The organism is Flavobacterium suncheonense GH29-5 = DSM 17707, from assembly GCF_000430025.1.
GTDB lineage: Bacteria > Bacteroidota > Bacteroidia > Flavobacteriales > Flavobacteriaceae > Flavobacterium > Flavobacterium suncheonense.
In genome coordinates this window covers 225214-282884 of record NZ_AUCZ01000003.1, presented here as the reverse complement: position 1 = coordinate 282884, position 57671 = coordinate 225214, and the positions used below count along the sequence as shown (strand labels likewise).

Sequence of the window (57671 nt, the reverse complement as noted above, 5' to 3'; positions counted from 1 at the left end):
TGCCAGTTTCAGTAATTATGACTACGCCACCCGATCAGGGTTCAGTTTTTATCTGGGAGGAAATTATTACGACTCGCAGTATGTTTCCTCAATCGAGGTGACGGCAAATGGAAAGCGCACCACAACGTATGAAAATGTTCAGGATAATTACTACACATGGACCGGATTTAACATAAACAAATCTATTAAAAAAGACGCGCATACCTTTAAGTTCGGATTTGGAACCAATGTGAATCTGTCGATGAATAAGGGATTTACCAATGCTGAGTTGTATGAAGCTTTTGGGGTGCGATGGCGAATTGGAGGTAATTTCTCCTATGAGTATGGGGAATTGTTAACCATTACTCCGAATTACCGCTACATCTCCAACAATACCAAATACACCAACTATCTTGTAGAGAAGGCTTCGAACTTTCAGCACCAATTTGGGTTGCAGACGACGAATTACTGGCCGAAAAACTGGGTGTTCGGAAACGATTTCAGCTACAATTACAATTCCAATATAGCCGATGGCTTTAAAAAGGATTTTTACCTGTGGAATACAAGTTTGTCGTACAGTTTTTACAACAAAAAGTTTACGGCCAAAGTGAAAGTATACGATGTGCTGAACCAGAATCAGAGTGCTACGCGAACCATTTCGGCGACCACCATTCGCGATGAACAAAATACGGTTTTAAAGCGTTATGCCATGTTTTCCTTAACCTATAAAATTGAAAAATTTGCCGGGAAGGAGAAACCTACCCGAAACCGATATATGTTTCATTAAAAAAAGAGACTGCAAAACAGTCTCTTTTTTTTAAGGGCTAATGAAGATTATACCGCATGATCTTCATACCAGTCCCGAAATGTTTTTGTAGTTGTGTAGTCGTCAGTAAGCACAGTATACACCATATAAGGAATCAACAGAAAACCGAATAGCAGTAATCCCACCAATACGTTATACGAAACATCCGTCTGACATAAAACCGCAAATGCAAAAACATACAAGGTGGTTGCCCACACCAGTTTAATTGCATAGTTTTTCATGATTCTTTTTCTCTTAAAGTTACGTTTTTAAAGGGAAATTGAGCGTTAAGGAAGTGGTAATAAATAAAAAGAGATTGCGAAAACAATCTCTTTTGTTTATATGTTTTACTGAAAATCGTGCCTGAAAACAAAGCGTTGTTTTACCAACTTCCTCCTGCACCACCTCCGGAAAATCCGCCACCTCCGAAACCGCCACCAAAGCCGCCGCCGCCAAATCCACCACCAGAAGAACTTCCGCCGCCAAAACCGCCACGGCCTAAGCTGCTTAAGATAATGATGTCGCCTAAATCCGGTCCGGAAAAACGGCCACCACTTCCTCCACCTTTATTGCTTTTGGAAAGAATGATGATGATAATGATGAACAGAATGATGAAGAAAATAATTTTCCCGATGCCGATGTCTTCCGGTTTATCGGCTATACGGCTGCCTTTGTATTTGCCTTTGAGTACTTCAAAAATGGCATCCGCGCCTTTGTTTAATCCGCTGTAGAAACTCCCGGCCTTAAATTCCGGAATGATGATGTTGCGGATTAATTCCCCGTTAATGCCTGCTGTGAGCCGGTCTTCTACGCCATAACCCGGAGCAATCCAGATTTTGCGGTCGTTTTTGGAAAGTAAAATTAAAATCCCGTTGTCTTCCTTGGCTTGTCCGATGCCCCAGGTGTGGGCCCATTTCGGCGTTAAAATCCCGATGTCTTCGCCTTTTAAATCTTCAATGGTAATGACTACAATTTGCGTGGTGGTCGAATCTGAATACCGAATAAGTTTTTCTTCCAGTAGTTGTTTTTCCGTTGTACTCAACAAATTGGCGTAATCGTAAACACTGGTTTGAAAATCCGGTTTTTTAGGAATGTCAAATTGCGCAAACCCCAACTGGTGCAATAACAGCAAGGTTACCGTAACGGAGAATTTTATCAATTTTAAAAGGAAGTTTGTCATTATCCCTTGGATATTTCGTTAGATAATTCGTTGGTGTCATCGCTTTGATACGGGAAGTAAAGTTTTAAGCGTTCACCGGCTCTTAAGATGCCTTCCACCAGGCCTTGTTTGAAACGTTTGTTTTTGAAATGTGCAATCACAAGGTCTTTGGTGCAATCCCAGAAATCGGCTTCCACCACTGTGTCGATGCCTTCGTCTCCGATAATCGCAAATGTATGGTCCTGAACCCCCACGTAAAACAAAACGCCGTTGCGTGCTTCGGTATTGTTCATGCCTAAAGCGTGAAAAACCTCCTGAGCCCTTTCGAGCGGAGGTTTTTCAGTATGCGCTTCAATGTGAACCCGGATTTCGCCGGAAGTGTTTTTTTCGGCTATTGCAATCGCGTGCACGATTTCTTTTTCGTCTTCCGGGGTCAGAAAATCTTCAGTTAAAGACATTATTTTTTCTCTTGGTTGTTGTCAAAATTGAACTCCACATCCACTGGTTTTTCAGCACCTGCTACGGCATCAAAGAAAGGTTTCTCTTTGTATTCCGATAAGAACCAGTTGTTCGGGATTTTTAAGATATAATTGTTGTAGCTCTGAACGGCTTCGTTGAAACGTGTTCTTGCTGTTAAGATTTGGTTTTCTGTACTGGCTAATTCGTCTTGTAATTTTAAGAAGTTAGCGTTAGCTTTCAAATCCGGATATTGTTCCACAGTTACCAATAATCTTGATAAAGCAGAAGAAACACCGCCCTGTGCCTGATTGAACTGCGCTAATTGTTCCGGTGTAACATTTGAAGGGTCGATAGTAACCTGTGTTGCTTTTGCACGGGCTTCAATAACAGCTGTTAAAGTACCTTTTTCAAAATCGGCTGCCCCTTTAACGGTTTTAACCAGGTTGCCGATAAGGTCGTTTCTTCTCTGGTAGGAAGTTTCTACGTTACCCCATTCTTTGCCTACAGCCTGATTTTCACGGATAGCTCCGTTTTTTATTCCCATGTACCAAAACCCAAGGATTACTAAAAGTCCAATACCTACTAAAATTGGTGCAAATTTTCTCATGTGTCTAGTTTTAAAAATTGTTTTTTGTATTAGTCTGTCGTTTTATAAATTGTTACTTACAATTCGTTTTTGATGTTTGTCAATTGTGCTTTAATTGCTTCTAATTTACTGATAACCTCAAATTTATCCAGCGTTTTTTTCTGTCCTTCTTTCAGATGCACTTTGGCACCATCCAGCGTGAAACCGCGTTCTTTTACCAAATGGTAAATCAATTGCAGGTTTTTTACGTCTTCCGGGGTAAACATACGATTGCCTTTAGCATTCTTTTTTGGTTTCAGAATATCGAATTCCTTGTCCCAAAAACGGATTAAGGAAGCATTCACGTCGAAAGCCTTGGCCAATTCGCCGATGCTGTAATATCTTTTCTCTGGTAAGTCTAAATGCATTTTTTAGTTAATTGTTTTGAGGGATAAGTCGTAAGGGATAAGTTGTGAGATGTGTCAAAGTTGGTTTCCTCTTTTTTCTCTTGTTTTCTTTTCCTTTCTCACTTTTCCCTTAGTCTAACGACTGGTTTTCCTGATTCGCAATCTGTGAAATTACAACATATTCTTTGGCCGAAATCGAGCCGTAATAAAAATTCAGCGGGTTCACCACTTTTCCGTTTTGGTATACTTCGTAATGCAAATGCGGCGCTTCACTACGTCCGGTACTTCCCACATAGCCGATGATATCACCCCGTTTTACCCGTTGTCCCGGTTTTGCCTTGTACTTGCTCAAATGTGCATACAGCGTTTTGTAACCATAGCCGTGACGGATTTCAATGTGATTTCCGTAGCCTGAAAGCGACGCATCCGCCCGTTCCACCACGCCGTCGCCGGTGGCATAAATTGGTGTTCCGGTTCTTGCCGAGAAATCCATGCCTTTGTGGAATTTCCGCACTTTGGTAAACGGGTCGCTTCGGTAGCCGTAGCCGGAAGCCATTTGCTTTAACTCTTCATTTTTTACCGGTTGAATAGCCGGAATCGCCGCTAACAATTTCTCTTTTCCTTTTGCCAGCTTTACAATTTCGTCCAGCGATTTCGACTGAAATACCATCTGATTGGCCATCAAATCCAGTTTTTTGGCCGTATTGATTACCAAATCCGAATTGTTGTAGCCTTCGAGTTCCTTATAGCGGTTTTTTGCCGGAACTTTGCCTTTTCGCAATTCCTCGTCAATCGGCGCACTGTTAAAATAGGCCCGGTACACATTGTTGTCGCGGTCTTCCAGGTCGTTCAGGGTTTCGTTGAGCGCTTCGAGACGTTTGTTCAGGATCGCGTAATTGATTTTCATGTTGTCGATTTCGCGCGCCATCATGCGGTCTTTCGGTGTTTCAAAATACGAAGTGTTCAAAAGTACCACAAAACACAAAAAGCCAAACAGCGCCGAAGCCACCAGAAACAAGGCAAAATAGCCGAATTTACGCGCTTTCCTCGGTTTGATTTTCCGATAGGCTAATTTTTCAGGATCGTAAACATATTTTACCTTCGCCATGTTCTAAAATATACTATTTTTGCAGCTTATAAAATGGTGCCTGCGAACCAGTTGTAAGGGTTATACGAACAAATTTAAAAAATGTTTCAAATTAATCGGTTTTTGAAGCGAAACATTTGGCCTGTTTGGAAACCCTATTCCTGCTGTCCGCTAAATTTTTTATACCTGACAGGTATAAAAAGATACCGCTCCCATCAGGGCTAAAGGAGCAGCCATTTTACTTTTTGTAATGTATAAATAAATTTGCGGATTCGTGGTTTTGTTTGTTTGTGAATTTTCCGAATAACCAAATCATCAGATTACCGCATAAACGAATAAAAAAATGAAATCACAAGACATTCGTAAGGCTTACCTTGATTTTTTTGAAAGCAAAGGCCACTTAATCGTGCCTTCCGCGCCGATTGTTTTAAAAGACGATCCTACCTTGATGTTTAACAATTCTGGGATGGCTCAGTTCAAAGAGTTTTTCTTAGGCAACGGAACACCGAAATCACCAAGAATCGCCGATACGCAAAAATGTCTTCGCGTTTCCGGAAAGCACAACGATTTGGAAGATGTAGGTTTTGATACCTATCACCACACTATGTTTGAAATGTTGGGGAACTGGTCGTTTGGCGATTACTTCAAAAAAGAGGCGTTAGCATGGGCTTGGGAATTCCTAACCGAAGTTTTGAAACTGGATAAAGACCGTTTGTACGTTTCCGTTTTTGAAGGAAATCCGGCTGAGAACGTACCGTTTGACCAAGAAGCTTTCGACATTTGGAAACAATACGTTTCGGAAGACCGCATCATTTTAGGAAACAAAAAAGACAACTTCTGGGAAATGGGCGATCAGGGACCGTGTGGGCCTTGTTCAGAAATTCATATTGATTTGCGTACTGATGCCGAAAGAGCAGCCGTTCCAGGACGTGATTTTGTAAACGCCGATCATCCGCAGGTCGTTGAAATCTGGAACAACGTATTCATGGAATTCAACCGTAAAGCCGATGGTTCCCTGGAAAAACTTCCTGCACAACACGTAGATACCGGAATGGGCTTCGAGCGTTTGTGTATGGCGATGCAGAAAGTAACGTCCAACTACGACACCGATGTATTCACACCGCTTATTGAAAAAGTGGAGCAAATCACCGGAAAAAAATATACCAATAACGAAGTTAAAAACATCAGCGAGGAGCAAAATAAAACCAATATTGCGATTCGCGTTATTGTAGACCACGTGCGCGCGGTTGCCTTTGCGATTGCTGACGGTCAGTTGCCGTCCAACAACGGAGCGGGTTATGTAATTCGTCGTATTTTGCGTCGTGCGATCCGTTACGGGTTTACGTTTTTAGATACCAAAGAGCCTTTTATTTATCAGTTGGTTGAGGTATTGGCCAATCAGATGGGCGCTTTCTTCCCGGAAATTGTGGCGCAGAAAAATCTGGTTTCCAATGTAATTAAAGAAGAAGAAGCGTCTTTCCTAAGAACCTTAGACCAAGGGTTACAGTTGTTGGAAAATGTAGTAACCGAGACCAAAGGCAACGAAGTTTCAGGGGAAAAAGCCTTCGAATTGTACGATACGTTCGGGTTTCCTAAAGATTTAACCGCGTTGATTCTGAAAGAAAAAGGCATGTCCTTCAACGAGAACGAGTTCGAAAAATCGATGGCGGAACAAAAAGCGCGTTCCCGTGCCGCTTCCGAAGTTTCCACCGAAGACTGGACTGTTTTAATTCCGGGCAACGTAGAAACCTTCGTAGGCTACGATCAAACTGAAAATGACGTGAAAATCACCCGTTTCCGAAAAGTGGATTCCAAAAAAGACGGGAAATTATACCAAATCGTATTAGACAACACGCCATTCTATCCGGAAGGCGGAGGGCAAGTTGGCGATAAAGGAACCTTAGTTTCAGCCAACGAGACCATCGAAATCATCGACACCAAAAAAGAAAACAACTTAATCCTGCATTTTGCGAAAAGCTTACCGGAAAACGTAAACGGAAGTTTTCAGGCAAAAGTAAACACGGATTTAAGAAACCATACAGCGAGCAATCACTCAGCGACGCACTTGCTACATCAGGCATTGCGTTCGGTTTTGGGAACCCACGTAGAGCAGAAAGGATCGTTAGTGGCACCTAATTATTTGCGTTTCGACTTCTCACATTTCGCAAAAGTAACCGATGAGGAATTACAACAGGTGGAGGATTTTGTCAATGCAAGAATTCAGGAGCAATTACCGCTTATCGAAAGAAGAAGCATCCCGTTTGCACAGGCAATTGAAGAAGGCGCGATGGCGTTGTTCGGAGAGAAATACGGCGATAAAGTGCGTGCCATCAAATTCGGCGAAAGCATGGAATTGTGCGGCGGAATTCACGTAAAAAACACGGCGGATATCTGGCATTTCAAAATTACCAGTGAAGGTGCTGTTGCGGCAGGAATCCGTCGTATAGAAGCGATTACCAACGATGCGGTGAAACAGTTCTTTGCAGCTCAGGAATCGGCGTTGAAAGAAATTAAAGAAACGCTTAAAAATCCTCAGGATGTACTGAAATCCGTAGTTTCCTTACAGGACGAGAACGTCAAACTGAAAAAACAAATCGAACAGTTGCTGAAAGAAAAAGCGAAAAACCTGAAAGGGGAGTTGGCCTCACAACTGCAAAACATCAACGGCATCGATTTCTTAGCCGTTCAGGTGGATTTGGATGCGAACGGTGCCAAAGATTTAGCGTACGAATTAGGACAAAACAAAGACAACCTATTCTTAGTTTTAGCCACCGCTGCAGACGAAAAACCAATGCTTACAGCCTACATTTCCAAAGAATTGGTGGAAAGCAAGGGCTTAAACGCCGGACAAGTTGTTCGCGAGCTTGGAAAATACATCCAGGGTGGCGGAGGCGGACAACCGTTTTTTGCAACTGCCGGAGGTAAAAACGTTGCCGGAATTAAGGAAGCGTTGGAAAAAGCCGTAGATTTTGTGAAATAATATTTTTAAGGATACTTCTTTAAAGCTCAAATCGTTATCGGTTTGGGCTTTTTTTGTAACATATAATATTGTTTTTTATTTTTTTATAACTAGAAAATGTTATTTTTTTTTAAAATTTATTTAGAAAAAATGAAAAAACTTATTTATGCGTTTAGTGCTTTGGCGCTTTTATTTGCCTCTTGTTCCAGTGACAACGACAGTTCTTCGGAAGATACATCAGGACCTGTTTTATTAAAGAAATTAATCGAAACAGATTTTAACGGAGATGTTTATACAACAGATTATTTCTATAATGGGAATAAATTAATTAAGACTGTAAATGATGATGGAACCTACCAAAACATCACTTATACAGGGAATTTGATAACCAAAATGGAGTTTTTTAGCGAAACAGATCAATTGGAGCAAACCGATTTGTTTGTTTATAATGAAAATGAGCAATTAGTAAACTTTCAACGATTACTTCATAATGAAGATTTAGGGTTCAAAGAGGTTTATGTATATGATGCGTCAGGAAATGTTGCAGTAACGTATTATGATGGTGATTTGGCTTCCCAGACTAACGAAACCGGTACCGGAAATGTTACTTTTTTAAACGGAGAAATCAGTGTGATGACGGATATGGATGCAGGTGTAACCAAAACCTATACTTATGATACTAAAAATACTCCATTCAAAAATGTTTTAGGTATGGGGAAACTTTCTTTTTATGATTCAGGAAATGATCAGGGAATAAACCACAATGTTGTGATGCTAACTAAGTCAGATGGAGAAAGTGTGACAAGTACTTATACGTATAATTCAAGTGATTATCCTGTTACATGCGTTGATGATGATAGTGTGTTAGGAAATATTTCATATCAATTTTTCTACGAATAATTTTAGCCAAATACTAAAATAAAAAGCCCAAATCTTATGATTTGGGCTTTTTATTTTGCTGTATATCAGTATTTTATATAATTATTATGATTTTCACACCTTATAAAAGATATCTTTGGAACGTTTTACAGAAACTGTTAAAAAATACGGAAACAAATTTCAGTAAGATTTTTATGTAACTAATTGATAATTAATCGATTAAAATCAAAAAAAATCGTTAAAAAGCATTTTTGTATTGTTTTTTTTTATTCTTTTACCGAAAATTTTAAAACAGCACGAAATGATTATGAAAAGATTTAGCTTGATTTTAGGAATGGTGCTAACCACTGTTTTTGCTTCCTGTTCTTTGGATGAAGAATATGACACAACGGAAGATTCTTCCAAGATGAGTACTACTTCATTGTTGGTGCAGAGCATTACCGCAACCTCAGAACGAGGGGCAACTGTTGTTACTGATCAGTATACTTATAATGGTACGAAACTGGTAAAGATTACTTCTACAGACGGAAGAGAAGTGGTGTATACTTACGGAGGTGATTTAATTATCCGCAAAGATTTCTATCTGAACAACGTTTTAAACTCCAAAGAATTTTTTGAATATAGCAGACAAGGACAGTTGTTAAAGTACAGACGCGAAAATGCATCCGGAACTACTACTTACAATGCCGTGTATACCAATAATTCAGACGGAACGGTTATTGTGAAAGGGTATAGCGGAAGTTCGACCAGCCCGTCTTCGCAAATTGTAAACCGAAAAGTGTTTACGGCCGGTATCCGTGTTAACAAAATCGAAAACTATACAGTACAAAACGGCACAACGGTAACGGAAGTGCTGAATTATTCCTATGATTCTAAAAACTCACCGTTTAAAAACATAACCGGTTTTGATAAATTGGCCTATTACGACATTACGGCAAACCCCAACTATAACAACGTTCAGAGTGTAACCAGCGGTTCGGCGGTTGTGGAATCGGCACAATATGTTTACAACGGGGCCAATTATCCGTTAAGTGCTGACAAAGGTTCGGTAACATTCGACTATGTTTATTGATAATTTCATAAGTTTGTAAGCAAACAAACTTAACATGCAATTCAGAACCCAAATACCTGTTCACCAAAGTAATTTTCCAATAGATTACGATGCGCGGATAGTGTCTTTGGGTTCTTGTTTTGCAGAAAATATCGGAGCGAAATTCGATTATTTCAAATTCCGTAACCAGACCAATCCCTTTGGGATTATTTTTAATCCGGTTTCTTTGGAGCGATTGCTCCGCCGTTGTGTCCAGCTTGATTGGTACACCGAAAAAGATATTTTCTTCCACAACGAACGCTGGAACTGTTATGAAGTGCATTCCGAACTAAGTAAAACAGACAAAAACGAATTCCAGAAGCAACTCAATCAAAAAGTCAAAGAAACGCATCAGCAATTAAAGGAAGCATCACATTGTGTTATTACCCTTGGCACCGCTTGGGTTTACCGTAATATTGAAGCTGGCGAAATTGTAGCCAATTGTCATAAAGTGCCACAAAAACATTTTGATAAAGAATTGCTATCGGTTACCGTCATTCAGAATAATCTAAACGGAATAATTACCCAACTGAGAGCTTTTAATCCGTTACTACAATTTATTTTTACCGTTTCTCCGGTGCGTCATATCAAAGACGGTTTTGTGGAAAACCAACAGAGTAAAGCCCATCTTATCACAGCTTTACACGAAGTCCTGCAAACGGGAACCCATCGGCAGACCGCACACTATTTTCCAAGTTATGAGATTATGATGGACGAACTTCGGGATTACCGCTTTTACGCCGAAGACATGCTGCATCCCAATGCTGTAGCCATCGACTATATCTGGGAGCGCTTCTGTGAGGCCATGTTGGCGGAAAGCACTTATGTGGTTATGGATGCCATAGACGCTGTTCAGAAAGGTCTGCAACACCGTTCGTTTAATCCGGATTCGGAACAGCATGCAAAATTTACTGCGAACCTGAACCGGAAAATCGCAGCACTTCAGGAAAAATATCCTCACATGACTTTTTAAAATAAGGCAATTGCCGTATTGAATTGTGCCGTCAAATAGTTCAATTTTACCGAAATGTTTGAACCAATGTGGGTTTTTTTCTCAAAGATGAGCGACAGGGTTTTAAAATACGGTAAAGTAAAAATCGCAGTAGTCTTGATGGTGCTGTTTGTGCTCTTATGCCTTGTGCTGAATATTTATTACCTGCTGGCTCATTAGCCTTCCTTCATGGTGGTGCACTATTGGTTGAAAAGTAAGGTGTTTTTCTAAAGAAAATGTTCTTAACTTTAACAAAATGTCCAGCTATGATTTTACGATTTCGGATGCTTCTTTTTCTGTGGTGTTTGATGGCTCAGTTTTCCTATGCGAATAAGGATCTTAGAAAGGAAATCGATTCCATAAATAACCTTCCGTTCGATTACAAAATAGCCAACACGGCCAAAGTAATTCGTCTTACGCTTCAAAACGCAGAACAAGCCGCCAGGATAAAATACATAAAAGGATTGGGTGAATCGTACGCTAATTTGGGGCTTTTGTATTATTATCAGGGAAAATACGACCAGAATACATTTTACACCTTAAAAGCCATCCGCATTTTTGAACAGCAAAAGGATTTTCCCTCTCTGGTCAAAACGTACGGCGAATACGGCTATCAGTTGAAGCGCAGGAATATGGCACTGGCTTCAGCGTATATGAACAAAGCCATTAAACTCGGAAAAATTCATTTAAAAGAAGCCGAACTCAATGCTATTTACGACAATTACGGTGTCCTCAAAGAAATGCAGACCGATTTGGACAGCGCACTTTATTTCTATGAAAAGGCCTTACATTTTAAGAGGCTTTCGAAAGATGAAATCGCCATTCCTTACAGTCTGAATAAGATTGCCATGGTAAAAATCATGCAAAAAAAGTTTCCCGAAGCCAAAGCGCTTTTGGACAAAGCTTATGCGATGCGGGTAAAACGTGGCGACAAAGTAGGCATTGCGGAAAACCTGAATTTCTATGGGCATTTCTTTAAGAGTATCGGCGATACTAAAAAGGCTATCGATTATTTTAATAATGCTTTGGCTGCGAGCAAAGCGCACGATTATAAAAACCTGACACAGGAAAATTATCAGGTGCTTTCCGAATTGTATGAAAGCAATAAAAATTTTGAAAAAGCGCTCGAAAGTTTTAAAAATCACATTCGTTATAAAGACAGTATTCAGAGTTTTGAAATCCGATCCAGACAAGCCGAACTGGACATCGAATACGAAACCGAAAAAAAAGAAAAAGAAATCCTAGTGCAAAAAGCAACGCTGGCCGAGAAAAACCTTTGGTTGTTGGCCGTTGGAGCATTATTAGTCATTTCCATATTGTTGGGCTATCTTTTTTATAACCGCCAAAAAATGAGAAACAAACAAATTATTCGAGAAAACGAGTTAAAAGAAGCTTTGCAACGCATCGAAATCCAAAATAAATTACAGGAACAACGTCTGGCGATTTCCCGAGACTTACACGACAATATCGGGGCACAGCTTACCTTTATTATTTCGTCCTTGGACAACCTTAAATACGGATTTTCCATCGAAGACGAGAAGTTAAAGAACAAACTGTCTGGTATCTGCAGTTTTACCCGGGGTACAATTACCGAGCTTCGCGATACGATTTGGGCGATGAATAAAGACGAGATCTCCATTTCCGACTTGCGCACCCGTATTGTAAATTTCATCGAGAGTGCCAAATCAGCTTCCCACAACATACACTTTGATTTTTATTTAGACAGCCATATTCCGGATACACTAACCTTGTCGTCCCTTAAAGGGATTAATGTGTATCGGGTAATCCAGGAAAGCGTGAATAACAGCTTGAAACACGCGCAGGCAAGTGTGATAACGGTGAAAATTCAGCAGGAAGAAGATAAGTTTGTGGTGCTGATTTCCGATAACGGGAAAGGGTTTAATCCGGCAAGCGATAGCTTAGGAAACGGAATGCATAACATGAAGAAACGCCTGTCTGAAGTAGGCGGACAAGTTGTTATACAATCCGAAATCGGTTCAGGAACCACAGTTAAAGTAGTATTCGAGAAATAATATGGAGCGTAAAATACGAATCGCCATTGCGGACGATAATTCTTTTTTAATCAAGGCGGTATCGGAAAAACTGTCCTTTTTCGACGATTTGGAATCCCGTTTTTTTGCCTTCAACGGACAGGAATTTGTCGAAAAACTGAAAGCAAATCCCGCAATTGATGTTATCCTGATGGATATCGAAATGCCGGTTATGAACGGTATTGAAACCACCGCTTGGGTCAAGAAAAAATACCCGCATATCAAAGTCATCATGCTGACGGTTTTTGACAACGATGAAAACATCTTCAAAGCCATCAAAGCCGGAGCCGACGGATATCTGTTAAAAGAAATTGATGCAAAAGAACTTCACGACGGGATAGTGGAAACGTTAAACGGCGGCGCAGCCATGACGCCTTCCATCGCCATGAAAACACTCCGTTTGCTGCGCAATCCGATGGAAATCAGTGATGTGTCGGAAAAAGAAGAAGTCAGGCTTTCCGAGCGGGAAATAGAAGTGCTCGAACAGTTGAGCAGGGGGCTGAGTTATACGCTTATCGCCGAAAATCTCATTTTGTCGCCCAGCACCATCCGCAAGCATATTGAAAACATTTACAAAAAACTGCAGGTACATTCTAAACTGGAAGCCGTACAGAAGGCTAAAAACAACAATTGGATTTAAGTTTTTCCTATCTTAGCAGGCAAATTTAAACACATGGCCACCAGAAAAGATTCCACCGAAACGGCTTTAAAAAACATTATTATTCCGATTGTTCAGGCCTTCGGTCGTTCCGGAAAATTGCTGTATCTGATTGTTTTAGTGGTGATTGGCGTCGTGCTGTACAAGTATTTTGCTTTCGAAAAACCCACCACAACCACCGAATACAATACCAATCTGATTCAGGAGAAGATTAAAAACGTCGGAAAGTTAGTCGTAACCGAGGGGCATTTTTCCCAGGTCATGACCTACAAAGACCAGCAGAAATACCTCATGGATCTGATTTCCTTTGAGAAAAAAGCCCTGATTGTCATTAATGCGGATGTTACCATTGCCTACGATTTGCGTCAGGTGCAATACGATATCGACGCGAAAAACAAAACCATAACAATTGTCAGCATTCCGAAGGAAGAAATCAAAATCAGCCCCGACATTCAGTTTTACGATGTCGAGCAAAGCCGGATGAATCCTTTTACCGGAGACGATTACAATAAAATCAACAAAAAAGTAAAAGCCGATCTGGCAGCCAAGATGGAAAAATCGTCTTTAAAAGCCAATGCGGGAAACCGTCTGATCAGCGAACTGGCCAAAATCCTGATACTGACCCGCGAAATGAGATGGAAGCTCGAATACAAAAATCAGGTAATCGAAAGCGAAAAGCAGATGGAAGAAACCCTTAAATTATAAAAAGAAATCCCGGGTAATCCTGGGATTTTATTTTTTCTCAAAACTGCAAAATACAAAATTTTGAATCGTGTCAAACGGCGTGGTGTGGTTTTCAAAAAAGCATTCCAGCGGTTCAAAATCCCTTTTAAACGTTTCTTTCAGTAAATTGCCCGAATATTGTTTGATTTCAATCCCGCTGCATTTTTTTGGACCGGATTCTGAGAACGTTCCGATAAGTTTTTTCCCTTTGGCCGTTACGGCAGAAGCAACGACTTGTTGGTATTTTGCGATGTCTTCGGCATCTGTGAGGAAGTGAAAAACGGCCCGGTCGTGCCAGATGGTGTATTGTTCCGTTGGTTCAAATTCGGTAATGTCGCAAACAATCCATTTTACGACATCGGCTTTTGCACCTAAACGGGCTTTGGCTCTGTTTATCGCTTTTTCGGAGATATCCAGCACGGTCAGGTTGGTGTAGCCTAACTCCAGTAAATGATCGGTTAAAAAGCTGTCGCCGCCGCCTACGTCAATAATGGCGTCGCCTTTTTGGGCGTGCTTCTGGATGAAGTCTAAAGAGGTTTTTGGGGTTGGCTGATACCAGCTCACTTCATTCAGGGCTTTGGTATTGTAAATGCTTTCCCAATGCGCTTTCCGGTTGAATGTTTTCATTATAATCTGCGTTGTAAATTTTGCCAGCCGCCGCCGTTCATGACTTCAATATCGTTTTGTTTTAAAAGGGAAGCGGCCTGACTGCTGCGCATACCCGAACGGCAACATACAATTACCGGTTGGTTCCATTTTTTGATTTCGGAAACTTTCGCGGCAATACTGTCCAAAGGTATGTTTCTGGAACCTTCAATGTGTCCCGACGCGAATTCTTCGGCAGTGCGAACATCTACAATTACAGCGTTTTTTGCAACAAATTCCGAAAGATTATCCGGTTTGGCACCCAATCCCAAAAGATTTAATAAACCCATGATTTTATTTTTTTTGACAAAGTTAAGCAGGCTAATGCCCGTGTTGTGTAACGAATGTTACGCAGTGGTTTTGTCAAAAATCAAATCTAAGCCGTTGGCTATTAAATGGGCGACTTCAGGACGGCTCATTTTTACTTTTTCAAGATGGTTGAGCACCTTGTCTGTTAGGTCGGAATTGTGTTCTTTTTCGGCTAATTCGGCAATTTCCACAGAAAGCAGCCAGTCATTAGGGTGGTTGGCAGAAACCGCGGCAAAAGCTTCTTTTAAAGTAATTTCAGCGTGTTTTCCTTCCCGGATGTTTCGCACATTTTTATAAAGCGCTTCCAATTCCTCGCGTTCCGGCGATTTTCTCTGTTTGATGGTTTTGGAAGACGGCACATGACTGATCATGTCGAAACTGTTCACATCGGCCGGACCGGAAAAAGCAGCGATTACTTTTTTGCCGACCGCCATATCGTAAGTGCCCCATTCCGGCTGGAACAGCACGGTATCTTTGTGTTTAACGGTACAGTTTTTAAAACTGATGAGGATAATTTCTCCGCGAAGGTTTCTCGAACCCGTAATAATTTCTCCGGAAACGGTAATATCGCCTTCAAATTCCAGTGTTACCTGTTCGCCTTCGTAGATGTCATACGCGCGCAAATCGCGAGGGCTCATGTCTTCAATCGCTAAATTGATGCCTTTCAGTTTTCCGATGGGTGAACCGAAACCTTCGGCGTGGTAATTGGTGCCGTGGCCCACTAATTCTTTTTCACGGTACGAAAGCGCTGTTTTTCCGGTAGTCTGAACGTAAACCGGTTTTCCTTCGTCTTCGATTACATTGGTTAAAACACCGGAAATCTGAATGCCTGTACTCAATTCAATGGTTCCTAAGGCTTTGGATTTGATCAGTTTTTGGATGCCGCTTAATCCTCCGGTACGCAATGCCATTTTATTGGCAAATTCTTCCAGTACGGAATTCAGATGCGCAAAATCCGGGGTAACGTACAATTGCGGTTGCGGTTTGGTAATGTCGAAACTCTGGTTGGCCGCGCTGATGTCATACGGCAGTTTTTTTACGTTATCGGTCATGCACCAGGCGCTTTCTCCTATGGAGGAAAGTAAACCGGCGCCGTATATTTTCGGATTGTCGACTGTTCCGATCAGGCCGTATTCCACCGTCCACCAGTGCAGGTTGCGGATTTGTGCCATTTCGGACAGTTCGCCTAAGTTGTTCTGTAATTCGTCTACGTGTTTTTCTGCGGCTTCAATTTCCGCTTGTGGTGTATCTTCCGCTTCTTTTAAAATAGACAACAAACGAATCGCTTCATACATTTCATAATCGTGTGCCGAAGAAATGGCTTTGCAACCGATTTCCCCAAAACGACGCAGGTATTCCGCATATTCCGGATTGGCGATGATAGGCGCGTGACCGGCACCTTCGTGGATGATGTCCGGAGCCGGCGTATATTCGATATGTTCCAGCTGCCGGATGTCGGAAGCGATAACCAACACATTGTATGCCTGAAATTCCATAAAGGCATTCGGCGGAATGAAACCGTCCACAGCCACAGCTGCCCATCCGATTTCTTTCAGGATGCGGTTCATACCGTACATGTTCGGGATGCTTTCAATGTCAATGCCCGTCTGACGTAAACCGTCCAGATACGAACTGTGCGCCACTTTCCCCAGGTAATCGACGTTTTTACGCATCACATAACGCCAAACGGCCTGATTGATAGGAGTGTACTCGTCATAATCCTGCGGTTTGATGAATTGTTTTAGGTGTTTGGGCAATCTTTCGATTAACGGATTGGTTTCGTAAGTCGTATTCATAAGGCGTCGTGTGTTGTATTTTGCTGTAAAGTTATGAAATGTTTCAGGAGATTACAACGGTTTTAGCGTTATGACGACAGGGAAATATCCTTGCGTAACATTTCATTCCTTACTGTATTTGTGATTCGAGTTGTTGCTGTTTGTATTGTCGGTTTTTTAAAACATTTAAATAGCGCAACGCTAATTTGTCGCCATAATCGCTGTAGGATTTTGCCGCCCAGTTTACCGCCGCGTCCAGATTTCCGTTGATTTCGTTGATGATGGCCATGTTGTAGCAGGCTCTTCCGGCAATTTCAGGATCTTTATTGGTTAATTCTTTTTTCCATAATTCAGCCGCGCCGTCCCAGTTTCCGGTTTGCGCCCTGCGTTTTCCGATTTCAAAATTTGAGGTTCCTTTTACATAATAATCTCTGGAAACCCTTATTTTATAAGGTAATGTTTTTAAAGCATAGTCGGCTCCCAACGTATTACTCAACTGCATTACATTTTGCTTTCGGCCTAAAACGGCTTCCACGGCTTTAACCGGATTTATACCGCGACCCACAGCGGTTGTTACGTTGTTGCTGGCCTGTTCATCCAGAATGTTTCGGTTGCGTACATCATAAATGCGCCAGCCGTTTTTAATCAGGGTGGAAACGGTTGCCTGATGTTCGATTACGGGAACTTTGATTCCCAGAACGTTGGCTTTTTCTACCGTGGCAGTTTTGTAGTCCACTTTGGTATCGGTGTCATAGAAAGACAGTTCAAACAAATAATCTACCTGATTCTCCGTGGCTATTTTTTCAACGGTTTCCCAAGGTAGCGGTGCAGGAAAAACACTCAAACCAACCGATTTAAGAGTGCTGTCGTCAATAATTTTTACACTGCTGAATCTGTTGTTCTTGGTTAATTCGTTTTGCAGTCCAAGGATAGATTCATGGGCTCCGTCTTTGTCGAAATCTTTTCCTTCGACCGATAAAATTTTGTCAATGGCATCGATAACCTCATTTTGCGGAGCCTGGAGTGAGCGGTTAAGTATTCCTGCCGCTTTTCCTTTCGACTCGAGATGTACCGGTGCCGGTTCGGTTACGCTCAGGGTTAATAAATTAGTGGCGCTGCACGAAGCCAACAGCCCTGAAGCAAAAAGTATCAAGAAGATCTTACCGTAGTTTTTAGTCATGATTATCAGCGTATTGATTGTTAATCAAATATAAACGTTTTGCGGAAAAATCAAAATTAAAATAACGTTTCAGGTAAGAGGCTTTTGGTTGGCATTTCGGAAATATTCGATTTTGTAGTTGAACATTTCGGCCATTTTTCCGGCGCGCCACTTGGCTTCGTCAGCAATTGGGCCGGCAAATTGTTCGTCGATGTTTTGGGTAAAGATTTCCATCCAGCGCTCGAAATGCTCTTTTTGGATTGGAAGGGTGGCGTGCGGTGGGAACGGACTGCCGGAATAGGCGCGCACATCCAATAAAACCGTTTGCCAGAAACCGTACATTTTTTCCAGGTGATCCGGCCAGCGGTTTTGTATTTTTTCGTTGAAAATCGGTCCTATGAAATCGTCCTGCTGTACTTTTCCGTAAAACGAATTCACCATTTGTTTGATATCTTCAAGATTCTGAATATCGGTCATTTTGCTTCTGATTTTGGGTAAAAATAAAGCAGTTTTTGCAATGTAAATATGATAATTGTTAGTTTGTGATTTTTTTAACCTGATTAGGGTTGTATAAAAAAGGCCGTCCGAAGACAGCCTTGAGTAGTTATTTTTTTTCCGGTGGAAATTGCCCCAGAACTTTAGCCACAAATTCGTTAATGCGATCTTCTTTTTTTTCACGGTCCTGAGTTAGGTATCCGCTGCCTTTTCCCTGCCAAATTAATTCTTTTTTCTTGGCATCAATTAAATCGATGTACAACGTGCCTTCCGTTGAAGTGGAAACATAGGTTCGTCCTCCCCAAATGTAAGGATTCCAGCCCCATCCCCAGCCGTAACCCCAGCCGGCGTTATATTGGTCTACATCAACCCGTTCTCTTTCTTTAGTGAAAATATTTATTAATAAATCGGGAGATTCGCTTTTGGTGTAGCCTTTTTTGCTCATTTCGGCATCGATTGCACGAAGGATCCGTTTCTTGTCCAGATCGGAGATTTCGGCTTTGTCGATACCGCTTTTCTGAAAAGCATAGGTTTTATAGGTGCTGAAATCAACATTGTTGTCAAAATCGGCGTCTACTCTTACAGTACTGCATGCGCCCAACATAAAGAGTAAGGTTAACGAGAGCAATCTAAACGTTTTCATATCCTTCAGTTTTAATATATAAAGTTACGAAGTTTAAAAGTTACTTTCTAATGGCAATAAAACCCAAACTTCGAACTACAATAACGATTCATCCACTAAATTAGGAAGAGTTACTTTTAATAACGGTTGTGTCTCCATGGCACGTTTTATCGCAAACATGGCGCCTTCGTTTCGGGCCCAGCTTCTTCTTGAAATTCCGTTGTTAACGTCCCAGAAAAGCATGGATTCTAAACGTCTTGACGCTTCTTTACTACCATCAAGAACCATACCAAAACCACCGTTAATTACTTCGCCCCAGCCCACGCCGCCGCCGTTGTGAATGGATACCCAGGTAGCGCCGCGGAAACTGTCTCCGATGACGTTATGGATGGCCATATCGGCAGTGAATCTGGAACCGTCATAAATGTTGGACGTTTCTCTGTATGGAGAGTCAGTACCCGAAACGTCGTGATGATCGCGTCCTAAAACCACATAGCCGATTTCACCCCGGGCAATAGCCTGGTTGAAGGCCTCTGCGATTTTGGTTCTTCCTTCCGCATCGGCGTATAAAATACGGGCTTGGGAACCCACGACTAATTTGTTTTGCTGAGCACCTTTGATCCATTGGATGTTGTCGGCCATTTGCTGTTGGATTTCCGCCGGGGAGTTTTTCATCATTTCCTCTAAAACATCGCAGGCAATTTGGTCGGTTTTGGCCAAATCTTCAGGTTTTCCGGAGCAGCACACCCAACGGAACGGTCCGAAACCGTAGTCGAAACACATTGGCCCCATGATGTCCTGCACGTAAGACGGATATTTGAATTCTCTGCCTAAAGTCGGGTTTTCGGCCATTACATCGGCTCCGGCTCTGGAAGCTTCCAGCAAGAAAGCGTTTCCGTAGTCGAAGAAATACGTGCCTTTGGTGGTATGCTTGTTAATCGCTGCTGCATGGCGGCGCAAGGTTTTCTGAACTTCAATTTTGAAATGCTCCGGATGGTTGGCCATCATCTCGTTGGCGGCTTCGAAAGAAATGCCTACAGGGTAATAACCACCAGCCCAAGGGTTGTGCAGCGACGTCTGGTCGGAACCTAAATCGATGTGCAGGTTTTCTTCGTCGAATTTTTCCCAGACATCTACGATGTTTCCTAAATAGGCTATGGAAACCACTTCTTTGTTTTCCAAGGCTTTGCGGACACGGATTACCAATTCGTTCAAATCTTCCACAATTTCATGGATCCAGCCCTGTTCGTGGCGGATTTTGGTGATTTTCGGATTCACTTCGGCACAAACGGTTACACAGCCTGCGATGGTTCCGGCTTTGGGTTGTGCACCGCTCATGCCTCCTAAACCGGAGGTTACGAATAAACTGCCGCTTGGATTCTTGCCGATTTTTCTAAAGCCATTCAATACGGTAATGGTGGTGCCGTGTACGATGCCTTGCGGTCCGATGTACATGTAACTTCCGGCGGTCATTTGCCCGTATTGGGTTACGCCTAACGCGTTGAATCTTTCCCAATCGTCCGGTTTGGAGTAGTTGGGAATCATCATTCCGTTGGTGACTACGACTCTTGGGGCTTCTTTATGGGACGGGAACAAGCCCATCGGATGACCGGAATACATGACCAATGTTTGTTCGTCGGTCATTTCGGCTAAGTATTTCATGGTTAAACGGTATTGCGCCCAGTTGCTGAACACTGCGCCGTTTCCGCCATAGGTGATTAATTCGTGCGGATGTTGTGCCACAGCATAATCCAGGTTGTTCTGAATCATGAGCATGATAGCTTTGGCCTGTTCCGATTTTCCCGGATAGTCGGAAATAGGACGGGCTTTCATTTCGTAATCCGGACGCAAACGGTACATATAGATGCGTCCGTATTTTTCCAGTTCTTCCTTAAATTCCGGAATTAGGGCAGCGTGATGTTTGGGTTCGAAATAACGCAGGGCGTTTTTGACAGCCAGCTTTTTTTCTTCGTCAGTTAAGATTTCTTTGCGTTTTGGCGCGTGGTTGATTCTGGCATCGTAGGGCTTTGGTTGTGGTAAAACCGATGGAATTCCTTCCAGTATTTGTTCTTGAAATGTCATTTTTTTTGAATTGCTAAGTTACTGAGTTGCTATGGTGCTAAGTTTTTTAGGGCACTTAAGAACCAAGAACTATGGTTATGTTTATAGGTTTACTTTTGAATTGTTTTTTTTCTGAAACCTAAGGATAACGGATGTCCGACCGGTGGTAGGACTTGTAAATTTTGATTCGGTAATTTTGTAAATGGATGTCCATTTTTTAGTTGTATGTTGTTTTTAAGCCGGACCGCGTTAGGGATAGGAGCAAAGTACCGTGTACTTGCGCATAGCCCGACCCGCCGTAAGCATGGAGGCGGGGAACGCCCAACTATTTTTTCTTAATTTCTCCAGTTTTTTTGTCAAAGCCATACGGACAGTGACGGCAGCCGCTTTTGCAGCAATACCCGCGTTTTAAATGGTACTTTTCGGTAAAACATTTGTAACCCTCGGGCGTATAGTAAAAATCTTCTCCTTCTTTTAAATTATTTGGGTTAAGTTGTTCGTTCATAAAAGCAAATTTAGGAACTTTACAGCGAATGATTGTACTTGTAGTTAAATATTTAACGCCGAAAGGGTTTCGTGGCATTACCCTCTTTCCGTTTATCTTGTTAACACATAAAGAGGACAGGGAAGATGTGGTAATTGTCAACCACGAGATGATTCATATCCGGCAACAGCTGGAGTTACTCGTGCTGCCTTTTTTTCTGTGGTATGGGCTGGAATTTCTGGCGCGATGGGTGCAGTTTAAGGACCGTCGTGTGGCGTATCGGAACATCAGTTTTGAGCGGGAAGCGTATGTCAACGAAAAAGACCTTCACTATTTAAAGCAAAGGTCTTTCTGGAAATTTTGGAAGTATGTTTAGTTTTGAACGTCTTCTTTTTTTATTTCTTTAGCTTTTACGTTGGTTTCTTTTATGGCATTTGGACCAACCGGGAATCTTAAATTTTCAAAGTGAGAGGTTATATTCCCGTTTGCATCTTTTGAATCGGCTCTTGTTGCTACGATTTGCCAGGAGAAACTAACATTGCTGTTTCCGTTTTGTAATTCTTTTACTGTAAACCCTTCTGCAGATTTATTGGTTACATAAACACCGTTACAGTCGCCTTCAAGCTGTATAAAAACTTTTAGAGGGTGTTCTGCATCAACAAGAATATTTTTTGCTAGGGTTTTGTCAATTTTAATAGTTGCAGTTCCGTTTTGCAATTTCCCGATACCATAGTCCTGGAAAAGAACTTCGGGAGCCTCCGGGGCAAACATGATTCTCGGTTTGTTCTCTGCGTCTGGTACTATGGTGGAAACCACTCCATTACCTAGAATTTTGTAGTTTGTACCCCCTGTTGCATTAGCATTGTTAGTGTGGTTATAATTTACCCCAACGTAAGCGTAGTTTGTTGATGAAGCACCAGATTTTGAAGAAAAATATCCTCCGTAAAGGGTTCTGGTTGTTGGTCCTGGAGGGCCTAGCACTTCTTTTCCTGCTAATCTTGCCGTTGCACTAGAATTGGCAGTTGCTGCATCATTGTCGCTGTCTAGTGTGAAACCGCCTGCATGATTTCCGTTATGAGCATCGTTGTCAGGTGCTCCGTTTCCAGTGCTGCCATAAATTCCGATACCGTTTACGCCTGAGCCCGCAACACCGGCGCCATTGGTTGGGTATATACCGCCCAAACCATTAGTCGCTCCAATAATGGCTGTACCGGTTGTGTGAGCATTTCTGCCCCATACTGCATTGGCGACGTTATGATTGGCTGTTGAGGCAACGGCATCATTCGTTCCTGCTGCCGCAACTGTAAGCTGCGATCCTGCGGCTCCAACGGAATTGATACCCATTGTACCTGTACTGAGAATTCTGGCTCTTTCTACACCGTTAGTGTGAAAGCGAAGGTCCTGCGCATCGGTGGTTCCTAAAAAATTTGTCCCGGCTGTGGTACCACTGTTTCCTGTTAAGGACCAGTCCAGTCCTCCAGGTGCACCAGCAAATGCAATCCAGCGTGTGCCGTTCCAATAGTATAAACCTGGAGCAACATTGTTAGGGGAAGTACCGGCGGTTGCGGTATTCCAAACCACTGTACCGGCCACCAAAGCACCACCTTGCGGGTTAACTACGGGAAGAGCCTGGTTTGTTGCGCTTAACGAAACTCGGGGAGGTATAAAACCTTGAGTTGTTGAATTAATGTCTAAAGCTCCGGCCGGTGTTGTTGTTCCAACCCCTACCTGAGCGTTTGTAGTAGCACTAATTAGCAACGCTAACAAAGCTATTTTGTTTAATATGACTTTCATAAATTGGCTGATTTTGTGCGCGAATGTATAATAAGCCAATCCAAGAAAAATTATTTTATCGATTAAAGGTAAAAAACATCGACAAAATGCATAAAAATAAGAATAGTAGTACAATAATATTAACTTTTATTGTAATATTTGTTTTAAAAAGATAAATACTACATTTTTGAAATACATTCATAACAAAAACAGGTAAAATACTTATTGTTTAAGTTTTTGTGTTTAGTTCTTTTGTTTTTTTAGGTTGGAAACGTGTTTTATTTGTTTTTCATGTTTTTTTGTAACGGAATCCCTAATGGTTATAATCTTTTGGTCTTCTGTTTGCTTTTTTAAAGTTAAAGCCCGGCGTTCTATCTTGGATTTTTCTGCATGAATCTGGTTTGTGATTTTCTCAGAAGTTTCTTCAATCGTTGGTTTTTTCTCGTTTCCTAATCTGCTGTTCGATTGTCCGATTGCAGCAGTCGAAATGAGTAGTAGAAACATGGTGAAGTGCATTGTTTTCATAATCAGCGATATATTACAGTAGCATGTATTTCCCCACAGTTAGTTGCAGTGGTACAATTGCCTCCTAAGGTTATATTTGAATTGCCGTATGGTCTGGATGAATACAGCTGAATCGTGTGCGCTCCCGATGTTACACCATTCCAGACAGTTGATATACTGCAAACATTAAAACTGTTGGTGTTGCTCCCCGGATTTACAATGGAAGTTCTGTTCCAGCCTCCCTGTGGTAATGGCGCACCGTCAACATATACTACGGTATCAAAAACAGAATATTGTCCACTATTGGTAGAATTGTTGGTGCCTCCTAAAACAGCATCGATTTTTACATCGACAATCTGGCCGGCAGGTACCGTGAAATTTATGGTACAGCCGGGTTGTAAGGTTAAGGTGGCTGAATTAACATTGTTTCGGGAATTTGTGTTGTAAGCATGATATTCTTTAGTTGTTTTGCTGAAACACGACCAGACTGGTGTAGCGGCTGTTCCGTTATTAAAATACAATCCTTTTCCGCAAGGCAGTGCTGCGTTGGTATTGTATACCATCAGTCCGGGTTTAGGATTCGGGATTTTTACCGCATCGGTTTCTGAGGCAAGATTTACATTTGGGATGGATACTCCTTTGTCTGTAGCTGTTACATCAAGACTGGCAGATGCATCCGGTGTTGTGGTGCCAATTCCAACCTGAGAAAATCCATAATTGCCTGACAGTAGAAAAAATAAAAAAAGAAATAGTAATGATTCACGTTTCATATCGCTATTATTTAGAATTGATACTTGTGATACAAACGCTTTCTTCGGGTTTTGGAAAGTAAAGTTATTTTTTTTATCGCATCCGTTTTACAGTAAATTTTTGAAATTGGATGAAATGTCTTAAATAATCGATATTCTGAATTTGTAATCTGAATTGATGGGATTAAAAAAGCCTTTCAGGAAAACTGAAAGGCTTTTTACTTGTAATAAGCAGGAAATCTAATAGATTACTTTTTTGTTTACGACCACACCATTGTCCAGTGTTACTTTGACAATTAAAGCTGTTTGTGTAGGTCGTAAGGTAGCTGCCATAAATTCGTTGGCATTTACTTTAGTGTTTGATAATAAAAGTTTACCTAAAACATCGTACACTCTGATTTCTTTAATTGGCTGTAAAGTCGATTTTACATTTAAGTAGTCATTAGTGTAAATGATTACTGCGTTCTCAAGCGTTGTAACTTCGTCGTTGCCCAATGTGTTGTTGGTGTAACGCAATACAAAACGATCTTCGAATTCTCCAATTTCCGATGTGAAGTTGTATGGAGCCACTTTCAGATCGTGAATTATATTCAGTTTTTTATCTTCAAGATAAATGTTCTGATTGTTGAATTCGGCATCAAAATGATCAATACCGATAGTGTAATTGTCCTGAGCTGTCGCTTTATAACCCAGCGGTACAAGATCATTTTGGTTGAAAGGCCAGAAGCGTCCCTGAATGGTCAGTTTTTTATTGGCGCCTAACGAGTAGAATTTCACGGCATTACCGGCTAAAGCCTCACCGTCTAATCCTCTGTCCCAAGCCAGAGTTGCTCCTTCGGCATATCCGACAAGAATTTGACTGAAACCGCCATTGTTGTTAGATAAATTCAACCACACGCGCTGACTTGTAAAGCCTTCCGTACTGAAGGAGTCAATATTGTTGTTTTTTCCAGCAGTAGTTTTCAGGAAGTTAGCGTTGTTGCCGGCCACCCTCATATTGTTTTTGAAGACAGCATTTTGGGTGCTTCCGTTTGCCATGGCATCGTCTGCACTGATGAAGAAAGACTGTCCTGATGCTATATATTTAGTAGGTGCTGTACCGCCTGACGGTGCAGTAGTCGTTGCTCCTAAGCTATTAACTGTAGCATAATCATTTACCGTATAATTAGAAACATAGTTGCCGTAGAATGGATCCGGAGTTGCAGCAGTAGGAGGTGTATTGTGTGTCCACAGATAAATGGTTCCGTCTACAACCGGTACATTCGCAGGGTCTGATAAGAACGTTTGGATATCAATTGCTGAAGGATACGGGTTACCAATCAGGTTCCATTCGTCGTCGGCATCCAATACTGTTGTAGAACCACCGCTTGGTGTTGTGCTGCCCATGTTGGCATTTGTTCCTTTTGAAATCGGCACAGTGATATCACCATTGTTAGGCGTTCCTACAAACGTAGTGGTATAGGTTTGTTTTGTCCCTGATGAAGGGAAAGTACTAGGTGCTCTTGCAATGATACCAAATGTCGGATTCATGGCTGTTCCGGTACCAACTTGTGTCCAGATTCCGTTTCCACCCGCTTGTGTTGGAGTGTATCTGTAAATCAGATTCGTTCCGGAAGTCAGGTTCCCAACGGCAAAGTTTGAAGCAGTTGTTACCGGCGAATTCCAATAGGAATAGTCTAAACGGTACATCGGTTTGCTAGTGCGTTTGATATGGGCAATACCAGAGTTAGCGCTGTTGTTAATTTGTACTAAACTACCGGTGTCTTCAAGAATCAAGTCTCCACCTGCAGCAATGGTTACTGCGTTTGTTACAGTAATTGTATTGGCTGGGTTAACAGTTAAAGTAGCACCGCTTTGGATGTTAAGGTTACAGGCAGCAGCAGCAGCTCCACCGTTAATAACCGGTTTGTTTACGGTGTTTGGAATTAATACCCCTTGTGTAGCAGTTGGTACTCCGGCAGGCGTCCAGTTGGCAGCAGTGTTCCAGTTGGTACCGGCAGAACCGTTCCAGGTTTTGTTTGCGCCTACTGTTACGGTAGTCTGATCGGTTTCTTTTAGAATTGTTCCGTTACACAAGGTATAAGTAACCTGAGCGGTATAGGTTGTTGTTGTTGTCGGACATACAGTAAGCGTAGGGGAAGTTCCGATAACCGGACCGGTAGCCGTTGGTCCTTCGAACCATTGTAAATTGGTTATGGATGTTCCCGAAGGGGTAAATCGCCATGCTTCCCCATTTGTTGGTAAAACGGTCCAATCGGCATCTAAACCATTTCTTCCCGGCGCAACCACCGCAGCAGTTCCGGCAGCATTTTGAACCCCAACGATAGCGTTACCGCCATTCCAGGTTCCGTCAACTCTTTTTTCTTTAATATATACTTCGATGATGTTTGTGTTTTCATACAAAACCATCATTCCTGTGTAAAGTAAACTGTTGTTGCTAAACATCGGCACATTACTCCAAGAAGCCACCAAAGCTCTACAGCCGGAATTCAATGTGATTAATTCCCAGCCCACTTCACCGCCAACACTTGGGTCAATATCGTGATAAACCCCGTAAATAGTATTGGCAAACAAAGCACCTGTCGTACTTGGCAGGTTGTTGCTGAAAGAATATCCCGAACCAGTGTTTGCCTTAGACATATCAAAAGTTAAAACGCCATTAGAACCAATTACACACTGGTTGTAGGTGTTTCCGTAGAAACAGAAGTTGAACGGCAAATTAACAGGAGCCGACCATCTGTCGTCAATATTAACACTTACCGGATTCGCCAAACAGCTAAACTGATAAGGTGGGTTGTAAGGAATAGAAGTTACGGTATACGTAGTCGTGTTTCCTAATTGAAGATACGTAGCTTCCAAATCAACACAGCTTCCTGTGGTGCAGTCTATAGCTGCCGGATCGGCACCGTTTAATCCTAAACCACCTGTTATAACATTAGGACAGCCTAAAGTAGAGGTTCCTGTACCAGGTCCCGGAGTACAAGGCGTAATACAGTTTCTTGTAATCGTGAAATTTCCTGTAGTGGAGCCTGTTGTCCAATAGGCAATGTATACGTAGTATGTTTGACCTGCAACCGTTGTAAAAGTAGCAGATTCTGGAGACGAGTCAGTACATGCGATGTTGGTAAAAGAACCACAAGCGTTTCCTGTAACTACGGATAATTTGATGTCGAAATCAGGACTTGTGGAAATAATCGTTTGCGCACCATCTCCCACGAAAGTGTACCATACCCCGTAATTACTCATGGAACAGCCGGTACCGTGAGCGACTGCTCCCGTTGTTCCGTTTGTTGTTCCGTATAGGGTGTCGCCACAATTAAGCGTAGTTGCAGTGGCACAGGTTGTATTGGTAGCGGTTATTGGTGTGTTGATACAAAGGGTAAAGGTGGAGTCCTGACCAGTTGTTGAAGTCCAGGAATATACCTGAACATAGTAAGTATTTCCAATAGTAAGGCCGGAAACTACACTACTGTTAGGGTCTGAACAAACCAAAGAAGCGCCTAAACTGCCGCAGCTACCGCCGTAAACCGCATGTGCTAAGTCGGTAGTACTTCCAGATACGTTTGTTAGGTTGATGTTATGGGTTGTGGAGGTGGCCACAAAGCTAAACCAAACATCATCATCAGAAGTTCCTAATCCACAGTTTGTACCCGAGTTGGTTGCGCCCTGGATGGTTCCGGAAACACTGTTTGTGCAGCTTAAATCTGTGTTGGTTAAAACAGCTATCGCGCCTGTACAGTTATCGTTACTAAGCGGTGAATTTACGCAAAGTGAGAAGTTACCTTGACCTGAACCATTTCCAGAACTATAAATACGAATAAAATAGGTCGTACCGATTGTTAAACCGGTTAAATCTGTAGTTTCTGCTGCTGTTCCAGTTGTTGCATTAATACATGCTAAACTGGTAGGAGTACCACAACTGCCACTAAATACCTGAAATGAGGCATTTACTAAAGTGGAAGGGGTTACCGTAACGGTATGGGTAGTGCTTGTAGCGACGAATTTATACCATACGTCATCATCTGCAGCACCACTACAACCTGCCAAAGATTGGGTTGCGCCCAAAGTTGTTCCGGTAAGAGTGTTACAAGATGGGTTGTTGCTCGCGGTAACCGTGATTGCTCCAGCGCAATTGTCATTTGACGGTGCGGCGGGAACACTTGATATTAAGGAGATGTTGTCAATGGCCGCCGGAGGTTGTGTACCTAAAGAGCCGTCGTTTGTCCATTCAAAAACCAAACGGAAAGTGGTTCCGGCTAAATTTGTAGGTAACGTAAGCGTACCCGATGAAGTCCATGCATTTTGTTGGTTGAAATTTCCGCCTATTTGAATGCGGTTACCGGCTGCCGTTATAGCTGTACCGTATGCTGGATTAGTGCCGCTAGGAATAACCCATACTCTAAGGTAATCATAGCTTGATTCTCCGTAGCCTTTCCAGTCAAAGCTTAAAGTTATAATGCTTTCGCCGGCAGGAACCGTTATGTTTCGGTATAAGTGCGCCACTCTTGCGTTACCAGTTGTGTAGTTGTAAGCAGGAGTCGCAGCATTGCTGTCTGAAATATAAGCACATCGGGCACCCGTGTAGCCGGTAGCAGCAGTACTGGTTACCCAGCGGGTATTGTTTCCGCTACTGGTAATGGTCCATCCGTTTAAAGCCGGGGTGTTACCTGTTTCAAATCCACCGTCGCCCGTAGGGGAGATAAGAGTGGTTTGAGAAAAGCCGGAAAAACTTAGGGTAAAAAAAGCAAAAAGGAACAACGTAAGAAGCCGTTCTTTTAAGAATTGTTTTCGTTCCACAAATCTGTTGAAGAAAGTTGTGGTAAAGTAGTTTTTTTTCACGATTTTTGGTTAAATTGTTATATAAATGTTAATTCTTTAATTCTTAAGGGTGAAAGTAATGATTTGTCGATAAAATCCCAAAAAAATCGATGAAAATTAAAATATTCTCTAAAATCAATGAAAGATATCCCTTGTGGTTGCTGGGTTTTTGGGTTATAAATATTTTTCAACAAAAAATTAACAAGTAATAAATGGTGGGTAATTAGTAGGAATAAAAAAAAGCTCCAAATCTTGGAGCTTTTTTTTAAAAAGAGATTGTGAGAATTTTAGTAAATCGCTTTTTTGTTTACTACGGTTCCGTTGTCTAAAGTAATCTTCACAATCAGAGTACTTTGTGTAGGGTTTAAAGTTGCAGCGGTAAATTCATTCGCGTTAACTTTTGTTTCAGACAGAAGTTGTTTGCCCTGAATGTCATACACCCTAACTTCCTTAATAGGTTGCGCGGCAGACTTGATGTTTAATTTATCTGTCTTGTAAAGTATAACAGAATTTTCAATAGCTGTTATTTCTTCCGTGCTTAACGTTTGGTTAGTGTATTTCAATACAAAGCGGTCTTCAAATTCACCAACGTTTGAAGTAAAGCTGTACGGTGCCACTTTTAAATCGTGAACAACATTTAAAACTTTGTCTTCAAGATAAATGTTCTGGTCGTTAAACAGCAGATCAAAATGGTCGATTCCGATAGTGTAGTTTCCTTGTGCAGTTGCTTTGTAACCCAAAAGAACCACATCCTCCTGATTAAACGGCCAAGAACGTCCCTGAATGGTTAATTTTCTGTCTGCTCCCAAGGAGTAGAATTTTACGGCATTACCGGCTAACGCTTCTCCGTCGAAACCTCTGTCCCAACCTGAGGAAGCACCTTGTGCATAACCCACTAAGATTTGGCTGAAACCACCATTGTCGCCTGATAAGTTTAACCACAAGCGTTGCGTTTCAAAACCATTGCTGTTCAGATTTTCATTTGTGTCTGAAGTTTTAAAGAACATATTGTTGTTGTTCGTTACACGCATTGAGTTTTTGAATACCACATTCTGAGTAGTACCGTTCGCCATAGCATCATCTGCACTTACGAAGAAAGATTGTCCTGCGGCAATGAAAGTGGTAGGTGTTGCGCCTCCTGATGGTGCCGTAGTGGTGCCTCCTAATGAATTAACCGTTGCGTAGTCGCTCATGGTGTAATTCTGAACGTAGTTACCATAGAATGGATCTGGTGTGGCTGCAGATGGTGGAGTGTTATGTGTCCAGATGTAAACCGTACCGTCGATAACCGGAATGTTTGCCGGATCGTTAAGGAAACTTAAGATGTCAATTGCGGAAGGGTATGGGTTACCGATTAGGTTCCATTCGTCATCTGCATTCGTTACAACTGTAGAACCGCCACTTGGTAACGTACTGCCCATGTTAGCGTTTGTCCCTTTTGAAATCGGCATGGTAATGTCACCGTTGTTTGGTGTTCCTGCAAATGTAGCCGTAAACGTTTGTTTTGCTCCGGAAGTAGGGAAAGTGCTTGGGGCTCTTGCTATGATTCCAAAGGTAGGGTTCATAGAAGTTCCGGTGGCAACTTGTGTCCATGTTCCGTTTCCGCCAGCCTGAGTAGGCGTATATCTGAAAATTAAATTTGTTCCGGAAGTAAGGTTGCCTACTGCAAAAGCGGAAGCAGTTGTTACCGGAGAATTCCAATAGGTGTAATCAGTGCGATACATCGGTTGTGAAATTCTCTCGTAAGTAATTCTACCGGTATTGGCAACATTGTTAATCTGAAGTAAACTACCGTTGTTTTTCACGCTGAAAATACCGCCGGCATTAACATCAATCCAATCTGTTATGGTAAGATTGTTGTTCGATTGTAATTCTAAATTTCCGGTATTTTTAACCGTAAGATTTTTACCAAAAGCATTATAGCCAGAACCTGAAATAACAGAACCATTTGGTGCTGTAGGTACTACAACACAAGTGTTGGCATCTGGTACACCTACAGGCTCCCAGTTGTTAGGGTCATTCCAGTCGTTAGTAAGGCCTTTCCAGAATTTGGTTTTATTGTTAACGGTAATCAATTTTGAAACAGGACAGCCGTTAGATAAGGTGGCAATAGCTGTAAAAGACCAGTCAGGGCTTGTTAATTGGGCGCCCGTAGGTTTAACATAAACTGTTGAAACACTCTGTGCTACATAAGGAATGGTACAAGCTGCATCGATAAAGGCAGATACAGAACCGCCACTCCAGGTAAAAGTTGTGTTCATCGGTCTTGTTCCGTACAAACGTACATCGTCTATGGCCCATCCGTCTGCCCAAGCAGAACCTCCGGCTAAATGGTAACGGAAACGCACCATTAAACTCGGAGCACCGGCGTAAGCTGTTAAGTCTAAAGTAACCTGAGCGAAATCACCCGCGTATCCTTGTGTAGACGTGTACGACTGAATAGTTGTCCAGGCGCCTCCTCCATTGGTTGAAACATCAATGTCTGCCCATTGTGCCGGCTCTCCTGCATAATAAGAGAAGTGATGTCTGAATGTTAAAAACAAATCGGTATAAGGTGAGGCATTTAAAACACCTGTTCTTAAAATCATGTCTTTAGGGTTAGGAGCAGAGAAGTCTGATACCGACAGAGCAAATCTGTCGCCAACAGAACGGGATACCAAAGCCGGTTTCCAAACAGCGCCGGTAGGGATGTAAGGACTGGTTTGTACCATCCATTGTGTATTGGCACTTGCTGCAACATTCTGACGGATTAAGGATCCGAAAGTTCCGTCATTAAAGTTAACATTAACCAGGTCTTCTACCATAACATCTCCGGAAGCTGTTATGGAAACAATGTTGTTCTCTCCACATACTTCAGGGGTAGAAGGTGTTACGGTAATAATGGATGAAAGGTTAACTTTTGCAATTACTTTTTCTCTGAAAAGCGATTCGCAGGATCCGTTATAAGCGGCTACGTAATAATTGGTTGTGGTTCCGATGGAGGGTGTAGTCCATAAATTGGTGTTGGATGTGCCAATTAAAGATCCTCCTGTTGCGGCATCGTACCAACGGTATTCCGTAACGCCTGCTGTTCCGTAGGCATATAGGTCTACTGTTCCGGGTTCACAACGGCTTCCGTCTGTAACCGAAGTTATTTTGGCCGGACAGTCTGCTACAACTGTAATGGTGTAATCTTCTGTTTCGCCATTTGCTAAATTTCCGCAAGGGCTAAATGCTTGTGCGGTTTCGTAGGCACGGATTCGCATTCTGTAGTTTCCTGGAGCAGTACCGAGTGGCACCACAAAACCGAAGGAACCGGCAATTGTTTGTACACCACCGGTCTGATACACTAATTCCGGAGCGGCATCTGTAAAAGTACCGTCTTTGTTCCAGTCTACCCAAACACGCATAAACATACGGGATTGTGCTAATAAATAATCTACGTTAATACCGCCTCCTTCAACTTGCGTAGTTGTTGGCAACGCAGTATAGTTGGCATAACCTCCGGCTGTTCCTCCGGTGTTCATGTTAGACATATTGGTTAAGTTACCGATAGTCTGAACACTTTGAATATAACGGGTGTTAGGGTTGGAAGAGGTTGGGGTACAATAACTTACGCTTAAAGTGGTTGTACTGCCGTTTAACGGTGTGCTCGTGTAGTACAAAGGTCCTCCTGTACAAGCAGAATTATACGAGTAAACAAAGATGTAATAGGTTGTATTTGCAGTTAACCCTGTGGCGTTAAAGTTATTGTTGCTGTCTACGTCAACCACATAATTTCCACCAGTTAGGTTTTGTCCTGCTACATAAGTAGTACCGTTGTTAAGTAAAGCTGTCGGGGCAATGCCACTTTGGTTGATGATAACCAAATAATTGTCAGGTTGCGGAACAGCGTGTGTAAATGTACCGGAAATAGAGTTTCCGGACGGGCTTAGGTTTAACGCTGTTGCCTGTGCTGTTGGGGTACTACAAGGCGCCGGAGCTACTACATAAACAGTATAATCTTCAGCTTGTCCGTAACCTGTTGATGTACATGATCCTGTGTAGGCGTTATAGTTTTTTACAACTCTCATTCTTGTATAACCAAGAGATGCGCCGGCTGGCACCGTTATATTTGCTGTTGCTGAGATGGCATCGGTTCCAGTTGAGTTGGTAATAATGCCAATGTTGAACTCCTCGGTTGCCGTAGATTCAAAGATGCCGTTTTGGTTAAAATCAATATAGACTCTTATGTAATTATTGTAGTTTCCGGCAGTGTTTCCTTTGGCAGAAAACGAATACGTTTGTCCTTGAATTACTGTTGCCACATCGCAAAATGCTTCATTGGCAGGTGTTCCGTTAAGTGTTGCGGATGTGGTATTGTTAATACCAGCAAAAGTAACGTTTGTGATGGGTTCAATTGCAGTTGTGTATGTTTTTGTACAGTAAGAGTTGGTGAATGCCGTAGTGTAGGTAATGCGAATCATCCCTTGAGCGCCGGCACCACCTCTGTAGTTTCCACCGGTTCTACTTGCGCCGGAACCGCCGCCCCCATATAGGGTACCAGCTACCCCGTTTGCGCTTCCGGATACGCCGCCGCCGCCATTCCCTGCAGGTGCTACTCCGATCCCGCCTGTTCCAATATTGGCATCTTGTCCATTTGCAGCAGTTCCTGCTCCTGCGCCACCACCACCAGATGTGCCTCCGGATGCAGTTCCGCCATTACCTCCTCTGAAAACTACTGTTCCGGTGCTTCCTGCTACTGTTCCTCCGTTACCTCCGGCACCAGTATAGGCACCGCCAAAACCACCCTGGGCAACTACTTGATTTGTGTTCCACGTGGTGTTTTCACCGTTGTTTCCGTTGGTGTTTCCGGAAGCAGTTTGAGCCCCGCCAGCACCAACAAAAAAGTTGATTGTTGTATTTGGGGTAACTGCAACGGTTGATCGTGCATATGCACCACCGCCACCGCCACCGGCTTGAGCGTTATTATTTCCTTGCCCTCCGCCGGAGCCTCCTCCTCCCCAACATTCCACGGTTATGGAGGTAACATCACAAGGAACCGTGAAACTTCCGTTTCCTAGTGTTGTAAAGGTTTGCGTAGTCTGTGCAAAGCCTTCAAAATGAAGGATTAAAAAGAATAGGGAGGCAAAAAATGAAAAATATTTTCTGCATTTTTTAAAGTAATTTTTTTTCATAGGGCAATACATTAATGTCTTTAGCAAGTTATAATTTTTTTGACACAAATACTTAAACGGATGTGATAAAAGTATTGATAAAATGTTGTGTCTCAGACATGGTGTTAAACTTTTTATTTATAATAAAGTTTAACTGTTAATTAAGTGTGATTTTTTTTGTTCTTTTCTTGTAATAAGGTGTTTTTTTGTTGTAAATGCAATTTTATTTTCTCGTTTCTAGTCATGGTTTTGTTGTTTGATGTGTGAAATTTCGTCCTTCTTAGGTTGGTTTTGTATTTTACCTTTTGTTATATATTTTTTTTACTGATTTGTTTTACTGTTTTCTTTTTGGCAATGTTTTCAGAATATTGTGAATTCGTTACAGTAGTTTATTTTTTAATGGTCAATAATTTTGATGTTAGGTTGTTTACAGTTGTAGTTTGATAATCGTTTCGGAACTTTATAAACGACATTTGTTACTATAGCGTCTTTTTAAAAGTAAGAAAAAAACCATAAAAATATAAAAGACAACGAAAATGTAAAAAATGTAGTTTTTTTCATAAAAAAAATAATTTTATACAACAAAAAATGAACTTTTTGTTAAAGATAACATAAAAAAAATTAAATATCCAAAAAAAAAATATTAAAAAAAATACAAATTAGCGGGAGAGGAATTTGTTTTTATAGATATAATCTGCCTTTAATCGATTTTTAACAAAAAAACGTGAGCAAATATTAAATGTTAATTAAAATATAATATATTTGTTTTATCATAAGTATTCACCCAAAATATCTGATTATGAGAGGAAAACTACTTAAAAATGTATTAACACTATCCTTCACAATCGTTGGATTCAGTGTGGTTTCGGCACAGATGTATGTTAGCCCAAACAGCTATGTTTACGTTAATAACGAGCAGGTTTTTATAACCAGCGATTTGGAATTAAATGCAGCTACCAGTAATTTCTATCTGCGAAATGACGGACAATTGCTTCAGGGAACAACCGGAGCCGGGGTGAATAAAGGTGTGGGAGATTTGTCTGTTTATCAGGAGGGAACCTCAAATAATTTCGGGTACAACTATTGGTGTTCTCCGGTTGGTGTTCCGGCTGCTGCGGCAGGGAATAATGCTTTTGGAATCGGTCAGTTAAAAAGACCGACCGGGGTTACATCTTTTGGAGGACAGAGTATTACTACCGGTTTGGACGGTTCTTCGTCAAACAGTTCGTTAATTATTTCAAACCGATGGATTTATAAATTCATCAATGCGAATCAATATTCCAACTGGGTTTTTGTTGGCAGTGCCAATACAATTAATGCCGGAGAAGGATTTACTATGAAAGGGGTTAGCGGTTCCGATGCTACTACAGTATTGGGCGTTCAGAACAATCCGGGCAACAACCAGCGTTACGACTTTAGAGGAAAACCTAATGACGGAACTATTAACATAGCAGTTGGCAATGTTGACGGTCCAAATTATGAAAACAGAACGCTTACCGGTAATCCGTATCCTTCAGCTATTAATTTAAATGCGTTCCTTGTGGAAAACAGCGGAAAAACGGTTAACTATACAACCGGTGCTATTTCTGCGGGAGGTCCTGTTAATGTTATTACCGGTGCAGCCTATTTTTGGGAGCATGTTAAACCGGCAACGTCGCATTATTTGGATCAGTACGTAGGAGGTTATGGTACTTATACACCTAACGGGGCTAACATTGGTACACCGGGAACTTATGTTTCAGCAACCTGGAATACTTACAACCCGGACGGAACTCCAAATACTACAGGCGGGAGCACTGGCGCAACGTACAAAAGAATGTTTTCTCCTATAGGTCAGGGCTTTCAGATACAGGGAGTTGCGGTAGGAAATGCACAAATGAAAAACATTTACCGTGTTTTCAGAAAAGAAGGAGTGGCTAATGATTCACAATTTGAGAAAAACACAAATGCCGGTGCATCAAATCTTGGAAGTGACGATAAATGGGATGAAATTCAGAATGTGGCCGGAACCGATTATAAACAGATTTCAAGAAAACCGGTTCCACAAATTAAACTGCATACTGTTTTAAACAATCAATATACGAGAGAAGTAGCGTTGGCGTTCAATCCAATTGCAACAGATGGTGTAGACAATACTTTTGACGGGCAGTCTCCGGACAGTAGCTTACCAACAGATGTGTACTTTCCGCTTGAAGGCAAACAATACGTAATTTCCACAGTAGCGTTTGATATTGATAAAAAAATCCCGTTTGCTTTTAAATCGGCTGGACAGGCTACTTTTAGAGTGACTGTGGGTGATTTGGTGAATTTTGAAATGGCAGAGAATATCTTCCTTCACGATAAGTTAACCGATATTTACTACGATATTAAAAACAATTTCTTTGAAATAACATTGCCGGCAGGTAACAATAAAGACCGTTTTGAAATTACCTTTAAAGATGCTGCTGCCTTATCTGTGAACGATGCTGCGGTGAATTCTCTTGAAGTTTATCAGAACAATGGTGGTCATGTATTGACAATTAAAAATCCGCTTCAAACCGAGTTGAAATCCTGTGAAGTCTATGATGTAACAGGAAAACAGGTTTTTGCTAAAAAAGAATTAGGAAACAATGATTCTTATGAATTCTCCACCAGTTCTTTAAGCGAAGGGGTTTATATTGTTCGTCTGAATACAAAAGACAATCAGCAGGTAGGTAAAAAAGTAATAGTGAAAAACTAATATTGTAAACTACAGAACAGAAGTGCAATCGAAAGATTGCACTTTTTTATTTTTACTACTTTTGTAAAATAAAAATGCCGTTGAATCAGGAAATAGTTTATAACCTGCCCAATTCCATAACGCTTGTAATCAAACGTGAGGATTTGCTGCATCCGTACATTTCAGGAAATAAGTTCCGGAAATTAAAGTACAACCTTCTGGAAGCAAAGGCTTTGGGTTATGATAGGTTGCTTACGTTTGGAGGGGCTTATTCGAATCATATAGCTGCAACGGCTGCGGCTGGAAAGGAAATGAGGTTTTCTACTATTGGGATTATTCGCGGCGAGGAATTAGCAACAAAAATAGCGGACAATCCAACGCTGTCTTTGGCTAAATCAGACGGTATGGAGTTGCAGTTTGTTTCGCGTGAAGTCTATCGCCATAAAGACTCAGAAGTTTTTCAAGCGTTCATTAAAAAAAAGTTCGGCAATGTGTATGTTCTTCCGGAAGGCGGTACCAATGCCTTAGCAGTAAAAGGATGTGAAGAAATCCTAGACGAAAAAGATTCGGGTTTTGATTACCTCTGTTGTGCTGTTGGAACAGGAGGTACAATTTCGGGAATTATCAATGTTTCGGGTGCTTCTCAGACGGTTATGGGGTTTCCTGCGTTAAAAGGTTCGTTTTTATCTGATGATATTCGTAAGTTTGCAAAAAAGGACAATTGGAAGCTTATTAAAGGCTATGAATTTGGAGGATATGGAAAAGTAACCTCCGAATTGGTGCAGTTTTTGAATACGTTTTACCAACAGACCGGAATTCCTTTAGATCCGTTGTATACCGGAAAAATGCTGTATGGGGTGATGGATATGATTGCTAAAAATCAGTTTCCGGCCGGCGCCAAAATTTTAGCCATTCATACAGGTGGTTTGCAGGGAATTAGGGGGATGAACCAATTGTTGCTTCAAAAAAGAATGCCTACTATTAATTATTAGCATATGTTGAAAAAGTGTCTTATTGCGTGTTTTGCAGTTTTGTTATACAACTGTGGTTCTTCCAATAAAGTGAGAACGACGACTAAAACCACCAAGCCTACGGTTGCAGTTAAGAAACATCAGCCCGTGGTCGTTACTTCATCAAATAAGTCAGCTTCTGAAAAAAAGTCTGAAGTGCTTGAGGCTACTTCTAAAGTTGGGGTTACCAGTGAAGATGTAAAAAATTACATTGCACAATTTAAAGATATTGCTAAAGATAACATGCGCCAGCACGGGATTCCGTCCAGTATCACCATGGCACAGGGAATTTTAGAATCGGGTGCAGGTACAGGTGTTTTGAGTGTCAAAGCTAACAACCACTTTGGGATTAAATGTCACACCGGCTGGACAGGAGAAAGCGTACATCATGATGATGATGCGGCTCAGGAATGTTTTCGTAAGTACAATCATCCGTCAGAATCCTATAGAGATCATTCTCTTTTTCTTACTTCAAGAAGCCGATACGCCAATCTTTTTAAGTTGGACAAAGGCGATTATGTGGCTTGGGCAAAAGGGCTTAAAGCGGCCGGATATGCTACCGATCCAAAATATCCGGATAAATTAATCAGCCTGATAGAGCGTTACGAATTGTTTCGCCTAGATGAAGAGGTGATAGGTTCCGGTTACAAGACGATTGCCAAAACATCGGATACGCCTTTGGACAGTAAATCGTATCGCGTTGTACAAGGAGATACACTGTATTCTATTTCCCGAAAATTTAATTTATCTGTCGATCAGTTAATCGAAATGAACAATCTTTCTTCCAATGCCATATCCATTGGACAAATTTTAAAAATCAAATCATAATGTTATATCAGAGAAGCAGTCAGTTGTTTGTGGAGGCTGCAAAAGTAATACCCGGAGGCGTAAATTCTCCCGTTCGCGCTTTCAAAGCAGTAGGAGGAACACCAATATTCGTTAAAGAAGCCAAAGGAGCCTATTTGTATGATGAAGACGGCAATCGTCTAATCGATTACATTAATTCCTGGGGGCCGATGCTTTTAGGCCATGCATACGAACCGGTAGTCAACGCCGTAATCGAAAAAGCTAAAAAGGGAACCTCTTTCGGTATGCCGACCGAACTGGAAACCCAGATTGCAGCATTAGCCGTTTCCATGGTGCCTAACATCGATAAAATCCGTTTTGTGAATTCCGGAACCGAGGCCTGTATGAGTGCCATTCGTTTGGCCAGAGGATACACCAAAAGAGACAAGATTGTTAAATTCTCCGGATGTTATCACGGACATTCCGATTCATTTCTGATTGCCGCCGGCAGCGGATTAAGTACCTTCGGAGTTCCCAACAGTCCGGGAGTTACAGAAGGGACCGCTAAGGATACTTTGTTGGCCGCCTATAACGATATTGAAAACATCAAAGCCCTTTTTGCTGCGAATAAAGACCAGATTGCTGCGGTTATTATTGAGCCGGTTGCCGGTAACATGGGATGTATTCCCCCAAAAGAAGGTTTTTTGAAGGATTTGAGAACAGTGTGCAGTGAAAACGGTACCTTGCTTATCTTCGATGAAGTAATGACCGGATTCCGATTGGCAAAAGGCGGAGCGCAGGAATTGTTCAACATTCAGGCTGACATTGTTTGTTTTGGAAAAGTAATAGGCGGTGGATTGCCGGTAGGTGCTTTTGCGGCATGTAACGAAATCATGGATTATTTAGCACCGGTTGGTCCGGTGTATCAGGCGGGAACCTTGTCCGGAAATCCGTTGGCTATGGCAGCCGGGTTTGAAATGCTGAAGCAGATCAACAGCGATCAGGAATTATTTGCCCGATTGGAAGAAAAAACTGCTTATCTTGAAAACGGCATTCGTGAAAAGTTAACCGAAAATAATGTAGTGTTTACTGTTAACCGTGTAGGGTCGATGATATCCGTACATTTTGACGCCAATCCGGTTTGCGATTTTAAAACCGCAGCCAATGGCGATAATGAAACCTTCAAGAAATTCTTTCACGGATTGCTGAAAGAAGGAGTGTATATCGCGCCTTCTGCTTATGAAACCTGGTTCATCACCGATGCGCTTACGTATGAAGATTTGGATTTTACAATTAAGGCTGTTGGAAAAGTGGCTAAAGAATTGTAATGAATCACTGAAAATAAAAAAACCACCTTTTTTAGGTGGTTTTTTTATTTTGTAATAAATGTTTATTTACCGTTAGCTACAAGCTGTCTGAAAAGATTTTTGTCTTTTTTGATTAACGTTTCAATTTTTTCATCACTTAAGGTAGCTCTTAATTTAGCCTCGATGGTTTGAGCGATGCCTTTTACGCGTTCTTCGTTCAAATCCGGAGCGGCAAAAGCGTCATGTTTTTTTACGAATAACCAAAACAGAGCGTCTTCTGTTTGTTTGTCTAATTCGATAATTTCTTTAAGCATGCCAACATCTTTTCTGGCTGCTTCCTCAATTTTAGATCTGTCTTGTGCGTTCATGCCTACAGAGAAAGCAAACAACATGACAAAAAGAGCAATTATTTTTTTCATAATTCGTTAAAGGTTAATGATTAATGCTGTCAAATCTAATCAAAAATGTATGAAAAGCAAAATTTACCTGCTATAATAACATTATTTTTCAGATTTGTGATGCATCATTCTTTTTCGCTCCATGCGGTGTCCGCTTCGGTCTGCTTTGCGCTCTTCCCATTTTGCCATTTGCTTTTCGCTTAAGATTTTTTTCATATCGTTTTTGAAAGCAATCTGTTCGTCCAGCATTTTGCTTTTCATGGCAAAGCGTTCCTCGCTGGTAGGTTTTTTGTTTTCAGTTTTTGTGGCCTGACGTTTTGCTCTGGCTTCTTCCATTTTTTTGTGTCGGGCGGTCAGCAGTGTTTTGACTTCTTTTTGCTGTTTCTCATTCAGATCAAGATCCAGGGTCATTTTTTTAACCTGAAGTTCTACACGTTGTTCCGGAGTTAATTTCTCACGCTCCATTTTTTTCTCCTGTGCCTGAACGGTTAATCCGATTAAGGCAATTACGGCTAATGCTAATTTTTTCATGTCTTTAAAATTTTTGTGTTACAGCTATAAGACATTCAAAAATGAAAATGGTTTAATCGGATTTTCAGAAAATAATAAAAGCTGTCTTTGGGACAGCTTTTATATATAGGTAAAATAAGGATTACATTGTCAGTTCCACAATTTTGCTTTCGCCGTTTACCGCTACTTTTGTAAGGCCGTGTTGTGCTAAAGCCTTCATGGCTTTGTCCCATTTTTTGCCGCTCAAAGCAGCCTGGGTTTTTAGTTCGGCCAAATCCATGGTGTTTTCGTTTTTCTGTAACAACTCCACAATCAGTTTTTCTTCGGCTTCCAGTTCCAGTTGCGGTGCTTTTTTCTCCGGACGCATTTGCGGGAAGAATAATACTTCCTGAATCGACGGGTTGTTGGTTAAGAACATGATCAAACGATCCATTCCGATTCCCAAACCAGACGTTGGCGGCATACCGTATTCTAAAGCTCTTAGGAAGTCCTCGTCGATGAATTGTCCGGCTTCGTCATCACCTCTTTCCGAAAGTTTTAACTGCGCTTCGAAACGTTCTCTCTGGTCAATCGGGTCGTTCAGTTCGGAATACGCATTCGCGATTTCTTTTCCGCACACCATTAATTCGAAACGCTCCGTTAGTTCCGGATTGTCGCGGTGCGATTTACACAAAGGCGACATCTCTTTCGGATAATCCGTGATGAACGTCGGCTGAATGAAGTTACCCTCGCATTTTTCCCCGAAAATTTCGTCAATCAGTTTGCCTTTCCCCATCGTGTCGTCCACTTCAATACCCATGCCTTTGGCTGCCTCTCGGATTTCGTCTTCGGTTTTTCCGGTAATGTCAAATCCGGTGAATTGCTTGATCGCATCCGTCATGGTCACTCTCGCATACGGCGATTTGAAGTTTACTTTGTGCTCGCCGAAAATGGCTTCTGTCGTGCCGTTTACCTGAGTGGCACAATATTCCAACAGGTTTTCTGTGAACTCCATCATCCAGTTGTAATCCTTGTAGGCTACGTAAATTTCCATCGCGGTAAATTCCGGATTGTGGGTACGGTCCATGCCTTCGTTGCGGAAGTTTTTCGAAAACTCATACACGCCGTCAAAACCGCCAACGATTAATCTTTTCAGATACAATTCGTTCGCAATTCGCATGTACAACGGAATGTCTAAACTGTTATGATGTGTGATAAACGGTCTTGCGGCTGCTCCACCGGGAATCGACTGTAAAATTGGGGTTTCCACTTCCATATAACCGGCATTGTTAAAGAACGTTCTCATAGCGTTGAACAATTTGGTTCGCTTCATGAAAACGTCTTTTACCTGCGGGTTTACGACCAAATCCACATAGCGCATGCGGTAACGCAATTCCGGATCTACGAATTCGTCGTAAATGTTTCCGTCGGCATCGGTTTTGGGTAGCGGAAGAGGGCGTAAAGTTTTGCTTAAGAATGTAAAATTGGAAACTCGGATACATTTCGCGCCCACCTGAGTCGTAAACAATTCGCCTTCCACTCCGATAAAATCCCCTAAGTCGGTTAATTTTCGGAACACGGTGTTGTATAAGGTTTTGTCTTCGCCTTCGCAAATCACATCGCGGTTAAAATACGCCTGAATACGGCCTTCGCTGTCCTGAAGTTCGGCAAAAGAGGCTTTCCCCTGATCGCGCACACTCATCAGGCGGCCGGCTACCACAACTTTCTTTCCTTCTTCAAAAGCGTCCTTTATCTGCTTCGACGTAGTATTTACGGGAAACAAATTTGCGGGATACGGATTGATGCCAAGTGCTCTCAACTTGCTCAATTTCTCTCTTCTGATGATTTCTTGTTCTGAAAGTTGCATATCGTATTGATTTTTAAGGGTGCAAAGATACTGTTTTAGTTGTAAAGTTGCAAAGGTCCAAAAACAGTGGTCTTATTGATGGCTGATGCTGCGAACTGTGATGGCTAGTTCTTTTAGGAGCGTAAAGGTCCGGGCTTTTTTGGAATCCGTTTTCCTGCTGTCCGCGCTACACGGTAGCTTGCTCCCATCAGGGCTATGTGGAAACTATTTTGTATTTTTGTGTAGTTTTTAAAAATTATGAATAAAAAAGTACAGCTTCAGGATCTGGGGCGAAAAGATTATAAAGCAACCTGGGATTATCAGGAAGCGCTCTTTGCGGCTATCGTAGCCCAAAAAATGGCAAAAAGAGACCACCCGGAAATCACAACCGATAATCATTTCCTTTTTGTGGAACATCCGCATGTTTATACGTTAGGGAAGAGCGGCGATTTATCGAACTTGCTTTTAAGTGAGAAGCAACTGGAAGAAAAAGGAGCGACGTTTTACAAAATCAACAGAGGAGGAGATATTACCTATCACGGTCCGGGCCAGATTGTAGGCTATCCGATTCTTGATTTGGAGAATTTTTTCACAGACATCCATAAATATCTTCGCTTGTTGGAGGAAGCTATTATCCTTACGTTGGCCGAATACGGTTTGCAGTGCGAAAGAAGCCAGGGAGAAACCGGAGTGTGGCTGGGAGTTGGCACGCCCTTTGCCCGAAAAATTTGTGCCATGGGCGTGCGCGCTTCCCGATGGGTAACTATGCATGGTTTTGCGTTGAATGTTAATGCGGATTTAGGGTATTTTGATAATATTATTCCTTGTGGTATTAAAGGAAAGGCAGTAACTTCTCTTAATGTTGAGTTGGGAGTTGACAAAGTGAATGAAGAAGAAGTGAAGCAAAAAATACTGAAGCACTTTTCCAGTCTGTTTGAAGCGGAATTAGTTTAATATAAAAAAGGAAGTCGATTGACTTCCTTTTTTTATAAATCTAAAGTGAGTTGTTCGGGTAACAATCGGAACGACATTCTGTGGTATTTGGTTATACCGTATTTTTTAATGGCTTCCCGGTGTTCTTCTGTTGGGTAGCCTTTGTTTTTTTTCCAATTGTACATGGGAAATTCTTCGTGAATCCGGTTCATGTATTCGTCCCGGTAGGTTTTGGCCAGAACCGATGCAGCTGCAATACTTAAATATTTACTGTCGCCTTTTACAATGCAACTGTAAGGAATGCCGTTGATGGGTTTGAACCGATTGCCGTCTACTATAATGTGGTCCGGAGAAGGGTTGAGTTGTAGGATGCATTCCTGCATGGCTTTTATGGAGGCGTTCAGAATGTTTATTTTGTCAATAATAACAGGTTCCAGATGGGTTACTTTATAGGTAAGTGCTTTTTCTTCTATAAGTGGTCTTAGTTTGTCTCGGGTCTTTTCGGATAGTTTTTTGGAGTCGTTTAAGAACTCGAGTTCAAACTCTGTGGGAAGAATTACTGCGGCGGCTGTGACCGGACCTGCCAGACAGCCTCTCCCGGCTTCATCGGTACCGGCTTCAAATAGCATAGAGGAGTGGTTTTTTAGTAACATTCTTTTTTTTTGCCAAAAGTAAAATTTTTTGCGCAACCCTTTTGTTACTTTTTAATCTTATAAATGTGTTTGTTAGGAATTTTGAAAATTTCGGGATGATTTTTTAACATATATAAAATACTATAAATCTGTAGTATTATTTGGTTATTTAAGAAATTATTAAGAAGTTTGCGAAATAACTAACTCAAATAAATTTAATATGAGATCGAAGTTTAAATGGATTTTTGCGCTATTAATGGCGTTTTCAATGCAGTTTTCCTTCGCACAGGAGAAAACTATTACAGGTACAGTAACCGAGGCTGGTTTACCGTTGCCGGGTGTTAGCGTTGTTGTAAAAGGTACGACTCGCGGGACACAAACAGACATGGATGGTAATTATACCATCGCAGCAAAAACAGGAGAGTCTTTGGTGTTTTCATTCATTGGGATGAAGGATCAGACAATTGTGGTTGGTGCTGCAAGCAAAATCAATGTGGCTATGGCTGCAGAGGCTACTGCGATTGAGGATGTGGTTGTAACAGCTCTTGGTATTAAGAGAAAAACAGATGCGGTTACATCAACGTATCAAAAAGTAAATGCTGAAGAATTGAACAAAGCGGCTAACCCGAATGCGGTTCAGGCGCTTGTTGGTAAGGTTTCAGGTTTACAAATTAATACAACTAGCAGTGGAATTAATGCTGAGAACAGAGTTGTGTTGAGAGGGGCCAGATCGATGACAGGTAATAACCAGGCTTTGGTTGTTATTGATGGGGCGATTTCAAACATTGGTACTTTTCAACAATTAGCTCCTGAAATCATTGAGAGCGTGAACGTATTGAAGGGTGCGCAGGGAGCTGCTTTGTACGGTTCTGATGGTGTTAACGGTGTTATTATTGTGACTACTAAGAAAGGTTCGACAGAAGGTAAATTTAAAGTAAATGTTACATCTTCTGTTGATATTTCTGATATTGCATATTTGCCACAACGACAATTGCGTTACGGTCAGGGTTGGGACGGATTGCATGCGAGTCAGGAGAATGGTTCTTGGGGGCCTGAATTTGACGGTTCGCTTGTGCCGGTAGGTTTACCTCAGGCAGATGGATCTTATATTATGGCTCCGTATAGCCCTATTGAGGATAACTATAAGCAATTCTTTAAAAAAGGTACTATTGTGCAGACAGGGGTTACTTTGAGTGGAGGTAATCTTGAGAATGGTTATGCTATATTTTCTGCAAACAGAAATCAAACAGATTTCATTGTAGATAAGGATGAGTTGAAAAGAAATTCATTCTTGCTAAAAGCAGGGAAGAAATCGGGTAGATTTACAGTAGAAGGTAATATTAACTATATCAATGAGAGTGTAAAAAATACAGTTTCAGGATTGTATGGTAACCTTTTACAGACAGCTTCGAATGTTCCTGTTAGTCAATTTAGCGGAGGTCAGAACCAACATCACTGGACTGTTTATTATAACTCTCCATACTGGAGAAGAGATAACGAGAGAGAGTTTGGTAAAACAAACAGAATGGCGGCAATTGTTTCTTTGGGGTATGAAATCAATAAAAACATCAGCCTTTCTTATTTGGCTAACTTGAGATTGAATACATTTGATAACTGGTCTTATAAAAATGAGTACGTAGATAATATAGCCAGTGTTTATGGTTCAAGAAGTAATTCTGTAACATCGGAATACTATAGTTCTACTCAGCTTGACAGAAATTTTTACGGAGATTTTATTGTGAATTTTGACTATATGTTAACTAATGATCTTTCATTTAAAGCTAACGTAGGTTTCAATACGCAGGATTTCTATACAAAAGTAAACCAAGTTGGAGGTACTAATTTGAATATTCCGGGACTTTATAACTATACTAACGTTTTGAACCCTGCTTTGGCTTCAAATTTAGCTAATACAATTATTACTAGAAATAAGTTTGGTCTTTTTGGAAATGTTGATTTAGGCTATAAGGAATATTTATTCTTGAATGTAACCGGAAGAAATGACTGGTCAAGTGTGTTCGAGAAGAGAAATTCTAGTTTCTTCTATCCAAGTGCGGGTATTTCGTTTATCCCTACTAAAGCTTTTGACGGTCTTAAAGGTGATATTTTAAACTATGCTAAGTTGTCTGCTAACTGGACTAGAGTTGGTAATGAATCTGCGGTTCCTGCCTATGCTATTAATAGTCTTGGGGTTCTTGGTATTGGATATCCATTTGGTGGGGCAAACTCTTACGTTCAGCAACAGGGTCAAACATTTAAAGGTATTACGCCTGAGTTTGTGACATCTAAAGAAGTTGCTGCAAACTTCGGTTTCTTTAACGACAGATTGACACTTGATGCTTCATATTATGTTACCGATACACATGATTTGATTACAAATACAGGTGCTTCTGCTGCTGCGGGGCTTACTACTCTTAGAAGAAATGTTGGAGAAATGCAAACCAAAGGTTATGAGATTGACTTGTCTTTCACGCCTATTAAAATGGCAAACAACGGATTGCGTTGGGATAACAAATTGAGCTATACTCATTATAAATCTGTGATTAACAAAGTGTCTGATGAGGCAACTGAGGTGTCATTGCGTCAGCCGTATGACTTTGTTGGAATTTATGCAGTTGCAGGAGAAGAATATCCTTTGATTAAAGGAACTACTTATTCTAGAGATGAGTTTGGTAGAATCATTCTTGATGCAAATGGTAATCCAACAATTGACCCTACTATGAAAAAATTAGGAAAAGTTAATCCTGATTACATCTTAGGTTTGACATCTTCATTGTCTTACAAAGGAGTTAAATTGTCTGCTACTATGGACTACAGAACTGGTCACCAATTCTATTCAGATGTAAAACGTAATTTATCTTGGACTGGACAGTTAGTTGAATCAGCTGAAAACAGATCTGGATTCATTATGCCGAATTCATCTTACGATTATAATGGAAATGGGTTGTATGAGGCTAATGAGGCTAATACAAATGTTATGACAGGTGGTGGTAGTATGGCTTCATTCATTAACTATTATAACAGTTATTATTCTACAACTGGTGAGAATTTAGTTATTGATGCGACTGCTTTCAAAGTAAGAGAATTGTCATTAAGCTATAGCTTTAACCAAGATCTTATTAAGAGAGCTGGTTTAACAGCAGTTACTATTGGAGTTAATGCACGTAACCCGTTCACTTGGTTCCCTAAGGAAAACAGATATTATAACGATCCTGAAGGTTCTGAAACGACTGGAAATGCTGGAGGTTTATCTTTTACAGACAGATATCCGGTTCAGAAAACTTATGGTTTCGCAGTAAATCTTACTTTTTAATTAATTTAATTACTTTAGAATATGAAAAGGAAAATATTATATCCATTTGCGTTTCTTGCGGTGATGTCAATTGCTTCTTGTACCTTGGATGAAAATAAAAGTCCGAATAGTCCTGTGTATTCAGATATCTCTCCGGTTTTGACGCTGAGTGCTGCTCAGACGCAAACTTACAGAGCAATTTCTGGTGACAATCAGAATTTTGAGACTTCCATCAGAAGCCAGTCAATGAATCAATTGGGGAACTTATGGATGAACAGTTGGGCAGGAAACGTAAACAATACTACCAACCCGTATAGCGAAGAATACCGCTCTATCTTGAGTTCAACTTTCTACAATCCGATTTGGGATTGGACATACAGAAATGTGACTAATTTCCAACAAATTATCAATTACGATAGTCCAAACTACGATAATCACAAAGCTATTGCTAAAATTCTTAAGAGTTTTTACATGCAATATATTGTAGATTTATATGGTGATTGTCCTTATAGCGAGGCTTTTCAAGGACAAGCTAATCTTTATCCTAAGTACGATGACGATAAATTAGTGTACAGAGGCTTAGTTAACGAGTTAGACGAAGCTATCGAACTAATTGAGAATGCTAACTCTAGTGATGTTACTGTAGGAGCGGAAGATGCTATGCTTGCCGGTAATATGACAAGATGGAAGAGTTTTGCAAACACAATTAAACTTAGAATTTTGCTTAGACAATCGGAGTTGACAGATACTGAAACTATTGCTTATCTAGACGCGCAATTCGATACTTTAGCAGATGCTCAGTTTGTAGATTTTGATGTAACAATCAATCCTGGTTATAATGCAACCAATGCAAACAGACAAAATCCTTTCTACGGTGCTTATGGTTATACTATAACCGGTCAGGCAACGGGTAATAGGGCTCTTATTACAGCTTCTGCTCATGCTGCAGATGCTTTAAACAATACCTCAGACCCAAGAAGAAGCCGATTGTTTACCACAACAGGTGGTCTAGTAGTAGGAATTGAACAAGGTGCTGATTCGGAAGATGCTCCGGATAACCCTTCATTCTTAGGTCCTGCAATTATTCCTGTACCAGTTGGAACGAATGCTTCTGTGGGTTCTTCTATGGCTGGTTATGTGATGACTTTGAGTGAGGCTAAGTTTATTTTGGCTGAAGCTGCTTTCAGATATCCTACGAAATTTGGAGCTTATGATGCTGAAACTTTGTTTACTCAAGGAATTCAGGCTTCATTCACCAGATTAGGTGTTACTCCTGCTGCTGGTGCAACTTATTTGGCAAACATCGACCCTATCAATGGTTTTGGCTGGAATGGTTCTGCAGATAAGATTGAGGCAATTATGACTCAAAAATGGATTGCTTTAATGAATGTACATGCAATTGAAAGCTGGATTGATTACGTAAGAACTGGTTTCCCTGTAACCCCATTGGCATTGACTAATAGTGGAGTTGGTAAGCCTAAGAGATTAATGTATCCTGCTTCAGAATATATTTCTAATACTGCAAATGTACCTGCACAAACAAGTGCTACAGTTTTTGCAACAGGTCCTTTCTGGAGTGAATAATAACTAAAAACTAGAAAAAGATGAAAAAATTATTAATTCTTTCTGCGTTATCATTATCGCTGTTTTCATGCTCTGATGATGATAGATTAGAGACAGACGTCTTGAATCAAGGTCCTAAGATTGTTGGTTTCGAGAATACTATCGAAAATATTGCTTATTTTTCAGATGAAGGTCAAATTCAGTATGACCTGCCAGTAATTATCTATGGATTTGGCGATGGTAATGCTAATGGTTCTAATATTGAGATTACCTATGAAGTTGATTTAGACAACTCAACTGCAACGGAAGGAACTGAATTTGAATTTGCGGATACTACAAATAAAATTACAATTCCTGCGGGTAGTACTTTTGCTACGATTCCATTGTTGGTAAATACAGGTTCTTTTAATCCAATTTCTAAAACGGAATTGGTTCTTAAATTGACAACTACCACTGACGGTGTAATTAGTGAATCCCAAAAAATTGCCACTATTGCTTTCGTAGGTTGTCAGTCGCAATTGCCAACTGGAGCTTATTCATGGGTTAGTACTGCTGGATATGCTGGAACAGCAAATATTACTGAGATTGCAACCAATACGTTTGAAGTTCCTTTCCCAGGAGTTTCTTCTGGAGGGCAGCCAATTCCAATGCAGTTTAACGATATCTGTGGTGAGTTTACTCATTTAGGTTGGGATTTTAGCGATACCTATTTATGTTCAGCTAGTAATATTACTTGGGACAGTGATTTAAACACATTGACTTTTGAAGAGTTAAGAGTTTACAATGGACTGACTGTGGGATCTGGTGTGTTTTTTGACAGAAAAACTACTGTTTATACTAAACTATAAATATTATGAAGATATATAATTTTAAAAATTTACTGGCAGTAGCTGCATTATCAATGTTGGTTACTTCATGTAATGATGACGACACTTTAGCCGATGTAAGAAACGCTAAGCCTGTTGTTACTGTTGATAACATTCTGGCTTCAGCAAATGAAGGTGAGGAGTTGACTTTTACTTTAACTGTAGACAAGCCATCTTCCACTCCAATGGACTTTAAAGTGGAACTTTATGCAAATGGTAGTACAGCTTCTTTCAGAGATTTTGACTGTTCAGGAGTAGAAACTGATATTGCTGAAGGAGGATATTCTCAGGGACCAATTGGTTATAAACTGGTTTTTCCTGCGTATGCTGAAACTTTTCAGTTCACAATTACACCGAAGTTAGATTTGCTAACAGAAGGTAATGAAGTGTTAAAGCTTCGTATTGCTTCTTCTGGAAATGGTGCTGGTTTGGTAGCTTCAGCTTCTGAAATCATTACAATTAACATTTCTGATGTTATCAATAATAATGTTGGATTTGAGTTGGAGTGGGCTCAGACTACTACAGATATTCACGGTACGATTTTTGATGGTACATATGCGACTCCTACTTCTACTGCTTATTTTTCTGACTGGGATTTCGATTTCTGGTTAGAGGATGAGTTAGGGAATGAAGTAAACGGTGGTACTTATCCAGGTGCTACTGCTAATTCTCCTGAGTTTTTTACCATGGAATCAACTTTGCCTGACGGAAACTACTATTTATATGTAGATTTATGGCAAGCTGGTCCGGCACCTGCTGTTCCTTTCAACCATGATTTGAAAGTTAACATGTCTAAATATGGTGTTTGGTCTAAAACTATTAATATCCCATTAACAAGTAATGACAGTTTTAGTGATTATGTTGCCATAGTTGAAAAAGCTGGAGATATTTATACTGTTTATGATATTAATTCAGGAGATGTTATCATTTCTGGTAAAGTTTCTAAGTTGAAAAACAAAATGAAACACAAAGCGAATAGAAAATAATTTTTATTTCAGGCTTTAGAAAAACCCCGCAACAGCGGGGTTTTTTATTTTTTGAAAATATCATATAATTCTCGTTACCTTTGCGTCATAACTTAAAAGTATGAGTCAGCGTTTTTTATTTGTGATATTATTCTTTTCCTTTGTTTGCTCCGCACAGGTAGACGAAGTTTTAAAACCGGATCGAAAATTTGAAAAACAGACGGCTGAAAAAAAAGCCTCTATCGATTTATACAAAATCATCAGCCTGGATAATGATACCACCTACGTAGACACTACGCTAACCATTCAGCGAGAGTACAAGTTTAACTACCTGCGTAAAGACACCTTCGGGTTACTTCAGTTTCTTAACGAAGGGCAAACTTATAATACTCTGAATTTTGGGTTAAACCAATTCAATCCTTACCCGGAATTTGGTTTCAAGGCCAAGCATTTTAACTATCTTGAGGTTCGGGATGTCAACTATTATAACGTGCCCACACCTTATTCCGATTTGTATTTCAAGTCTGTAATGGAGCAAGGGCAAAATCTGGATGCTTTTGTTTCCTTAAACACTTCCAAAAACCTTAATTTTTCCGTTGGCTATAAAGGTTTGCGCTCTTTGGGCAAGTATGCTAATCAACTGTCCAGTACCGGAAACTTCCGGTTCATCACCAGTTATAACACCACCAATAAACGCTATCACCTGAAAGCACATATCACCGCTCAGGATATTTTAAATCAGGAAAACGGAGGAATTGTTAATCTGTCGGAGTTTGAAGAGGGTGAAAACCTTTACAGAGAACGAGCCCGACTGGAAACGTACTTTACCGATGCCAAATCCTTGCTGAAAGGCAATCGTTTTTTTGTAGACCATTCGTTTCGGTTGAGCAAATCGAATCCTAACAGTTTGGTACTTTTACACCAGTTCAATTTTGAAAATAAGTTTTTTGAATTTTCCATGAGCGCCAACGAGCGTTTTGGAGACAGTTATGCTTCTACAGTCAACAATAAAACGCGCTACAACAGAATGTATAACAAATTTGGGGTGGCCTATTCCAATGCCAAATTGGGCGATTTCCAGTTTTTTGCAGACGATTATAAGTATAACTATTTCTACTACCGAACCGTAACACTGGCCGACGGGTCAATAGTGCCCAACAAAAACAACGACCGTATCAACACCTGGGGAGCCCAATACAGCTATCAGAAAAACAGTTGGAAAGGAAATTTACTGGTTTCCAATTCGCTGACCAATCAGTCTTTAGCCAATATCGAGGCCAATGTGCGTTATACTTTAAATGACAAAAACACCTTTGCTTTAAAGTACCAGAACATGAACAAATTACCGGATTTAAATTACGTGCTCTACCAAAGTGACTACGTTGCGTACAACTGGTACAATACTTTCAAAAACGAAAAGATCAACAATTTTGAAGTCGAGGCCCAAACCCAATGGCTTGATGCGTCGTTCCAGTATACGGTTTTAAACGACCATTTGTTTTTTGCTAACCAAAACCCGGTTTATAACGAGCAGGGCATTGCAGAACAGCTTGTCGTAAAGCCTTTTCAGTACGATAAAACCATCAATTACTTGTCGGTGAAGGCTTCCAAAGATGTTAAATTCTGGAAAATGGGTTTTGATAATACCGTTTTATTTCAGCAAGTCGAGCAGAACGACCCAATCCTGAATGTGCCCAAATTTGTAACCCGGAATACGCTGTATTTTTCCGATTACTACTTCAAGAAAGCCTTGTACATCCAAACCGGTGTCACGCTCAATTATTTTACGAAATACAAAGCCAACGACTACAATCCTTTACTGGGAGAATTTTACATCCAGAATCAGAAAGAAATCGGCGATTTCCCGATGATGGATTTCTTCATCAACGCCAAAGTCCGAACCTTTCGCATGTTCCTGAAAGCCGAGCACTTTAATTCGAGCTTTACAGGTTTCAACTATTATACGGCACCGAATTATCCGTACCGCGATTTCATGGTGCGTTTTGGGGTTATCTGGAATTTCTTCAGTTAATTTTTTGGGGAGCGAAACATCAGGGCTTTTCTGTAAAGGCAATTCCCGCTTTCCGTTCTACTTCGTGCCACTGCAATCGGGGCTAGGGAGGAAACCATTTTATTGTTTGGAAAGATTTTAATTATCTCTACATTTGCAGTTCGCAATCAAGTCAAAATGAAATACGCAGAGAACATATTAGGCACTATCGGGAATACCCCGATGGTTAAACTGAACAAAATTACGGCCGAAATCCCGGCTTTGGTTTTGGCAAAAGTGGAATACTTCAACCCGGGACAATCCTGCAAAGACCGCATGGCCTTAAAAATGATTGAAGATGCCGAAGCTGACGGTCGTTTAAAACCGGGCGGCACCATCATCGAAGGAACTTCCGGAAACACCGGTATGGGGCTTGCGCTGGCAGCCATCATCAAAGGCTACAAACTGATTTGTGTCATCACAGACAAACAATCCAAAGAAAAAATGGACATCCTGCGCGCCGTAGGAGCCAAAGTAGTCGTTTGTCCCACAGACGTAGAACCCACCGATCCGCGTTCGTACTATTCCGTATCCCGAAAACTGGCTGAAGAAACGCCAAACGGCTGGTATGTAAACCAATACGACAATTTGTCCAATACCAAAGCCAACTACGAACAAACCGGTCCGGAAATCTGGGATCAGACCGACGGAAAAGTAACGCACTTCGTAGTAGGAGTGGGAACCGGAGGAACAATTTCAGGCGTGGCCAAATACCTGAAAGAAAAAAATCCAAATGTAAAAGTATGGGGAATCGATACCTACGGTTCGGTTTTCAAAAAATACAAAGAAACCGGCATCTTCGACGAAAACGAAATCTATTCCTATGTAACCGAAGGAATCGGAGAAGACATCCTGCCGGAAAACGTAAACTTCGACCTGATCGACGGATTCACGAAAGTAACCGACAAAGACGCCGCCGTGTACACCCGTAAATTGGCCTTGGAAGAAGGCCTTTTTGTCGGGAATTCTTCTGGAGCGGCCATCAAAGGATTGTTGCAGTTAAAAGATAAATTCGGCCCCGACGATGTGGTGGTGGTGTTGTTCCACGATTCAGGTTCCCGTTATGTGGGGAAAATATTCAACGACGACTGGATGCGCGAAAGAGGCTATCTGGATGATGAAATCACCAAAGCCGAAGATCTGATCCAGGATCATATCGACAAACCTTTAGTGGTAGTGCGTACCGAAGAATTAGTGTCCCATGCCATCGAGCGCATGCGCAAACACAAAATCTCCCAAATCCCGGTAATTGACGTTAACGGTTTTGTAGGTTCGGTAGACGAAACCGATTTGTTCCAAAGCTATGTGGCGGATAAAAACGTTTCGGAAAAACCAATCCGGGAAGTCATGGGCGCGCCGTTCCCGATTGTAAAATTAGGAACACCGGTAGAAGAAGTGTCCAAACTGATTAACAAAGACAACCAGGCCGTTTTGGTAGATTTGGGCAACGGAAAACACCACATCATCACCAAACACGATGTCATCAATTCGATAAAATAATTTCAAGTATAAGAAAGCCGTTCAGATGAACGGCTTTCTTATTTTAATCGGCAACCAAAACTCCCGAAACGTTCCAGAAACTGAAACTGTTGCCTTCCGGAGCCCCTTGCGGAATTTTAATCCGAAAGCTGTGTTTGCCGGCTTTCAGATCGCCTAATTCAATAATAGCAGGATTGGTTACCGTTCCCGGGCACCAATTCGAACGGCTGTAATCCGACGAAGACAAACCGTTGTTAAAATTGCCCGAAGCCGGATTGAACAAGCGATAACTGCCGCAATCCTGTCGCCAAGGGATAAAAGCATTCACTTCTTTTTCGTCTAACAGTATCGAGTTTTTCTTAGGGACAAACTCATCGCCATTTTCCCAGCCGCCATGACCTGTTGTGATATATCGAAGCTTAGCGTTTTTGAGGTCTTTGTCCAAAGTAAATTCCACCAAAAGCCCTTTTTCATTGTTGAACATGGTAGCATATTCCTGACCGGCCATTTCCATCACGTTGGTGGTGTTGAAAAGCGGTAACAGAAAATTGTTTTTCGAAGCGGCATTTTCTTCATTGTGAATCGTAATGTTCAGCGAAACTTTGTGGCCGCCTTTGTCGTAATTTCCGATGAAAGTGCCTACCCAAACTTCCTGATTGCTCAAAGCTGTACGCAATTCCGAAATGTCCTGTCTGTACGGCACTATTTCATGCCAGGTTTTGTCTTTCAGCTGAATATGATTGTATTGTTTGATGCCGAACGGAGTGAAAAAACGCATCAGTTCCAGCAATGGGGCATAGTTTTGGGTCCGAACCACGCCCTGGTATTGTTTTCCGTTGCCGTTTTCGTATACCGGAAGCGTTTTGGCACCATCTTTCAACCCGTCCAAAAAGGAAATTTTCTGATCCGTCGGAATGACAAAAACCGAACCGGTGCGGTCGTAGGCATCTCCGTTAGATTGCTCGCTTACCTCCGCAAAAATCTGACTGCCGTTGTTAATCGTCGGGAATTTGACTTTTTTCAGGATAATCGTCCCGTTGGCAAACCGCAAAATACTGTCGTTGGATTTCGAAGCCTCGGAAAAATTGATAGTTTCGTTTTCGAATATTTTTAAGGTAGTGAAGCGGCTCTTCCAAAGTAAATCGCGATAGGTCAGCAAATCTACTTGTTTAGCGTTTGAAAGGGAGTTCAGTTTGTAAATTTCTTTTTGCTTTTCGATTTTGGTGGCGGAAATGATGTAATTGTTGTTGCGGTTCATTTCCAGTACCAATCCTAAGTTCTGTCCTAAAACGGTTGGGGCGCCTTTAACGTTCAGGTCTTCGGTAAACCACAACTCAATCTGATTGGAATTGACCACGGTTTTCGCTTTTCGGCATTTATAACCTAAAATGGTTTTGGTTTCAGAACCGATTTCAAAAGTCTGCTTGCCAAGGGAAATACTGTCAGTAGTACTTACCGACTTGCTTTTGTCCAATTGTCCGATTTGACGGTAAGAATTGTTGCTGTGGTTAACGACAGTCTGCTCAAAAGGAAACGGTGTTTTAGCCGCAAGGATGTTCTGCGAAGTAAGTACGGTTTCACGTCCGTTACAGAAAACAAGAATCGGATCCTGATTTTCCACCAGTTTTCCGTTGGAACTCCGCAAATAGGTTATTTTATAGGTAGTTGACGATTTGTCTTTCTTTTGAGCATGAGTGACGCTCAACGACAAGACTAAAAATAAAGTAAGAATTTTTTTCATTTTTTAGTTGTGAAGTTTACACAAAGATAAAAGTTTCCTTATATTAGCACTTTATTTATAAGCCATATTACTATTACACACCATGCAGCAGAATTTTCTACGCCATCTCTGGCTGGTACAGCAATTTGAGAGTTCCGGATTAAAAACAGTCCGGGAAGAACCGTTCCGGACACTTCATTCCGGTTGTTGCCTTCTGAAGACCGCTTCCTGTTTTTTTAATGCGCAAATATTCACTGGTGCGTTGCGTCGCGCCGGCGGTGTCACTGTTTGTAATCATGACAGGAAAGTGAAAAGCAGCGATGAGACAGAACTGTCGGTTTTGGAATGGCAATCCTGTCGGAATCCGGAAATCGTTCGGTATTCCCAAAACACCCATGTCAAAAAAATACTTAAATTTGTAACCGACTTATGGGACTAATCACAAACATCCGCCATTTTTTTGAAAAGCACGGCTTTGAAGTATCGTCACGTCTGGCTGATAAGCTGGGTATGCGAACCACCAGCGTCCGCTTGTTTTTCATTTACATTTCCTTTTTTACGGTAGGCTTGTGGTTTGGAGTGTATCTTACGCTAGCCTTTTTGCTGCGCCTGAAAGACATGGTGTACACCAAACGCAGTTCGGTTTTCGATTTGTAATCCCCTTTTCTATGCATGATAATGGTCTCAGTGTGAAATTCACACGCGAGCAGCGTAGCGGTATCGTTGCGTTGCTGTTGCTTATGGTTGTTACCCAGTTAGGGTATTATGTCTATTCGTTACAATCCGGAAGTGAAAAGCCAAAACTTTCCCCAGAAGAACTTCAATGGTTGGCGATGCAAAAACAGATTGACAGTCTGAAGATACAAAAGGAAGCGGAAGGCAATAAAATCTACCCGTTTAATCCAAATTTTATTTCAGATTACAAAGGGTATACTCTGAAAATGTCCCTTGCCGAAATCGATCGATTGCATAAATACCGTGAAGCCAATAAGTTTGTCAACTCAGCGGAAGAATTTCAGCAAGTCACAAAAGTATCCGACGAATGGTTACGGAAATATGCGCCGTATTTCAAATTTCCGGATTGGGTGAAGCATAAAAAGTCCTCTTTTCAGAACTATAAAACCGAGCCGTTTGCAAATAAAAAAGAAAAGCTGGCAGTTATAGACATCAATCAGGCTACACAGGAAGATCTGATGAAAATTTACGGGATAGGACCGGGCTTGTCGGAACGTATTTTGAAAGAGCGGGAGAAATTCGGAGCGTTTGTAAACATGAACCAGATGAATGACATTTGGG

47 protein-coding genes (2 of these 47 only partly in view) are annotated in these 57671 nt (G+C 41.2%); 23 read left to right on the top strand and 24 right to left on the bottom strand.

The features are described from left to right. A protein-coding gene (locus G498_RS0101470; protein ID WP_035744690.1) for an outer membrane beta-barrel protein crosses the window boundary here: on the top strand, positions 1-766 show its 3' portion. Its footprint begins 2018 nt before the window's first position; 766 of the gene's 2784 nt are visible here — the last part of the coding sequence; its start codon lies beyond the left edge, outside the window; it ends in the stop codon at positions 764-766. 47 nt (positions 767-813) lie between these two features. Here the strand turns inward: G498_RS0101470 and G498_RS0101465 are convergent, their stop codons facing one another. From G498_RS0101465 to G498_RS0101440, 6 genes are all read right to left on the bottom strand, one after another. Next, the gene (locus G498_RS0101465) at positions 814-1026 is read right to left on the bottom strand and encodes a hypothetical protein (protein WP_026979505.1); all 213 of its coding nucleotides are present in this window, start codon (positions 1024-1026) and stop codon (positions 814-816) included. 140 nt (positions 1027-1166) lie between these two features. Next, positions 1167-1964, bottom strand: a complete 798-nt coding sequence (locus G498_RS0101460; RefSeq protein WP_035744687.1) for a TPM domain-containing protein — start codon at positions 1962-1964, stop codon at positions 1167-1169. Beyond that, complete coding sequence (locus G498_RS0101455) at positions 1964-2401, bottom strand: TPM domain-containing protein (RefSeq protein WP_026979503.1); 438 nt, start codon at positions 2399-2401, stop codon at positions 1964-1966. Before G498_RS0101455 ends, G498_RS0101460 begins: the two co-directional genes overlap by 1 nt. Further along, the gene (locus G498_RS0101450; RefSeq protein WP_026979502.1) at positions 2401-3009 is read right to left on the bottom strand and encodes a LemA family protein; all 609 of its coding nucleotides are present in this window, start codon (positions 3007-3009) and stop codon (positions 2401-2403) included. The genes G498_RS0101455 and G498_RS0101450 overlap by 1 nt, the downstream gene beginning before the upstream one ends. Positions 3010-3065: 56 nt before the next feature. Then, the gene (locus G498_RS0101445) at positions 3066-3395 is read right to left on the bottom strand and encodes a MerR family transcriptional regulator (protein WP_026979501.1); all 330 of its coding nucleotides are present in this window, start codon (positions 3393-3395) and stop codon (positions 3066-3068) included. A gap of 109 nt (positions 3396-3504) precedes the next feature. Further along, positions 3505-4482, bottom strand: a complete 978-nt coding sequence (locus tag G498_RS0101440; protein ID WP_026979500.1) for a M23 family metallopeptidase — start codon at positions 4480-4482, stop codon at positions 3505-3507. A gap of 322 nt (positions 4483-4804) precedes the next feature. Here G498_RS0101440 and alaS point away from each other — a divergent pair, with 322 nt between their 5' ends. From alaS to G498_RS0101400, 7 genes are all read left to right on the top strand, one after another. After that, a complete protein-coding gene (gene alaS, locus G498_RS0101435) occupies positions 4805-7441 on the top strand; it encodes an alanine--tRNA ligase (protein ID WP_026979499.1) in 2637 nt (878 codons plus the stop codon). Positions 7442-7570: 129 nt separating this feature from the next. Beyond that, a complete protein-coding gene (locus G498_RS0101430) occupies positions 7571-8320 on the top strand; it encodes a hypothetical protein (protein WP_131387699.1) in 750 nt (249 codons plus the stop codon). Between the two features lie 286 nt (positions 8321-8606). Continuing rightward, the gene (locus tag G498_RS0101420) at positions 8607-9371 is read left to right on the top strand and encodes a hypothetical protein (RefSeq protein ID WP_131387698.1); all 765 of its coding nucleotides are present in this window, start codon (positions 8607-8609) and stop codon (positions 9369-9371) included. 34 nt (positions 9372-9405) lie between these two features. Beyond that, complete coding sequence (locus G498_RS0101415; RefSeq protein ID WP_026979496.1) at positions 9406-10362, top strand: GSCFA domain-containing protein; 957 nt, start codon at positions 9406-9408, stop codon at positions 10360-10362. 284 nt (positions 10363-10646) lie between these two features. Continuing rightward, positions 10647-12413, top strand: coding sequence for a tetratricopeptide repeat-containing sensor histidine kinase (locus G498_RS14555; protein WP_161625325.1), 1767 nt, complete (start codon positions 10647-10649; stop codon positions 12411-12413). 1 nt (position 12414) lies between these two features. Further along, positions 12415-13071 (top strand): response regulator, encoded by a 657-nt coding sequence (locus G498_RS0101405; protein WP_026979495.1) that lies wholly within the window; start codon positions 12415-12417, stop codon positions 13069-13071. Positions 13072-13104: 33 nt separating this feature from the next. After that, the gene (locus G498_RS0101400) at positions 13105-13794 is read left to right on the top strand and encodes a DUF4230 domain-containing protein (protein ID WP_081694188.1); all 690 of its coding nucleotides are present in this window, start codon (positions 13105-13107) and stop codon (positions 13792-13794) included. Between the two features lie 27 nt (positions 13795-13821). Here G498_RS0101400 and G498_RS0101395 read toward each other — a convergent pair whose 3' ends face one another. From G498_RS0101395 to G498_RS0101360, 8 genes are all read right to left on the bottom strand, one after another. After that, positions 13822-14439: a class I SAM-dependent methyltransferase gene (locus G498_RS0101395; protein ID WP_026979493.1), complete on the bottom strand. Its 618-nt coding sequence runs from the start codon at positions 14437-14439 to the stop codon at positions 13822-13824. Then, entirely contained in the window at positions 14439-14747 is a 309-nt protein-coding gene (locus tag G498_RS0101390; RefSeq protein ID WP_026979492.1) for a rhodanese-like domain-containing protein, read from the bottom strand. Before G498_RS0101390 ends, G498_RS0101395 begins: the two co-directional genes overlap by 1 nt. Positions 14748-14804: 57 nt before the next feature. Beyond that, positions 14805-16562, bottom strand: coding sequence for an aromatic amino acid hydroxylase (locus tag G498_RS0101385; protein WP_026979491.1), 1758 nt, complete (start codon positions 16560-16562; stop codon positions 14805-14807). Positions 16563-16671: 109 nt separating this feature from the next. Then, positions 16672-17721, bottom strand: coding sequence for a DUF6340 family protein (locus G498_RS0101380; protein WP_026979490.1), 1050 nt, complete (start codon positions 17719-17721; stop codon positions 16672-16674). 69 nt (positions 17722-17790) lie between these two features. Beyond that, the gene (locus G498_RS0101375) at positions 17791-18177 is read right to left on the bottom strand and encodes a group III truncated hemoglobin (RefSeq protein WP_026979489.1); all 387 of its coding nucleotides are present in this window, start codon (positions 18175-18177) and stop codon (positions 17791-17793) included. A gap of 127 nt (positions 18178-18304) precedes the next feature. Beyond that, a complete protein-coding gene (locus G498_RS0101370; protein WP_026979488.1) occupies positions 18305-18838 on the bottom strand; it encodes a DUF4136 domain-containing protein in 534 nt (177 codons plus the stop codon). 75 nt (positions 18839-18913) lie between these two features. Then, complete coding sequence (locus G498_RS0101365; protein WP_026979487.1) at positions 18914-20899, bottom strand: urocanate hydratase; 1986 nt, start codon at positions 20897-20899, stop codon at positions 18914-18916. 304 nt (positions 20900-21203) lie between these two features. Continuing rightward, entirely contained in the window at positions 21204-21383 is a 180-nt protein-coding gene (locus G498_RS0101360) for a DUF5522 domain-containing protein (RefSeq protein WP_026979486.1), read from the bottom strand. Positions 21384-21411: 28 nt separating this feature from the next. Between G498_RS0101360 and G498_RS0101355 the strand changes: the two genes are divergently transcribed. Then, positions 21412-21738 (top strand): hypothetical protein, encoded by a 327-nt coding sequence (locus G498_RS0101355; protein ID WP_026979485.1) that lies wholly within the window; start codon positions 21412-21414, stop codon positions 21736-21738. Here G498_RS0101355 and G498_RS15285 read toward each other — a convergent pair. The 5 genes from G498_RS15285 to G498_RS15275 all read right to left on the bottom strand — a co-directional run bounded on the left by G498_RS15285 (position 21735) and on the right by G498_RS15275 (position 34362). Further along, complete coding sequence (locus tag G498_RS15285; protein ID WP_131387697.1) at positions 21735-23156, bottom strand: hypothetical protein; 1422 nt, start codon at positions 23154-23156, stop codon at positions 21735-21737. The genes G498_RS0101355 and G498_RS15285 overlap by 4 nt on opposite strands. 222 nt (positions 23157-23378) lie before the next feature. Further along, positions 23379-23639, bottom strand: a complete 261-nt coding sequence (locus G498_RS0101340) for a hypothetical protein (RefSeq protein ID WP_026979483.1) — start codon at positions 23637-23639, stop codon at positions 23379-23381. Positions 23640-23662: 23 nt separating this feature from the next. Further along, positions 23663-24409 carry a hypothetical protein gene (locus G498_RS15280; protein ID WP_026979482.1) on the bottom strand — a complete coding sequence of 249 codons (747 nt, stop codon included), beginning with the start codon at positions 24407-24409 and terminating at the stop codon, positions 23663-23665. Between the two features lie 219 nt (positions 24410-24628). After that, complete coding sequence (locus G498_RS0101330; protein ID WP_026979481.1) at positions 24629-29227, bottom strand: T9SS sorting signal type C domain-containing protein; 4599 nt, start codon at positions 29225-29227, stop codon at positions 24629-24631. Between the two features lie 266 nt (positions 29228-29493). Further along, a complete protein-coding gene (locus G498_RS15275) occupies positions 29494-34362 on the bottom strand; it encodes a GEVED domain-containing protein (protein WP_052122265.1) in 4869 nt (1622 codons plus the stop codon). Between the two features lie 778 nt (positions 34363-35140). Between G498_RS15275 and G498_RS0101320 the strand changes: the two genes are divergently transcribed. From G498_RS0101320 to hemL, 4 genes are all read left to right on the top strand, one after another. Next, entirely contained in the window at positions 35141-37060 is a 1920-nt protein-coding gene (locus tag G498_RS0101320) for a T9SS type A sorting domain-containing protein (protein WP_035744682.1), read from the top strand. Between the two features lie 74 nt (positions 37061-37134). Continuing rightward, the gene (locus G498_RS0101315) at positions 37135-38031 is read left to right on the top strand and encodes a 1-aminocyclopropane-1-carboxylate deaminase/D-cysteine desulfhydrase (protein WP_035744679.1); all 897 of its coding nucleotides are present in this window, start codon (positions 37135-37137) and stop codon (positions 38029-38031) included. A 69-nt stretch (positions 38032-38100) separates the two neighbouring features. Beyond that, positions 38101-38877 carry a glucosaminidase domain-containing protein gene (locus tag G498_RS0101310; protein ID WP_244877122.1) on the top strand — a complete coding sequence of 259 codons (777 nt, stop codon included), beginning with the start codon at positions 38101-38103 and terminating at the stop codon, positions 38875-38877. Continuing rightward, complete coding sequence (gene hemL / locus G498_RS0101305) at positions 38877-40163, top strand: glutamate-1-semialdehyde 2,1-aminomutase (RefSeq protein WP_026979476.1); 1287 nt, start codon at positions 38877-38879, stop codon at positions 40161-40163. The genes G498_RS0101310 and hemL overlap by 1 nt, the downstream gene beginning before the upstream one ends. A gap of 62 nt (positions 40164-40225) precedes the next feature. Here the strand turns inward: hemL and G498_RS0101300 are convergent, their stop codons facing one another. The 3 genes from G498_RS0101300 to lysS all read right to left on the bottom strand — a co-directional run bounded on the left by G498_RS0101300 (position 40226) and on the right by lysS (position 42896). Next, on the bottom strand, positions 40226-40561 hold the full coding sequence (locus G498_RS0101300; RefSeq protein ID WP_026979475.1) for a hypothetical protein: 336 nt from the start codon (positions 40559-40561) through the stop codon (positions 40226-40228). A gap of 81 nt (positions 40562-40642) precedes the next feature. Next, on the bottom strand, positions 40643-41071 hold the full coding sequence (locus G498_RS0101295) for a hypothetical protein (RefSeq protein WP_026979474.1): 429 nt from the start codon (positions 41069-41071) through the stop codon (positions 40643-40645). A gap of 121 nt (positions 41072-41192) precedes the next feature. Next, positions 41193-42896: a lysine--tRNA ligase gene (lysS, locus tag G498_RS0101290; RefSeq protein WP_026979473.1), complete on the bottom strand. Its 1704-nt coding sequence runs from the start codon at positions 42894-42896 to the stop codon at positions 41193-41195. 237 nt (positions 42897-43133) lie between these two features. Between lysS and lipB the strand changes: the two genes are divergently transcribed. Then, on the top strand, positions 43134-43829 hold the full coding sequence (lipB, locus tag G498_RS0101285; protein ID WP_026979472.1) for a lipoyl(octanoyl) transferase LipB: 696 nt from the start codon (positions 43134-43136) through the stop codon (positions 43827-43829). A 32-nt stretch (positions 43830-43861) separates the two neighbouring features. On the opposite strand, the gene G498_RS0101280 is transcribed toward lipB, so the two are convergent. Next, positions 43862-44461 (bottom strand): ribonuclease HII, encoded by a 600-nt coding sequence (locus tag G498_RS0101280; RefSeq protein WP_026979471.1) that lies wholly within the window; start codon positions 44459-44461, stop codon positions 43862-43864. Between the two features lie 199 nt (positions 44462-44660). Between G498_RS0101280 and G498_RS0101275 the strand changes: the two genes are divergently transcribed. The 6 genes from G498_RS0101275 (at position 44661) to G498_RS0101250 (ending at position 54676) form a co-directional block, all read left to right on the top strand. Then, positions 44661-47753, top strand: a complete 3093-nt coding sequence (locus tag G498_RS0101275) for a SusC/RagA family TonB-linked outer membrane protein (RefSeq protein ID WP_051269619.1) — start codon at positions 44661-44663, stop codon at positions 47751-47753. Positions 47754-47774: 21 nt separating this feature from the next. Then, positions 47775-49316 carry a SusD/RagB family nutrient-binding outer membrane lipoprotein gene (locus tag G498_RS0101270; RefSeq protein WP_026979469.1) on the top strand — a complete coding sequence of 514 codons (1542 nt, stop codon included), beginning with the start codon at positions 47775-47777 and terminating at the stop codon, positions 49314-49316. A 20-nt stretch (positions 49317-49336) separates the two neighbouring features. Continuing rightward, entirely contained in the window at positions 49337-50143 is an 807-nt protein-coding gene (locus tag G498_RS0101265) for a hypothetical protein (RefSeq protein WP_131387696.1), read from the top strand. Between the two features lie 5 nt (positions 50144-50148). After that, the gene (locus G498_RS0101260; protein WP_026979467.1) at positions 50149-51147 is read left to right on the top strand and encodes a hypothetical protein; all 999 of its coding nucleotides are present in this window, start codon (positions 50149-50151) and stop codon (positions 51145-51147) included. 100 nt (positions 51148-51247) lie between these two features. Beyond that, positions 51248-53158, top strand: a complete 1911-nt coding sequence (locus G498_RS0101255) for a putative porin (RefSeq protein ID WP_026979466.1) — start codon at positions 51248-51250, stop codon at positions 53156-53158. Positions 53159-53314: 156 nt separating this feature from the next. After that, positions 53315-54676 (top strand): pyridoxal-phosphate dependent enzyme, encoded by a 1362-nt coding sequence (locus G498_RS0101250; RefSeq protein WP_026979465.1) that lies wholly within the window; start codon positions 53315-53317, stop codon positions 54674-54676. 43 nt (positions 54677-54719) lie between these two features. Here the strand turns inward: G498_RS0101250 and G498_RS0101245 are convergent, their stop codons facing one another. Then, the gene (locus G498_RS0101245) at positions 54720-56396 is read right to left on the bottom strand and encodes a GLPGLI family protein (protein ID WP_026979464.1); all 1677 of its coding nucleotides are present in this window, start codon (positions 56394-56396) and stop codon (positions 54720-54722) included. A gap of 82 nt (positions 56397-56478) precedes the next feature. On the opposite strand from G498_RS0101245, the gene G498_RS15685 reads away from it, so the two are divergent. The 3 genes in view from G498_RS15685 to G498_RS0101230 are tightly spaced (at most 11 nt apart) and all read left to right on the top strand, a layout consistent with a single transcriptional unit that may run on beyond the window. Then, a complete protein-coding gene (locus G498_RS15685; protein WP_131387714.1) occupies positions 56479-56814 on the top strand; it encodes a hypothetical protein in 336 nt (111 codons plus the stop codon). Then, complete coding sequence (locus tag G498_RS0101235; RefSeq protein WP_026979462.1) at positions 56805-57032, top strand: PspC family transcriptional regulator; 228 nt, start codon at positions 56805-56807, stop codon at positions 57030-57032. The genes G498_RS15685 and G498_RS0101235 overlap by 10 nt, the downstream gene beginning before the upstream one ends. An 11-nt stretch (positions 57033-57043) precedes the next feature. After that, positions 57044-57671: the 5' portion of a ComEA family DNA-binding protein gene (locus G498_RS0101230; RefSeq protein ID WP_026979461.1), read on the top strand. Its footprint extends 257 nt past the window's final position; the window shows 628 of its 885 coding nt (coding positions 1-628); it begins with the start codon at positions 57044-57046; its stop codon lies off the right edge, out of view.

Bases quoted from the DNA above. Each gene is read 5' to 3' on its own strand.
- G498_RS0101380 (WP_026979490.1), bottom strand. From the start codon at position 17,721: ATGACTAAAAACTACGGTAAGATCTTCTTGATACTTTTTGCTTCAGGG.
- G498_RS0101255 (WP_026979466.1), top strand. From the start codon at position 51,248: ATGAGTCAGCGTTTTTTATTTGTGATATTATTCTTTTCCTTTGTTTGC.
- G498_RS0101340 (WP_026979483.1), bottom strand. From the start codon at position 23,639: ATGTTTCTACTACTCATTTCGACTGCTGCAATCGGACAATCGAACAGC.
- G498_RS0101315 (WP_035744679.1), top strand. From the start codon at position 37,135: ATGCCGTTGAATCAGGAAATAGTTTATAACCTGCCCAATTCCATAACG.
- G498_RS0101295 (WP_026979474.1), bottom strand. From the start codon at position 41,071: ATGAAAAAATTAGCATTAGCCGTAATTGCCTTAATCGGATTAACCGTT.
- G498_RS0101385 (WP_026979491.1), bottom strand. From the start codon at position 16,562: ATGAATACGACTTACGAAACCAATCCGTTAATCGAAAGATTGCCCAAA.
- G498_RS0101445 (WP_026979501.1), bottom strand. From the start codon at position 3,395: ATGCATTTAGACTTACCAGAGAAAAGATATTACAGCATCGGCGAATTG.
- G498_RS0101235 (WP_026979462.1), top strand. From the start codon at position 56,805: ATGGGACTAATCACAAACATCCGCCATTTTTTTGAAAAGCACGGCTTT.
- G498_RS15285 (WP_131387697.1), bottom strand. From the start codon at position 23,156: ATGAAAGTCATATTAAACAAAATAGCTTTGTTAGCGTTGCTAATTAGT.
- G498_RS0101450 (WP_026979502.1), bottom strand. From the start codon at position 3,009: ATGAGAAAATTTGCACCAATTTTAGTAGGTATTGGACTTTTAGTAATC.
- G498_RS0101405 (WP_026979495.1), top strand. From the start codon at position 12,415: ATGGAGCGTAAAATACGAATCGCCATTGCGGACGATAATTCTTTTTTA.
- G498_RS0101400 (WP_081694188.1), top strand. From the start codon at position 13,105: ATGGCCACCAGAAAAGATTCCACCGAAACGGCTTTAAAAAACATTATT.
- lysS (WP_026979473.1), bottom strand. From the start codon at position 42,896: ATGCAACTTTCAGAACAAGAAATCATCAGAAGAGAGAAATTGAGCAAG.
- G498_RS0101420 (WP_131387698.1), top strand. From the start codon at position 8,607: ATGAAAAGATTTAGCTTGATTTTAGGAATGGTGCTAACCACTGTTTTT.
- G498_RS0101460 (WP_035744687.1), bottom strand. From the start codon at position 1,964: ATGACAAACTTCCTTTTAAAATTGATAAAATTCTCCGTTACGGTAACC.
- G498_RS0101260 (WP_026979467.1), top strand. From the start codon at position 50,149: ATGAAGATATATAATTTTAAAAATTTACTGGCAGTAGCTGCATTATCA.
- G498_RS0101430 (WP_131387699.1), top strand. From the start codon at position 7,571: ATGAAAAAACTTATTTATGCGTTTAGTGCTTTGGCGCTTTTATTTGCC.
- G498_RS14555 (WP_161625325.1), top strand. From the start codon at position 10,647: ATGATTTTACGATTTCGGATGCTTCTTTTTCTGTGGTGTTTGATGGCT.
- G498_RS0101300 (WP_026979475.1), bottom strand. From the start codon at position 40,561: ATGAAAAAAATAATTGCTCTTTTTGTCATGTTGTTTGCTTTCTCTGTA.
- lipB (WP_026979472.1), top strand. From the start codon at position 43,134: ATGAATAAAAAAGTACAGCTTCAGGATCTGGGGCGAAAAGATTATAAA.
- G498_RS15275 (WP_052122265.1), bottom strand. From the start codon at position 34,362: ATGAAAAAAAATTACTTTAAAAAATGCAGAAAATATTTTTCATTTTTT.
- G498_RS15280 (WP_026979482.1), bottom strand. From the start codon at position 24,409: ATGAAACGTGAATCATTACTATTTCTTTTTTTATTTTTTCTACTGTCA.
- G498_RS0101270 (WP_026979469.1), top strand. From the start codon at position 47,775: ATGAAAAGGAAAATATTATATCCATTTGCGTTTCTTGCGGTGATGTCA.
- G498_RS0101320 (WP_035744682.1), top strand. From the start codon at position 35,141: ATGAGAGGAAAACTACTTAAAAATGTATTAACACTATCCTTCACAATC.
- G498_RS0101390 (WP_026979492.1), bottom strand. From the start codon at position 14,747: ATGGGTTTATTAAATCTTTTGGGATTGGGTGCCAAACCGGATAATCTT.
- G498_RS15685 (WP_131387714.1), top strand. From the start codon at position 56,479: ATGCAGCAGAATTTTCTACGCCATCTCTGGCTGGTACAGCAATTTGAG.
- G498_RS0101355 (WP_026979485.1), top strand. From the start codon at position 21,412: ATGATTGTACTTGTAGTTAAATATTTAACGCCGAAAGGGTTTCGTGGC.
- G498_RS0101440 (WP_026979500.1), bottom strand. From the start codon at position 4,482: ATGGCGAAGGTAAAATATGTTTACGATCCTGAAAAATTAGCCTATCGG.
- G498_RS0101280 (WP_026979471.1), bottom strand. From the start codon at position 44,461: ATGTTACTAAAAAACCACTCCTCTATGCTATTTGAAGCCGGTACCGAT.
- G498_RS0101245 (WP_026979464.1), bottom strand. From the start codon at position 56,396: ATGAAAAAAATTCTTACTTTATTTTTAGTCTTGTCGTTGAGCGTCACT.
- G498_RS0101275 (WP_051269619.1), top strand. From the start codon at position 44,661: ATGAGATCGAAGTTTAAATGGATTTTTGCGCTATTAATGGCGTTTTCA.
- G498_RS0101465 (WP_026979505.1), bottom strand. From the start codon at position 1,026: ATGAAAAACTATGCAATTAAACTGGTGTGGGCAACCACCTTGTATGTT.
- G498_RS0101265 (WP_131387696.1), top strand. From the start codon at position 49,337: ATGAAAAAATTATTAATTCTTTCTGCGTTATCATTATCGCTGTTTTCA.
- G498_RS0101370 (WP_026979488.1), bottom strand. From the start codon at position 18,838: ATGAAAACGTTTAGATTGCTCTCGTTAACCTTACTCTTTATGTTGGGC.
- G498_RS0101365 (WP_026979487.1), bottom strand. From the start codon at position 20,899: ATGACATTTCAAGAACAAATACTGGAAGGAATTCCATCGGTTTTACCA.
- G498_RS0101360 (WP_026979486.1), bottom strand. From the start codon at position 21,383: ATGAACGAACAACTTAACCCAAATAATTTAAAAGAAGGAGAAGATTTT.
- G498_RS0101395 (WP_026979493.1), bottom strand. From the start codon at position 14,439: ATGAAAACATTCAACCGGAAAGCGCATTGGGAAAGCATTTACAATACC.
- G498_RS0101250 (WP_026979465.1), top strand. From the start codon at position 53,315: ATGAAATACGCAGAGAACATATTAGGCACTATCGGGAATACCCCGATG.
- G498_RS0101415 (WP_026979496.1), top strand. From the start codon at position 9,406: ATGCAATTCAGAACCCAAATACCTGTTCACCAAAGTAATTTTCCAATA.
- G498_RS0101455 (WP_026979503.1), bottom strand. From the start codon at position 2,401: ATGTCTTTAACTGAAGATTTTCTGACCCCGGAAGACGAAAAAGAAATC.
- alaS (WP_026979499.1), top strand. From the start codon at position 4,805: ATGAAATCACAAGACATTCGTAAGGCTTACCTTGATTTTTTTGAAAGC.
- hemL (WP_026979476.1), top strand. From the start codon at position 38,877: ATGTTATATCAGAGAAGCAGTCAGTTGTTTGTGGAGGCTGCAAAAGTA.
- G498_RS0101375 (WP_026979489.1), bottom strand. From the start codon at position 18,177: ATGACCGATATTCAGAATCTTGAAGATATCAAACAAATGGTGAATTCG.